A 56,841-nucleotide genomic window follows, 5' to 3' on the forward strand; every position below is an offset into this window, starting at 1 on the left:
TCGCGACTAGATGTACTGACCTCGACCGTTGTTGATTCGGTCGATGGGGGTTGTGCCGTCGATGCCGAGGTGGGCTCTGTCTAGGTTGTAGTAGTTGAGCCAGGTGGGCAAGGCTATCGCGCGGTCAGTGTTCGAGGCATAGACACGGGCGTAGGCCCATTCGGCGGCTAGGGTGCGGTTCAGGCGCTCGACTTTCCCGTTCGTCCAGGGGCAGTGCGGCTTGATGAACTTCTGCGTGATGCCGTGGGCGTCGAGGACCGCGCGGAACGCTGCCGAGTTCCGGTAAGCGAAGGCATTGTCGCTGAACGCAAAAACGACTGAACCCCCGGAAACCGGGGGTTCGACCGTTCACGATGTCCTGAGACATCACAATCGTGGCGAGTGAGGGATTCGAACCCCCGAATGCGATGCAGTCTGATTTACAGTCAGATCCCTTTGGCCGCTTGGGTAACTCGCCAGAGCGCACCCGTCCAACTTCGACAGCCAACCGGGGGCACGATAGATAATCATACCTGCGAACGGCAGGCGCGAGAAATCGAGACCTCAGCTGCCGAAGACGCCGCGGTCGGCGTCCGCCAGAGACTCGGGAGTGCGGAGCAGACCACCCTCGGCGCGACACGTCGCCGCCGCCACATCCATCGCCCGATCGAGCAGTTCCTGCCATCCCTCAGCATCGGCGGGTGTCCCGTCGGCGAGTCCTGCAGCCACCGCCGCGAGCGTCGCATCGCCGGCACCGACCGTGTCGATCACGCGGCCCGGCAACGCCGAGATGGGAGCGGTGACCACTCCGGCATCCGACTCGAGTGCGGCTCCGGCAGCACCTGCTGTCGCGAGCACCGCACGCACCCCGAGCCCGCGCAGACGCGCGCGAAGGGCGTCGAGGTCGCCGTCGTAGAGAAGTGCGGCGTCATCCGCGCCGACCTTGACGATCGCAGCTCCTGCGACCGCACGCTCGAAGCCCCGCACGAACTCCTCGCGGTCGCTCAGCATGCCGGACCGCGGGTTGGGGTCGATGGCGAGACGCGCCTCGCCCACCGCGGCGAGGAGAGCATCGACTTCGGCGGGCACATCGAAGGGGAAGCAGCTGACGGCCACGAGACCGGCATCGGCCATGGCCTGCACGGCCTCATCGGAATAGCGGATGCTGCGCCGCTGCGCCGCTTCATTGAAGACGTACACCGGCTCGCCGTCGGGCCCGCGTTCGACGATCGCGCGCGACGAGCCGAGCGGAGCCTCGCTCGCGATCAGTCTGACGTCGTGATCCGAGAGGTATTCGCGGATGTGCGCACCCGCCTCATCATCGCCGACCATCGCGATCAGCGTCGTCGGCACTCCGAGTCGGCGCAGGCCGACGGCCACGTTCAGCGCGGCGCCGCCGACGAGCTCGCGCACGCCGGCGCCGTCACGGATCTCGTCGATCAGCGCGTCTCCGACGACGACGGCACCGGACGCACGGGAGGATTCAACGCTCATTCCGCCGACACTACCGCGCGAACGGCATCTGCGGCGGCGCGGTCTGCCTCCCGCTCCCCCGATCCCTCCGGCGCTACGGTGAGCGCATGAACGCGCGACTCGCCGCCGGCGCTGCGGCTCTTCTGCTCATCGCCGTGCTCACAGGCTGCGATCCTGCCGGTTCCGGCAGCGCCGAGCAGAGCGCATCGCCTGAGCCGTCATCGAGCTCGACCCCGGACGACACCGCGAGCCCCTCGCCCACAGCATCTCCCACTCCCACGACCGCACCGATCGCTCTGCCGACCGACTGCCGGGCGATCCTCTCGGAGGAGGTGCTCGCGCAGCTCGACGGGGTTCCGCTGAACGACGCGGCGTTCGGCCCCTCGGGCGTCGCGGACGACGGCACTCTCACCTGCATCTGGGCCGACCCGCGCGCCGACACCACATCGCTCGTCACCACGATCTCGCTCATGAACCGCGGGCCCGCTCTCGACATGCTCAATGCCCTCGTCACGAACGAGGGGTTCACCTGCTTCGCCCCCGATGGCGGCACGCGCTGCGAGAAAACCTGGCAGAACACGCAGTACCCCGTGACGGACGGGCGCACCCTGTTCTGGCGAGACGACGTGCTGATCGACTCGCGCTACTCGAACCTCGCTCCATCGGGCTACACGTCGAGCATCATCGCGCACCTGTTCGACTGACCCGAATCAGACGCCGCCCACCCGGTCGCCACTCGGTATAGCCAACCCGGACATCTCCAACCGGTCACCTCTCCCCTCCTCGGGCACAACTTCGGATGCCGGAGTCGACACCCCGGGCCGTCGATTCCCTGCCCCGGGGCGTCGGCTCTTAGATCCGAAGCTGTGCCCGGCACAGGATCGGAGGGGTCGGGGCTCCGGCAACGTCGCGCCCCGGCATCCACCCGCCCTCCGGGCACGAAGAAGGCCCCGGGCGAATCGCCCGGGGCCTTCTCACTCACTCACTCAGTGCGTCAGTTGTACGTACCCGGCGTGATGTCGTCCGTCGAGAACGCGTCGAAGTCGACGTAACCGAAGTCGCCGTCAGCGTACGCACCGTCGGATGCGAAGATCCGGTTCGGGTAGCGCTCGCTCTTGGCTTCTTCCGTCGCCTCGACCGTGACGTCGCGGTACTTCGAGAGACCGGTTCCGGCGGGGATGAGCTTTCCGATGATGACGTTCTCCTTGAGACCGACCAGCGGGTCGCGCTTGCCCTGCATCGCAGCCTCGGTGAGCACGCGGGTCGTCTCCTGGAAGGAGGCGGCCGACAGCCACGACTCCGTCGCGAGCGACGCCTTCGTGATACCCATCAGCTCCGAACGGCCGGACGCGGGGCGCTTGCCCTCTGCCACAGCCTCGCGGTTGATCGCCTGGTAGCGCTTGAGGTCGACCATCTCACCCGGGAGCAGAGTCGTGTCGGCGTGATCGACGACGGTGACCTTGCGGAGCATCTGACGGACGATGACCTCGATGTGCTTGTCGTGGATCGGCACACCCTGCGAGCGGTACACGCCCTGGACGCCACCGACGAGGTAACGCTGCACCTCGCGGGCACCCATGACACGCATGACCTCCTTGGGGTCGAGCGTGCCGACCAGGAGCGGCTGACCGACGCTGACGTGCTGACCGTCCTCGACCAGAAGCGTCGCACGCTTCAGGACCGGGTAGATCACTTCCTCGTCACCGTTGTCGGGCGTCAGGATGAGCCTCTTGGCCTTGTCCGTCTCGTCGATCGTGATGCGGCCATCGGCCTCGGCGATCGGCGATGCCGCCTTCGGGGTACGAGCCTCGAAGAGCTCCTGCACACGGGGAAGACCCTGCGTGATGTCATCTGCAGACGCGGAACCACCGGTGTGGAAGGTACGCATCGTCAGCTGGGTACCGGGCTCACCGATCGACTGGGCCGCGATGATGCCGACGGCCTCTCCGATGTCGACGGTCTTGCCCGTCGCGAGCGAACGGCCGTAGCACTGCGCGCAGACACCGACGGCGGAGTCACACGTGAGAACCGAGCGCACCTTGATGCTCTCGACGCCCAGCGCGACCAGCTTGTCGATGAGCACGTCGCCCACGTCGTCGCCGGCAGAGGCGAGGACCTCGCCCTTGCTGTCGACCACGTCGGAGGCCAGGGTACGAGCGAACACCGAGTTCTCGACGTTCGCGTCGCGCACCAGCTCACCCTGCGAGTTCGGAGCGGCGATCGGGAGCTCGAGGCCCTTCGACGTGCCGCAGTCCTCTTCGCGGATGATGACGTCCTGCGAGACATCCACCAGACGACGGGTCAGATAACCCGAGTCGGCGGTACGCAGAGCGGTGTCGGCCAGACCCTTACGGGTACCGTGCGTCGCGATGAAGTACTCCGCAACCGACAGACCCTCGCGGTACGAGGAGATGATCGGACGCGGGATGATCTCACCCTTGGGGTTGTTCACCAGACCACGCATACCGGCGATGTTCCGGATCTGCAGCCAGTTACCACGGGCGCCCGAGGACACCATGCGGTTGATGGTGTTGTCCTCCGGGAAGTTCGCCTTCATCGCGGCCTGGACCTCGTCGGTCGCCTCGGTCCAGATCTTGATGAGCTCCTGACGACGCTCGACGTCGGTCGTGAGGCCCTTCTCGTACTGGGACTGGACCTTCGCGGCCTGCTTCTCGTAGCCCGCGACGATCTCAGCCTTGTTCGGCGGCGTGAGGATGTCGCTCAGGGCGACGGTCACACCCGAGCGCGTGGCCCAGTAGAACCCGGCGTCCTTGATGCGGTCGAGCGACGCAGCCGTCTCGACCTTGGGGTACTCCTCGGCCAGCTTGTTGACGATCTGCGACAGCTTGTTCTTGTCAGCCTGCTCGCGGACGAACGGGTATCCCTTCGGAAGCGTGTCGTTGAAGATCGCCTGTCCGAGCGATGCGTCGACGAGACCGTGACGCTCGTAGCCCTCGGGCGCTTCGCCCTCGAGGAACGTCAGACCCGGGATGCGGATGCGGACCTTGGCCTGCAGGTCGAGGGTGCCCTCGTCCTTGGCCAGGATGGCCTCGCCCACCGAACCGAATGCACGGCCCTCACCGGCTGCGCCCGCCTTGACCGTGGTCAGGTGGTGCAGACCGATGATCATGTCCTGCGAAGGCAGGGTGACCGGGCGTCCGTCGGACGGCTTCAGGATGTTGTTCGACGCGAGCATCAGCACGCGGGCCTCAGCCTGAGCCTCGACCGAGAGCGGCAGGTGGACAGCCATCTGGTCACCGTCGAAGTCGGCGTTGAACGCCGCGCAGACGAGCGGGTGCAGCTGGATGGCCTTGCCCTCGACGAGCTGAGGCTCGAACGCCTGGATGCCCAGACGGTGCAGGGTGGGTGCACGGTTGAGCAGCACCGGACGCTCGCGGATGATCTCCTCGAGCACGTCCCAGACCTCGGGACGGGTGCGCTCGACGGCACGCTTGGCGGCCTTGATGTTCTGCGAGTGACCGAGGTCGATCAGGCGCTTGATGACGAACGGCTTGAAGAGCTCCAGAGCCATCTGCTTGGGCAGACCGCACTGGTGCAGCTTCAGCTGCGGTCCGACGATGATGACCGAACGGCCCGAGTAGTCGACGCGCTTTCCGAGCAGGTTCTGGCGGAAACGACCCTGCTTACCCTTCAGCATGTCGCTGAGGGACTTCAGGGCGCGGTTGCCGGTACCGGTGACGGGGCGACCACGGCGACCGTTGTCGAACAGTGCGTCGACGGCCTCCTGCAGCATCCGCTTCTCGTTGTTGACGATGATCTCGGGGGCGCCGAGGTCGATCAGACGACGAAGACGGTTGTTGCGGTTGATCACACGACGGTAGAGGTCGTTGAGGTCGGAGGTCGCGAAGCGGCCACCGTCGAGCTGCACCATCGGGCGCAGCTCCGGCGGGATCACCGGAACGACGTCGAGAACCATGGCGGCCGGGCTCATGCCGGTCTCCAGGAACGAGTTGACGACCTTCAGGCGCTTGATCGCACGGATCTTGCGCTGGCCCTTGCCCTCGGAGATCTGCAGGTGCAGGCTCTCCGCCTCGGCGGCCAGGTCGAACGCCGCGAGGCGACGCTGGATCGACTCGGCGCCCATGTAGGCCTCGAAGTACTGACCGAAGCGGTCCTGCAGCTCGTGGAAGACGTCGTCCTCGGGGCGGAGGGCCCCGACCTCGAGGGTGCGGAAGTCTTCCCACACGCGCTCGAGCTTGGCGATCGCCTCGTCGGCACCCTTGCGGATGAGCGACATCTCCTTCTCGCCGGCGTCCTTGACCTTCTTCTTCGCGTCGGCCTTGGCGCCCTCTGCCTCGAGGGAAGCGAGCTCCTCCTCCAGGCGAGCCAGGCGCTCGGCGATCTTCGCGTCGCGGCGGTCTCCGAGCGTCTTCAGCTCGAGGCGGATGTTGTTCTCCTGCGTGCCGAGGTCGCGGTGACGAGCATCCTCATCGACCGAGATGACCATGTAGGCAGCGAAGTAGATGACCTTCTCGAGGTCCTTCGGCGCCATGTCGAGCAGGTAGCCGAGACGCGAGGGAACACCCTTGAAGTACCAGATGTGGGTGACGGGAGCGGCGAGCTCGATGTGACCCATGCGCTCACGACGGACCGAGGACTTGGTGACCTCGACGCCGCAGCGCTCGCAGACGATGCCCTTGAAACGGACACGCTTGTACTTGCCGCAGGCGCACTCCCAGTCGCGGGACGGGCCGAAGATCTGCTCTCCGAAGAGACCGTCCTTCTCCGGCTTCAGGGTGCGGTAGTTGATGGTTTCAGGCTTCTTGACCTCGCCGTAGGACCAGGCGCGGATGTGATCCGCAGTGGCCAGGCCGATGCGAAGCTCATCGAAAGTGTTTGACTCGAGCACAAATTCTCCTGTGTAGGAATTCTTCTGAAGAAATCGGGGAGGTGGGCCGCCGACCGGGCGTGACGCTCAGTCGGCGGCCTGGACCTTAGATCTCGTCGATCGAGGCGGCCTCGAAGCGGCTGGAGATGTTGATGCCGAGCTCCTCCGCTGCGCGGAAGGCCTCGTCGTCCGTGTCACGCAGGTTGACCAGCGTGCCGTCGGCCGAGAGGACCTCGACGTTCAGGCAGAGCGACTGCATCTCCTTCATGAGCACCTTGAAGGACTCGGGGATGCCGGGCTCCTGGATGTTCTCGCCCTTGACGATGGCCTCGTACACCTTGACGCGGCCGAGGATGTCATCGGACTTGATCGTGAGGAGCTCCTGGAGCGCGTAAGCGGCACCGTAGGCCTCGAGGGCCCACACCTCCATCTCACCGAATCGCTGTCCACCGAACTGCGCCTTACCACCGAGCGGCTGCTGGGTGATCATCGAGTACGGACCCGTCGAACGCGCGTGGATCTTGTCGTCGACCAGGTGGTGCAGCTTCAGGATGTACATGTAGCCCACCGAGATCGGCGCCGGGAACGGCTCGCCGGAGCGGCCGTCGAACATCTGGGCCTTTCCTGTGGAGTCGATCAGGCGGATGCCGTCGCGGGTCGGGATGGTCGCGTCGAGGAGACCTGCGATCTCCTCCTCGCTCGCACCGTCGAACACCGGGGTGGCGACCTTGGTGCCGGGGGCGGCCTCGAAGGCGTCCTTCGGGAGCTTGGTAGCCCACTCGGGGTTTCCCTCGACCTTCCAGCCCTGCTTCGCGATCCACCCGAGGTGGGTCTCGAGCACCTGGCCGAAGTTCATTCGACCGGGGATACCCAGCGGGTTCAGCACGATGTCGACCGGCGTTCCGTCCGCGAGGAACGGCATGTCCTCGATCGGGAGGATCTTCGCGATGACACCCTTGTTGCCGTGACGACCGGCGAGCTTGTCACCCTCGGTGATCTTGCGCTTCTGGGCGATGTAGACCACGACGCGGCGGTTGACACCGGAGCCGAGCTCGTCGTCACCGTCTTCGGCGTTGAACTCCTTGACGGCGATGATCGTGCCCTGCTCACCGTGGGGCACCTTCAGGGAGGTGTCACGGACCTCGCGGCTCTTCTCGTTGAAGATCGCGCGGAGCAGACGCTCCTCGGCCGACAGCTCGGTCTCGCCCTTCGGCGTGACCTTGCCGACGAGGATGTCGCCGGGGCGGACCTCGGCACCGATGCGGATGATGCCGCGCTCGTCGAGATCCTTCAGCAGCTCGGGGCTGACGTTGGGGAGATCACGGGTGATCTCCTCCTTGCCCAGCTTCGTGTCGCGGGCGTCGACCTCGTACTCCTCGATGTGGATCGAGGAGAGGGTGTCGTCCTTCACCAGGTCCTGGCTCAGGATGATCGCGTCCTCGAAGTTGTAGCCTTCCCACGTCATGAACGCGACGAGGAGGTTCTTTCCGAGTGCCAGCTCGCCGTTCTCGGTGGCGGGGCCATCGGCGATGACCTCTCCGACCTCGACGCGGTCGCCCTCGTTGACGACGACCTTCTGGTTGTACGACGTGCCCTGGTTCGAGCGGTCGAACTTGCGCAGGTGGTAGTCCTGCGTTCCACCCTCGTCGAGCATGACGGTGACGCGGTCTGCGGAGACCTCGGAGACGACACCCGGCTTCTCGGCCGTGAGCACGTCGCCGGCGTCGATGGCCGTGTAGCCCTCCATACCGGTTCCGACGAGCGGCGAGTCGCTGCGGAGCAGCGGCACAGCCTGACGCTGCATGTTGGCACCCATGAGGGCGCGCTGTGCGTCGTCGTGCTCGAGGAACGGCACGAGCGAGGTCGCGACCGACACCATCTGGCGCGGCGAGACGTCGATGTAGCCGATGTCCTCCGGGAGGAACATGTCGACCTCGCCGCTGCCGCCCTTGGGGCGGGCCAGGACGTGGCTCTCGATGAAGCGACCGTTCTTGTCGAGCGGGGCGTTGGCCTGCGCGATGTTGAAGTCGACCTCTTCGGAAGCCGTCAGGTAGTCGATGTCCTCGGTGACGACGCCGCCCGTGACCTTGCGGTACGGGGTCTCGATGAAACCGAACGAGTTGATGCGCGCGAAGGTCGCGAGAGCACCGATCAGACCGATGTTCGGGCCTTCAGGGGTCTCGATGGGGCACATGCGGCCGTAGTGCGACGGGTGGACGTCACGGACCTCGACACCGGCGCGGTCACGGCTCAGACCACCGGGGCCGAGAGCCGAGAGGCGACGCTTGTTGGTCAGACCCGCGAGCGGGTTGTTCTGGTCCATGAACTGCGACAGCTGCGACGTTCCGAAGAACTCCTTGATCGCGGCGACGACGGGGCGCACGTTGATCAGGGTCTGCGGCGTGATCGCCTCGATGTCCTGCGTGGTCATGCGCTCGCGGACGACGCGCTCCATGCGGGAGAGACCGGTGCGGACCTGGTTCTGGATCAGCTCGCCGACCGCGCGGATGCGACGGTTGCCGAAGTTGTCGATGTCATCGGTCGCGATGCGGATCTCGGCCTTCTTGCCCGAGCGGATGCCGGGGAAGGTCTCTTCGGTGCCTGCGTGCAGACGCACGAGGTACTTGATCGTCGCGACGATGTCCTGAACCGTGAGGACCGAGTCGGTGAGCGGAGCGTCGAGGCCCAGCTTGTGGTTGATCTTGTAACGACCCACCTTCGCCAGGTCGTAGCGCTTCGGGTTGAAGTAGAAGTTGTCCAGCAGCGCACGGGCGGCCTCGGCGGCGACCTGCTCGCCCGGACGCAGCTTGCGGTAGATGTCGCGGAGCGCATCTTCCTTCGTGACGATGGTGTCCTTCGCGAGCGTCTCCTCGATCGAGGTGTAGCCGGCGAACTCCGTGAGGATCTCCTCGCTGGTCATGCCCAGCGCCTTGAGGAACACGGTGACCGACTGCTTGCGCTTGCGGTCGACGCGCACGCCGACCTGGTCGCGCTTGTCGATCTCGAACTCGAGCCATGCACCACGGCTCGGGATGACGCGGGCCGACACGATGTCCTTGTCGGACGTCTTGTCGGGGGTCTTGTCGAAGTAGACACCAGGGGAACGCACGAGCTGCGAGACGACGACGCGCTCGGAGCCGTTGATGATGAACGTTCCCTTGTCGGTCTGCAGCGGGAAGTCGCCCATGAAGACCGTCTGGGTCTTGATCTCACCCGTGAGGTGGTTCATGAACTCGGCCTCGACGTACAGCGGAGCGGCGTAGGTCTTGCCACGCTCCTTGCACTCCTCGATGGAGTACTTCTCCGGCTCGAGGTACGGGTTCGTGAACGACAGCTGCATCGTCTCGCCGAGGTCCTCGATCGGAGAGATCTCCTCGAAGATCTCGCCGAGACCGCTGTTCTCGTTCACGTCGGTGCGGCCGGCCTTCTTGGCCTCTGCGACACGAGCCTTCCAGGCGTCGTTGCCGACGAGCCATCCGAAGGATTCGGTCTGCAGAGCGAGAAGGTCAGGGACCGTCAGCGTGTCGGAGATCTTGGCGAACGAAAGACGGGAAGCTCCGCGTCCGTTCTTGGTGGTGGTGGATGTGGATGCGTTGCGAGCAGCAGCCAAGGGAATAACCTCCGTGAGCCCCGCAGGGCTTCTCGATTCCTTTGTCGTCAGGTGGAGTGTGCGCCCGAATGCTCAACGAGCTGCCGACCACCATATGAGGGCAGGGAGAAGCGAGCGCAACTACCAACTATACGCTCGATCTCGCGACATGGCAAGCTCGATCCTTGACCTTCTTCGGATGCTGCGGTATTGGCATCCGAAGAAGGCCGAGAGGAACGGGGCCGAATGGCCTCAGGAGGCGATGTTGAGTTCGTTCCCCGGGATCGATGCCAGCAGCCGTCGCGTGTACGGGTCCCGCGGATTCGTGAAGATCTCCTCCGACGAGGCCGCCTCCACGAGCGATCCGTCCTTCATCACGCACACGTAGTCGCTGATGAGTCGCACCACCGCGAGGTCGTGCGAGATGAACAGGTAGCTGAGCCCGTACTCGGTCTGCAGGTCGCCGAGCAGCTTCAGGATCTGATCCTGCACGAGCACGTCGAGTGCCGAGACCGGTTCGTCGCACACGATCAACTCGGGCGAGAGGGCGAGCGCTCGCGCGATGGCCACACGTTGACGCTGACCTCCGGACAGCTCAGACGGGTAGCGCCGCAGCATCGACTGCGGCAGGGCCACGTCGTCGAGCAGCTGACGGACGCGCTTGCGCCGATCTGCGCTGCTCCCCCGCTTGTAGAAGTCCAGCGGTTCGGCGATCAGCCGCTCGATCGTGAACATCGGGTTCAGGCTCGAGTACGGATCCTGGAAGATCGGCTGCACCTTCTGACGGAAGTCACGCGTCTCCGCTCGACTGAGCGAGGCGATGTCCTTGCCCTCGTAGCGGATCAGCCCGCTGGTCGGCTCGATGATCTTCAGCAGCATCCGCGCCGTCGTCGTCTTGCCCGAGCCGGACTCGCCCACGATCGCGACCGTCTCGCCTCGCGGGATCGCGAGGGACACGTCGTTCACCGCGACGAAGTCCTCCTTCTGACCGCGCACCGGATAGACCTTCGTGAGGTTCTCGATCTCGACGATGTTGTCGGCCGTCGACGGAGCATCGATCGTCGCCGCGCCCGCCGAGCTGTCCGCATCCGCAGGCTCCGCCGGACGATCCTCCACCTGGAAGGCCTCGGGGCGCAGACGCGCTGCGGCCACCGACGGCGCCGCCTTCACGAGCGACTGCGTGTACGGATGCTGCGGATCCTCGAGGATCTGCTTCGCCGGCCCCTGCTCGACGACCTTGCCGCGGTGCATCACGATGACGCGCTCCGCCCGCTCGGCCGCGAGTCCCAGGTCGTGGGTGATGAGCAGCACGGCGGTGCCGAGCTCGCGTGTCATCTCACCGATCTGGTCGAGGATCGTCTGCTGCACCGTGACGTCGAGCGCGCTGGTCGGCTCGTCCGCGATCAGCAGACGCGGCTTGCACGCCAGACCGATCGCGATCAGCGCGCGCTGACGCATGCCGCCGGAGAACTCGTGCGGATACTGCTTCGCACGCTTCTCAGGGTCGGGCAGACCGGCGGCGGTGAGCGCCTCGACGACCTTCTCCTGCACGTTCTGCCTGGTGGCGAGTCCGTGTGCGAGGAGGGTCTCGGCGACCTGGGTGCCGATCTTGGCGACCGGGTTCAGGTTCGACATCGGGTCCTGCGGGACGAGCCCGATGTCGCGACCCCGGATCATCCGCAGGTCGTGCTCGGGCGCGTGTGCGATCTCGCGGCCGTCGAGGCGGATGCTGCCTGCGGCCACGCGGCCGCCTCCGGCGAGCAGGCCGATGATCGCCATCGCCGTCGTCGACTTGCCCGATCCCGACTCCCCCACGATCGCGACGGTCTGCCCCGGCGCGATCTCGAGATCGACGCCCTCGACGGCGTGTACGACGCCGTCCATGGTGGCGAAGTCGACAGCGAGTCCCTCGACCGACAGAAGAGGTGCGTCCGGATTCTGATTCACTTTCGCAGCGTTCATCGTGCTCTCGTCCTCGGGTCCATGGCCTCGCGCAGCGCTTCACCGAACAGGGTGAAGCCGAGCGCGGTGACCGCGATGCAGATGCCGGGCAGGAACGCCAGCCACGGCGCGATGGCGAGTTCCGCCTGCGCGTAGGTGAGCATGCGCCCCCACTCGGCCGTCTCGGGTCGACCGCCGCCGAGACCGAGGAACGACAGCGCCGCCGCGTCGATGACGGCGGTGGCGAGCGTCAGGGTTCCCTGGACGATGACCGGGCCGATGGCGTTCGGGAGCACGTGCGACATCGTGATCTGCCCACGGCCGAGCCCCAGGGTCTGAGCCGAGAGCACGTAGTCGCTGGATCGCTGCTGCAGCATCGACGCGCGCAGCAGCCGGGCGAAGATGGGCACCTGCGATGCGCCGATCGCGATCATCACCGCGAACGGCGTCTGACCGAGGATCGCCGCGATCGAGACGGCCAGCAGCAGGTTCGGGACCGACAGGATGATGTCGACGACACGCATGATCACCGTGTCGACCCAGCCGCCGAAGGTGCCGGCGAGCAGTCCGAGGATCATTCCGCCGACAAGGCCCAGCGCGGTCGAGATCACGCCGATGAGGAGTGACGCCTGCGCACCCCAGATGAGCTTGGAGAGCACGTCTCCGCCGAAGCGGTCGAGTCCGAGCGGGAACTCGGGGATCTCCCCCGGGCCCGGGATGTTGGTGGGCGTGATGTACTTCGCCCCGGGAAGCGCGGTCTCGGGGTACGGCGCGAGAATCGGTGCGAGCACCGACACGAGGATGAACACCAGGACGATTCCGGCGCCGATCCAGGCGGTGGGGTTTCGACGCAGGCGTCGGAACACGTCGCGCCAGAATCCGCCGGGCCCCTCCTTGAGGCCGGCCTGGTTGACGGCGACGGTGTCGACGACCGAGCCGCTCGCAGCCGACGGGCCTTGTGCGGGTGGGAGCGAGATGGTCATGACGCCACCCCCTTTCGGAGAACGAGGCGGGACATCACTGCACCCGCACTCTCGGATCGATGAAGCTGTACGACACGTCGACCGCCAGGTTGATCAATGCATAGGCGATCGCGATGAAGATGATGAACCCCTGGAGCACAGGGAAGTCCCTCGTGAAGATCGCCCTCGCGAGGAAGGAGCCGATGCCGGGGAACGCGAACACGGTCTCCGTGAGCACGGCACCCGATATCAGCAGACCGGTCTGCAGGCCGATCGTGGTGATGACCGGCAGCATGGCGTTGCGCAGGATGAACCGGCTGCGCAGCGTCGAGGCTCCGACGCCCTTCGCCCGGCCTGTGCGCACGTAGTCCGCGTTCTGCACCTCGAGGACACTCGCCCTCGTGATGCGGACGATGATCGCGAGCGGGATCGTGCCGAGCGCGAGCGCCGGGAGCACGAGGTGCATCAGCGCATCCCATGACGCATCGAACTCGCCGGTGATGATGCCGTCCCACACGTAGAAGCCGGTCGGGTGGGTGGCGTCTATTCGAGGGTTCTGTCTGCCGTCGGAGGGCAGCCAGCCCAGCTGCACCGCGAAGACGTACTTCAGGATGAACGCGAGGAAGAACACCGGGATGGTGATGCCGACGAGGCTCAGGACCACTGAGGCGTGGTCGGTGAACTTGCCGTGCCGGCGGGCGGCCCAGTATCCGAGAGGGATGCCGACGCCGATCGCGAAAATGAGCGCGACGACGCTCAGCTCGATCGTCGCGGGGAAGCGACGGAAGAACTCCTCCGTGACCGGTCGGTTTGTCTGAATCGAGGTGCCGAAGTCGCCCTGCAGAAGGCGTCCGACCCAGATGAAGTACTGCTCGATGATCGGCTTGTTGAAGCCGTAGAGCTCGTTGACCCTGGCGATGGCATCCGGGGTCGCCTTCTCGCCGAGAAGAGCGACGGCCGGGCCGCCGGGGAGGGCCCTGACCCAGGCGAACAGCAGGATGCTGAGGCCGATGAGGGTGGGAATGAGGAAAAGCAGTCGCCTGCCGATGGTGCGCAGCAAGAGGTCTCCGTTGATCAGAAGATACGCCGGGCCCGGGCCTCCGCAGCGAGCGCGGAGGCCCGGGTGGGCTTCTCAGTCGGTCAGACCTACTTGGTGAGGACGATGTCCGTGAAGACCTCGTCGTTCACCGGGCTGGCGGGGTAGCTCTCGACGCGCGGGTCGAACGCCAGCGTGGGCGCCGGGTGCGCGAGAGGAACTCCCGGGATGAACTGAGCGACCATCTCGTTGATCTCCTCGTAGAGGGCCGTCTGGTCCTCGAGGTTGGAGACGCCGCGAGCCTCGTTCAGCTTCTGGAAGAGCTCCGGGTTGTCGAAGCCCCACTCGGAGCTCTGCTGGCCGAAGAAGACGCCGACGAAGTTGTCGGTGTCGTTGTAGTCGCCGGTCCAGCCCAGCAGGTGGATGCCGTGGTCGGACGTACCGGTGGTGCGGTCGAGGTATTCGACCCACTCCTCCGAGACCGGGGTGGTCTCGACGCCGACCTCGGAGAGCTGCGACGACAGGACCGTGAAGATCTGCTCGGGGTCCGGCATGTACGGGCGCGAGACGTTGACCGGGTAGTTGAAGGTGAGCTTCAGCGGGTTGGCCTCGTCGTAGCCGGCCTCCGCCAGGAGTTCCTTGGCCTTCTCGGGGTCGTAGTCGTACGTCGTGACATCGGGGTTGTAGCCGTTGACGGTGTCCGGGACGAACTCGATCGCCTTCTCGGTGCCCTCCGGGAGCACCTGGCTGATCAGCGCGTCCTTGTCGACCGCGTACGAGAGCGCTTCGCGCACCTTCGGGTCCTGCAGCTCGGGGATGGCCTGGTTGAACGCGAGGTACAGGATCGTGAACGGAGGGCGCGACACCATGGTGAAGCCGTCGTCCTCGAGCGCCTGGGTGTCGGCGGGGCCGACCAGGTCGTAGCCGTCGATCGAGCCGGACTCGAGTGCCTGACGACGCGCGGTCGGGTCGTCGATCGTGCGGAAGATGATCTCGTCGATCTGACCCGCGTCACCCCAGTAGTCGCCGTAGGCCTTGAGCGAGACCTGCTCGCCCGGTGCCCACTCGTCGAACTGGTAGGGGCCGGTGCCGACGGGGTGTCCCATCGCGTACTCGGACAGCACCGGTGCTTCGGCGGAACCGCTGACGTCGTCGGCGCCGAACTCCTGCAGCGCCGACGGGCTCTGCATCGCGAACGAGGGCAGCGACAGCGACGCGACGAAGCCGGCGAACGGCTTGTTCAGGTCGATCGTGACGGAGTAGTCGCCGTCGGGCGTGCAGGACTTGTACACGGCGTCGGCGGGGTTCTCGGCATAGCCCTTGAAGAGCTTGTTGTAGTAGTAGCCGAAGGCCTCGGACGCGGCGAGACCGGTCCAGTTGAACCAACGGTCGAAGTTCGCGCACACCGCTTCGGCGTTGAACGGCGTGCCGTCGTGGAAGGTGACGTCCTCCTTCAGGGTGAAGGTGTGGCTCATGCCGTCTTCGGACGACTCCCACGACTCGGCGAGGAGCGGGGCGGGGTCGGCGGTGCCTGGTTCGGTGCCGACGAGACCCTCGAAGATCTGACGGGAGACGCGGAAGCTCTCACCGTCCTGGGCGAATGCCGGGTCGAGGCTGGCCGGGTCCGACGATGCGGCGAACACGAACGTGCCGTCCACATCTCCTGAGCCCTCGGAGCCGTCGTCGCCGCGCTCGCTGGCGACGCATCCCGAGAGGACCAGCGCGGCGAGCGCTGCTCCGGTGACGGCGATGAGTCCTCGCCGACGCATGACTTTATGGTGCATTGTGTGACCTTCCTGTCGAGCGCTGCAGTGCGCGTTCCGGAGGCGTCTTCGACTCCGGAAACGGTGATGCCCTCGACGCTACCCAGTGGGTACACCGTTGCAAAACACCTCCAGGTTGCATTCCTGTTACGGATGTTCGGCACCACGGCCGATCCGGTAATCTCCAGAAGGTGCCAGACACGTCTCCCCTCGCCGTCTGCGTCGGCGAGGGCCTGGTGGCCCTCGTCCCCGCCACCGCCGCCCCTCTCGAGGACGTCCGGACCTTCCACCGCTCCCTCGCCGGAGCGGAGTGGAATGCCGCGATCGCCCTCGCGTCGGCGGGCATCCGCACCGCGGTCGTCTCCCGGGTGGGCGACGACGGATTCGGTCGCTTCCTCACCGCGGAGCTGCGCAGGCACGAGGTCGACGACACCGCCGTCGAGGTGGATCCGGATGCTCCCACCGGCCTCTACCTGAAGGAGCTGTCTCCCCGTCCTGACGGGTCGGTCGACGGGACCATGCACTACTACCGATCCGGCTCTGCAGCGGCGGCGATGTCGCCCGCGACTCTCTCCGCCTCCCCCGCATCCGAGCTGCTCGCGGAAGCGGCACTGGTGCACACCTCGGGAATCACCCCGGCCCTCTCCGACACGGCACGGGCGGCTCAGGACGCCCTGTTCGACGCCGAGCGGGAACGCCGCCTGCTCAGCTTCGACGTGAACTGGCGCCCTGCACTGTGGCGAGGGCGCGAAGCCGAGGGGCGGGCGGCGATCTCGGGTTACGTCCGCCGCGCCGACGTCGTCTTCTGCACGAAACCCGACGCCGAGGCGGTGTTCGGCACCTCAGACCCCGACAGGCTGCGTGAACTGTTCCCCGAGCCCCGGTACCTCCTTGCGACGAGCCCGCGCGGTGCAGTGGCGTTCGACGGAGCGGAGCGCACCGACAGCGCGGCACTGGATGTGCCGGTCGTCGAATCGATCGGCGCCGGAGACGCATTCGCCGCCGGATTCCTCGCGGGGGTGCTCACCGGGCTCTCGCTCACGGGCAGCCTCGCCCGCGCGCACCGCATCGCGACCCGCGCTCTCGCCAGCACGCGCGACCACGTCGACTGACACTCGTTCTCAGCCGGAAGATCCGCCGACTGCGCCGAAGTCAGCGTCGGCGCCGCGACGCCGCCGCGTCGTGCGTCAGCTGGAGCGGGATCACGACGGGCTCCCCCCGGTGCTGCACGACCCGTACGAAGAGGATGTCGACCAGGGCGAGCTGCGCGATGCGACTCGACATCGCCGCCATGCGGAACGGCGACTCCTGGGCATAGGTGAGCAGCACGATGTCTGCGGCGAGCGCGAGAGTCGAGTCGGGGGCGCTCGTGACGGCTACGGAGAGGGCTCCTGCGTCTCTCGCGACCTCCACCGCACGCACGACCTCCTGGGTCTCACCCCCGTGCGAGAAGGCGATCACGACGTCGTCCGGCGAGCGCAGGGACGCCGTCGTGAGGGCGAGGTGCGGGTCTGCCGAGTGGGCGACCGAGCATCCGATGCGGGCGAGCTTCTGCTGCAGGTCCTGCGCGGTGAGCGATGACGCGGCCTGCCCGAACAGGTCGACATGTCGGGCGGCGACCACGGCCAGCGCGACGCGGTCGAGAGCTGCCGCATCGAGCCCCAGCGCCGTCTTCTCGATCGCGTCGATCTCTTGGGACGCGAGCTTGGCGGCGATCGCCGACGGCTCGTCATCCGGATCGATCGCCGTGGTGTCGAGACCGAACCGGGCCTGCTGCGCCTGGGCGAGCGTCACCGTCCGAGCCACCGCGACTCTCAGCTCGCGGTACCCGCTGAACCCGAGCGACTGCGCGAACCGCGCCACTGTCGACAGCGACGTGTTGCACAGTCGCGCCAGGTCGTTGATGGCGAGATCCACGACCAGCGTGGGGTCTCCGAGAATGGTCTCCGCGACCCGAGCCTCGGCAGCACTCAGACGGGCGATCGATCGGCGCACCAGCGCGAGAACGTCTGAGTCCACGGTGTCATCCTGCCTCAGTCGGCCAGCCCCGCGTCGCCGCGTGACGAGCCGTCGCCGGACGAGCCTTCGCCGGTCAGCCGCTGCCTGGCCGCCTGCGCACCGACCAGACTCGCCGCTCCGACCTCGACGATCGGCAGAGGGAGCGGACGCTGCGGCGCGAGCCCGACGTTGACCACGACGGCGCCGGGGTCGCGTGTGGCAGCGCGATCGACCAGAGATCGCTGCGCATCGTCCGCGTCCGGCCGGTCCAGCAGGATGACCGTGAGGCCGTCTGCCGCGACGGCAGCGTCCAGCGCGGCGTCCTGCTCATCGAGCGTGGTCCGAGCGACGTCGACCCTGGCACGGTGGCCGCCGGCGGCCAGCGCTTCGGCGACATAGGCCGAGGCGCTGTCGACGGCGAGGGTCGAGCGGCGGCGTGCGTCCACGACGGCGAGCGTCGTGGCATCCGCCGTCGCACCCGTGATCGCCCGCCCGACGATCTCGCGCGGATCGAAGTCGACGGGAGCGGATGCCGAAACTGCGCGCTCACGGAGGGACACGGCGAGCGCGGCGACCCGAGCCGCCGCCTCCTCGATTCGCGGCCGCGTCAGCGAGCCGTCCTTGAGCGCGGCGACGATGCCGTCACGCGCAGCGAGGAAGTCGCGTCGGTCCTGGTCGGGAAGGGCGGCCTCTCCCCTGTTGGTGGGATTGCCGATGCACAGCAGGTCGACGCCCGCCGCGAGCGCACGTGCGGCGCCCGCACCGATACCCACCGTCTCGCGGATCGCCGCCATGTCGAGAGCGTCGGAGATGATCACACCGTCGAAGCCCCAGTCGCGGAGCATGCCGAGGACGCGCGGGTTCAGCGTCGCGGGCTCTGCCCCCCACGCCGGGACGACGATGTGCGCCGTCATGATCGTGTCGACTCCCGCAGCCACCGCGGCCCGGAACGGCTCGAGGTGCACCCGCTCGAACTCGTCGATGTCGAGCGAGATGACCGGCGATGCATGATGCGAATCCAGGTGCGTGTCGCCATGCCCCGGGAAGTGCTTGACGCACGCCGCCGCCCCGCCGTTCTGGATCCCGTCGACGGCGGCCAGCACGTGTCGCGAGACGAGAGTCTCGTCACTGCCGAACGCACGGACGCCGATCACGGGGTTGCGCGGATCGGTGTTCACGTCGGCGACCGGGCCGAGGACCACGTTTCCGCCGATCGCAGTGACCCGTCTCGCGAGCTCCGCACCTGACGCTCTCGTCGCCTCGATGTCGTCGAGCGTCCCGAGCTGCCCGGCCCCGGGAAGGGTCGACCCGGTCGCGGACTCGAGACGGGTGACGCTGCCGCCCTCCTCGTCGATGCCGATCAGAGCATCCGGATTCGCGCGGAGGATCTGCGCGCTCAGAGCAGGCAGCCCCTCGCCGATGTTCTGCCCGAAGTAGACCACGCCGGCGAGGCCGTCCTCGAGCTCGGCGACCAGCCACTGCGGAGCCTCGGTCCCGAGGAAACCGGGCCAGAGCACCGCATTCGCGAGTCGTTCGAGCTCGTCCGTCATCCCTTCACCGCTCCTGCCACCATGCCGGCGGAGAGCCGGCGCTGCACGATCACGAAGAAGATCATGACAGGGATCGTGATGATCGTCGATGCCGCCATGATGCTGCCCCAGTCATTGGAGTGCAGACCGAAGAACGACTTCAGACCGATCGACACCGTGTACTGGTCGGTGGCGCTGCCGAGGATCGTCATCGCGAAGATGAACTCGTTCCACGCCGTGATGAAGCTGAAGATGCTGGTCGCGACGAGGCCGGGCATCACGAGCGGCAGCAGGATCGAGCGGAACATCCGCCACCAGCTGGCACCGTCGATGTACGCGGCCTCCTCGAGCTCCACCGGCACGGCTGCGACGAATCCGCGCAGCATCCAGATGCCGAACGCCAGCGAGAGCGCCACGTAGACGACCATCAGTCCCAGGATGCTGTTCAGCAGTCCCAGGCTCTTCACCTGCAGGAACAGAGGGATCACGAGGGCCTCGAGCGGCACCATCTGCACGACGAGGATCATCATGAGGATCGTGGTGCGGAACTTGAAGCGGAAGCGCGCGACGGCGACCGCCGCGAGCAGGCACACCAGGGCGCTGACGAGGACGGTGACGAGCGCCACGATCGCGGAGTTGCGGAGGTAGGTGGCGAAGCCGCCGTCGGTGAGCACGAACGCGAAGTTGTCGAACGTGAACTCCTGCGGCAGGAGGGACTGTCCGCCGCTGGACGCCTTGGCGTCGAGGGCGCTGGAGACCATCCAGTACACGGGGAACAGCGTGAAGATCAGGACGGCGGCGATCGCGATGCCGGTGCCGACGCGCGACATGACGGAGGGGCGGGGGTTCACAGCTCGTCCTCCTTCATGAGCGAACGGATGTACACGATCGTGATGCCGATCAGCACGAGGGTGAGGAGAACGGCGAGAGCGGCGCCGAACCCGTAGCGGTTCTGGCCGAAGGACTCGACGTACGACCAGACACCGAGGTTGAGCACCGATCGGTTTCCGCCGCCTCCCCCGGGCATCAGATAGACCTGCGCGAAGACCTTGAAGTCCCAGATCGTCGACAGGATGATCACGACCGAGAAGACGGGCTTGAGCGTCGGGAAGATGATCTTCCAGAAGCGCATCCAGGCGTTCGCGCCGTCGAGGGCCGCAGCCTCCAGCATCTCCTTCGAGACGCCCAGGAGACCGGCGAGAACCGTGATCGCGACGAACGGGAATCCGTGGTGCACCACGTTCAACAGGACGATCGCGTAGAACGACCACTGGTTGGTGAACCAGTTCACCGGGTCGTCCATGAGACCGAGGTCCTGCAGAACCGTGTTGAAGATGCCGCGGTCGGCATCGAAGATGAACGTCCAGACGTAGGTGCCGGTGACGGCGGGCATCGCCCAGGCCACCATGATGCAGCTGGAGACGATCGTGCGCCAGACGGTGCCGAGCTTCGCGAGCAGCAGGGCGACGAGCGTGCCCACTGCGACGGTGACGAACACGGCGACGGCGGCGAAGCCCACCGTGTTCGGGAGCACGACCGTCCAGAGTGTCGGATTGGTGAGCGCCTCGACGTAGTTGTCGACGCCGATCCAGTTGTTCTCTCCGGTGTTGATCTCACGCAGGCCGTAATCCTGCAGCGAGAAGATGAAGACCTGGATGAGCGGCCAGAGCATGAGCACCGCGAGGATGACCAGGCCCGGGGCGAGGAGGAGCCAGGGGCGGGCCGTCAGCAGCGAGAGTCCTCGCTTGCGCGGCCGGCCGCCGGCCACGGGGGCGGAGGGGGTCTCCGCCTTCGTGGCCGGCAGTGGCGCTTGCACCATCGACATGAAGGGATACAGCCTTACTGGTTGAGCAGATCGGTCATCTCAGCAGCGGCGTCCTTCGTCGCCGTGGCGACGTCCTTCTGCCCGCTGAGGATGGCCTGGATCATCGAGTTGGTGGTCTTCTTGGCCTGGACGGCGCCGAAGTTCGGGGTCACCGGCACGGATGCACCACCCTCGACCATCTGCTGCGCGAACGGAGCGACGAGCGGGTCGGTCGAGGCCAGGGCCTCTTCCATCGCCGACTGAACTCCGGGGAAGTATCCGGTCTCGTCAGCCCACTTCTCGGCGAACTCGCCCGTGGTCATGAGCTTGACGAACTGCCACGCGAGGTCGGCGTTCTCGGTCGTGTTGAAGACCGACAGGTGCGAACCGCCGAGCACGGACGGAGCGATCCCGCCGTCCTCACCAGGGATCACGGCGGCGCCGATCTTGCCATCGAGCTCGGGGTTCGCCTCGATCAGAGCCTTCGGAGTCCACGAGCCCGAGAGCATCATGGCGACGTTGCCCTGCGTGAACGAGTCACGGAGGTCCGTCTCCTTCCACGTGGTGGCGCCGGCCGACGAGAAGCCGTGCTCGGTCGCGAGTGCGGTGTAGAACTCGATGCCGGCCTGCGACTCCTTGCTGTCGAGCTCGCTCGTCCAGGTCTTGCCGTCGAGGGTCGCGACCTCGCCACCCGCGCCCCAGACCCAGGGGTAGACCTGGAATTCGGCGTCTCCGGCGACGGGGAAGGGCAGCATGTCGGGCTTGGCGGCCTTGATGGCCTCGCCGGCGGTGACGATGTCGTCCCAGGTCTTCGGGGCCTCGAGCCCGAGCTCCTCGAACACGTCGGTGCGGTAGACGATCGAACGGACACCGGCGTACCACGGCATGCCGTAGAGCTCGTCCTCGTAGGTCCCGGCGACCGCGAGGCCCTCGACGAGGTCGTCGCGCAGGCCCTTCTCGGCATCGACGTACTCGTCGAGAGGCTCGAGCGCGCCTGCGTCGGCGAACTCGGCGGTCCAGGTCGTGCCGGTCTCGGCGATGTCCGGCGTGGTACCGCCGGCGATCGACGTGACGAAGCGGTCGTGGGCGTCGGCCCACTGGATCTCCTCGATCTTGACCGTGGCTCCGGTCTCGTCTTCGAAGGCGTCCGAGACCTCGTCGTAGAACGCGCTCGCGTCGGGGTTGGTGCCCTTCATGATCCAGACGGTGAGCTCCTGGCCCTCTCCGTCGACGGCTCCACCGTTGTCGGCGCCACCGCCGGCACAGGCCGCCAGGCCCAGGGTGGCCACGGCGCCGAGCGCCACGGCCGGAAGAATGCGCTTGTACATCAGGGTTCTCCTCTTTGAAACGTCCTGGCGGCATCGGGTGCCTACCACGTAGGAAAAAGTATTCATCACTAACTAATTCCCTGCAAGTTATTCTCAGAAACGTCATGCGGCCGTAACATCGCCCTCCGCGGGTAGGCTCTGCGGCATGTCAGGGGCTCTCGACGACGCGAAGCGCAGCACGGTGGCGCGCCATGCCGACCTTCCGACCCCCAGTGCCCTGTCGACCTTCCTCAAGCTCCTCGGCGTCGCGCTGAGTGTGCTCCTCGTCTCGTCCATCGCCGTAGCCGGCTTCGTCTTCGTCGACGTGCTGAACAGGGTCGGCGAGGGCGCGGTCGCGCTCGAGGACGATGCGGAGGTGGCTCCTCCGTCGCTCGGCGCCTATCCGAGCGACAAGGCCTTCAGCATCCTGATCGTCGGTACGGACGAATGCGGAGAGGTATCGACGCAGCTGCTCGGCGAGCGCTGCGAGAAGAGCGACGAGGGGTCGCGCAACGATGTGAACCTGCTCGTGCACGTGTCCGCGGCGCCTCGCAACGTGACCGTCGTGTCGTTCCCCCGTGACCTGATGGTCGAGGTTCCCGAGTGCACGCGCGACGACGGTTCGACCGCGTCGTCGATGGCGAAGGCCCCGCTCAACTCGCTCTTCGACCACGCGGGCATCTCGTGCATCGCGAAGACGGTCAGCGACCTCAGCGGCATCCCGATCGAGTTCGCGGCCAAGATCAGCTTCGACGGCGTGATCGCGATCACCGATGCGATCGGCGGGGTCGAGGTGTGCGTCGCCGGCGAGGGGATCCGCGATTCGCAGGCGGGCATCGACCTGCCCGTGGGGACCCACACCGTCTCGGGAGCGAACGCCCTCGCCTTCATCCGCACCAGACACGGCGTGGGCGACGAGAGCGACCTCGCTCGCATCTCGAATCAGCAGCAGTACATGTCGCGTCTCGCGAAGAAGATCCTCAGTGCGGAGACGCTGACCGATCCGTCGAAGGTGCTGCGACTGATGAACACGGTCGCCGACAACATCGTGCCCAGCGAGTCGCTCAGCAACGCGCTCACCCTCACCCAGCTCGCACTGGCGTTGAAGGACGTGCGGTTCTCGGACTTCGTCTTCGTGCAGTACCCGAATCTGGACGACCCCGACAACCCGGGGATCAAGGTTGTTCCCGACTACGACGCCGCCGAGCCGCTCTGGGCGGCGCTGATCGCCGGCGAGCCGATCACGCTCTCGGGCGACGTCGCGACGAACCGCAGCGTCGAACTCGCGACCCCGCCCGCCACCGGAGAGACCCCCGAGACCCCCGAGACCGCAGCGCCGACCGAGGCGCCGGAGACCCGCGCGACGCTGCCTCCGGAGATCTCGGGTCAGAGCGTCGATCAGGACACCTGCTCGGTCGGCAACCAGGCGAAGTGAGCGCGTAGTCTCGGAGCATGGGCAGGACGCGAGCACGAGACACCGAGCATCCTCAGGCCCGACTCGACCACGGCGGCATCGCGCGCATCGTGCCGTCGGAGTTCACGAGCGGGTTCGAGCTCATCGTCGACGACACCCCGCAGTCCCATGTCGATCTGGACGACCCCACGCATCTGCACTTCGAGTACATCGTGCGCATGGGCGCGGTGATCGACCAACTGCCGTCCGGTCCCCTCACCGCCGTGCATCTCGGCGCCGGCGCGCTGACCATCCCCCGCTACATCGATGCCACGAGGCCAGGCTCCCGCCAGCAGGTCATCGAGCTCGAGGCACCGCTGGCGACCCTCGTGCGCGAGCACCTGCCGCTGCCCAAGGGTGCCGCGATCCGACTGCGGATCGGTGACGCACGCGAGGGGGTCAAGCGCCTGCCTGCTGCCATCGTCGGCAGCTGCGACCTGGTCGTCTCGGACGTCTACTCGGGCGCGCAGACACCCGCCCACCTGACCAGCCTGGAGTTCTACCGCGAGCTCGCAGACCTGCTCTCACCCGGCGGCGTCCTGCTCGTGAACGTCGCAGACGGCCCCGGCCTCGCCTTCGCCCGCCGACAGGTCGCGACGATCGCAGAGGTGCTTCCCGAGATCGGCGTCCTCGCCGACACGCAGGTGCTGAAGGGACGCCGCTTCGGCAACCTCGTGATCGCCGCCTCGGCAGCGCCGCTGCCCACCGAGTGGCTGCCGCGGATGCTCGCCGCCGGCCCCCATCCGGCCAAGATCGCCCAGGGCGCCGAAGTGACCGCATTCGTGCAGGGCGCGCGGATCGTGACGGACGCGGATGCCGTCGCCTCCCCTCGTCCGGACGCATCGCTCTTTCTGCGCTGAGAGCATCGATCTCGATCCGGATGCGGGCCCATGGGGCGTGCCGCCCCGACGAGCGCACGGTCGCGAGGCACACTGGTCGGGGGACACTGCGGAAGGAGAGCAATGAGTTTCATCCAGGGTTACGACCAGGAGAGCCTTCGCGAGCTGGTCGACCTCGGTGAATGTTCGGCACGGCTCGAGGAGATCGAAGGCCAGCGCAGTCTTCCCGCACTGCTGGAGCGCGTCTGGCTGCTGAAGGTCCTCGACCGACTCGACGAAGCCCTCCCGCTCGCCGATGAGGCCGTCCGCCAATCCCGCATGGCCGGCACCCGGAAAGACGTTCTCCGCGCACGCGTGCTGCACGCCACGATCCTGCAGCACCGCGGAGCGTACGCCGCGGCCGAGCAGGAGCTCGCGACCTGCGCGGCAGAAGCCGAAGGCCAGCGTTGGGTGTCGATCGCCGCTTTCGCGCACCACCATCACGGCAAGAACGCCTATGAGGCCGGGGACTACGAGACGGCCCGCGAGAGCTTCAAGCAGTCACTCTTCCTCCGCCGCGAAGCGGGCGCACAGGATCGTGAGCTCGAGACCGTGCTGCTCGCGATCGAGGCCGCCGAGCGACGCCGTACGTCACAGCTCGTCTCGGGCTGAGGCGTTCCTGCGTCGCGATGTCGGCGGCATGGCTTACCCTGATCGCATGGCGGAACTTGACCGGGTGCGCGTCTGGGGCGAGGCACTGATCACGCTGCATCTCGACGACAGCTGGTCGTTCGGCTTCGACAATGCGAAGCGTCGCGCGGGGCAGTGCGATTACACGAAGAAGCGCATCACCGTGTCGCGCTATCTGGCGGCGCGATTCGAGGACGACGAGATCCATCAGGTACTGCTCCATGAGGTCGCACACGCGCTGGCCGGGCATGAGGCGGCTCATGGCTCCGCCTGGAAGCGGGTGGCCCGCGACCTCGGCTACGTCGGCGGGACGACCCACCACGGCGAGACGGCGGTCGAACTCGCTCCGTGGGTGGGGTCATGCCCCTCGGGCCATGTCACCTACCGCCACCGGCGTCCCTCGCGGGCGACGTCGTGCGCGCGATGCTCGCGGTCGTACGACGCGCGCTATCTCTTCGAGTGGACGCGCCGCGAGATCACGGCCGACACCCGGCTCGCCGCTCAGATGTCGCGCTGAACCGCCCTCACACCGGCACGCTCACCGGCGCTGACGTGGCCGGTGGCTTGCAGTGGGACATCACCGCGGTGCGGGGTCGAGAGCGCGCCCCAACCGCCGGTCGCGATGCGGAAGCGACCCCGCATCAGCCGCAGCTGTCAGCGCGGGTCCGCGCCCGTGTCAGGATCAGCCTCGGGTGCAGGCTCCGGGTGCGGCGAGATGGCGTCGGCATCGGCATCGGCACCGGCGTCGGCACCGGCATCCGCGGCAGCTCGATCGACTGGGAGCGTGGCATCCACCGCTTCGGGAGTGCGGTCGTCCGTGTCGCCGGCGTTGCGCGCATGCGCGGCACGCCGCCGGAGCAGTGCTGCCACAGTGCGCCACCCGACCAGGAAGACGCCGAGCACGAGCGTCGCGACGATGATGAAGGCAACCTGAGCGGTGTCACCCGACACGACGCGAAGGAGCATCCCTCCGACGACCGTGACGGCCCAGACGACCACACCCCAGGTGAGCGACCAGGGCCGGCGCGGCCTGCCCGGAAGCAGCGCGGCGACGAGGTGGCCGACGAGGAGCGCGACGATGAAAGGCCAGGCGGTCAGCAGGAATCCGCCGGGGTCCTCGTCGTGCGACGCACGACCGATCACGGCGAAGACGAGCACCAGGACGGCGTCGAGGACGAGAGCGGGGACGAACCTCATGCCACGACCCTACGTCGAGGGTGCCGAAACAGCTGCCGAGCGCGCGGCCTGTTGCCGAGTGGGTCGACGTATCAGTCGAAGGCGACGAACAGCCCGTCGCGGAGCACGGGAACGACATCGTGCGCGTCGAGTTCGGCGGCGGCGACGGTCGACGTGGGGTCGAGGCCAGCAGACGTGATCCGCTCTGTCGCGCTCACACCTTCGGCGATCTCTCGCGCGGAGCCGCTGGCGCTGATCATATGCCGCAGAGCCCTCTTGAGAGCCCGGAATCCCTCGGCGGCGACCGCCGCGTCCGGAGCGGTGTGGTCGATGCCGAGGTCCGTCAATGCCGCGATGACGGCACCGGCGCCCAGGTGGTCCTCGACCGCGAAGCGCACGACTCCTGCGGCATCCGCCTCGCCTGCGGCGATGACGGCGACCGATGTGCGGGCCTGCCTGCGCTCCTGCACCGTCGCGACGGCGCGCGCCACGGCCGAGGCGTTGCGGAGGCTGCCGACGAGCACCACAGACGACTCCCCCGCACGCGCGGCGACTGCGGCGCCGTTACGGGACCAGCCGACGGCGTCGTCGAGAGAGACCGACGATCCGGATGCGACCGCATCGGCGACCGTCGACGAGAAACGCAGGACGTCGACGACCACGACCACATCGGCGGATGCGAGGCGGTCGAGCCCTTCGACGCCCCACTCGAGGCGCACCTGATACGTGGACTGATCGAACGGAGACGGCATCCGTCCAGCCTAGAACGAGCCTGCGCGAGCCCGGGCCCCGATGACGGATCGAGTCATCAGGGCCTGGGCGGCTGCGGCTCCCCCGCCGGCTCGGGTCAGTCTGCGGCGAGCGCCTCGACGGGAGCCACCCGGGTGGCGAGCCTGGTCGGTGCAGCGGCGGCGACCAGGGTGAGCACAGCGGTCGCCGCGACGATGATGACGACCGGCAGCCAGGGCACGTGCGGTGCGACGAGCCCCGCCGGTTCGAAGTCCGGAAGAGTGGGCGTCGAGCCGAGCAGCGACTGCGCCGCGATCCATCCGTAGACGATGCCGAGGACGAGACCGGTCAGAGTGGCCGCGACCGTGATGTGCGTGGCCTCGAGCAGCACCATGCGGCGCACCTGACCGTTGGACAGGCCGATCGATCGCAGCAGACCGAGCTCACGGCGGCGCTGCACGACCCCGATCGTGAGCAGGTTGACGAGGCCGACGGCGGCGATCACCGCAGACACGGCCACGAGGACCATCATCACGGCGGCGAACGCGTCGAACGGCGTGAAGAACTCCGCGGGGATCTCGCCCTCGACCTGGCCGATGAGCATCTGCTTGACCGACTCGAGCGCGACGGCGAACATCGTGACGAGCGTGACGCCCATGACCACGCCGATCGCCATGCGGGACGACCGCTCGGGGTAGCGCAGAGCGTTCTCGGCGGCGAGCCGCGCGGTGGCGCTCGATCCGAACATGCGCCCCACCAGACGCAGCACGGGCGGCATGAACAGCACCGAGCCGAGCGCGAGCCCGGTGAACGAGAGCAGTCCACCGAAGAAGGCGACGACGACTCCGAGCGGATGCACCAGCCCCACCGCCACGCCAGCTGCGAGGAGGATCGCGCCCGCCACCAGCAGCACCCAGGCACCGATGTGGCGACCGGCGCGCGAGACCTCGTCGTGAGTGCGCTCGACCGAGCCGCCGATCGCCTGCAGCGGCGTGACGGCGAGGACCCTGCGGGAACCGGCCCAGGCGGCAGCCCACGTGGTCAGGGCGACGCCCACGGCAGGAAGCGCGATGAACGGCTGTGCGAGCGAGAAGCCCTCAGGCACGTTCGCGATCAGCCCGCTGCCGATCTGGACGCCGATCGCGGCGATCCCCAGACCCGCGAGCAGGCCGAGGGCTGCGCCGATGACGCCGACGACGAATCCCTGCTTGCCCACCTCGGCGCGTTGCGACCGGGCGGTCGCGCCGATCAGGCGCATGAGCGCGATCTGACGCGTGCGGCCGGCGATGATCGTCGAGAACGTGTTGGCGGTGACGATCGCGGCGACGTACATCGCGACGCCCGTGAGCAGGATCGAGAGCAGACCGACGATGAATGCGAGAGTCTCACTGTCGCCGATGAACGGGTCGGCCTGCAGCACTGCGCCGAGGTAGGCGGTGGTCTCGACCAGCACCACTCCGAACGCGGCGGAGAGAGCGGCGACGAGGATGCTGGCACCCATGCCGCGGTCGCGCAACCAGCGGAGGCGCGGACCGGTCGCTGCGGTCTGCGGCACGACCGTCCGGGTCGGGGAGTCGATGACGGCGCTCACGCCGCCACCTCGGCGGCGAGCATGTACGCCGAGATCTCCTCGGCGCTCTGCCGCGGGTGGTCGGCGACGATGCGCCCGTCGCCGAGGAAGAGCACGCGGTCCGCGTGGCTGGCCGCGATCGCGTCGTGGGTCACCATCGCGATGGACTGCCCGTGCTCGCGGCTCGCCGTGGCCAGCAGCTGCAGCACCTCGCGCCCGGTCTTGGAGTCGAGGTTCCCGGTCGGCTCGTCCGCGAAGACGAGATCGGGGGCGGTGGCGAGGGCTCTGGCGATCGCGACTCGCTGCTGTTGTCCTCCCGAGAGCTGATGCGGACGGTGCTGCAGCCGGGAGCCGAGCCCGAGCGTCTCGATCAGTCCGTCGATGCGGGCCTTCTCGATCGCACTGGGGCGCCTGCCGTCGAGTTCGAACGGCAGCATGATGTTTCCGAGCGCCGTGAGGGTCGGCACCAGGTTGAAGGCCTGGAAGATGAAGCCGATACGGCGGCGGCGCAGGATCGTCAGATCGAGGTCGCCGAGGCCGGTGATCTCGGTGTCTCCGATCCAGGCGCGTCCCTGCGTGGGGGTGTCGAGGCCCGCCATGATGTGCATGAGCGTGGACTTGCCCGAGCCGGATGGGCCCATGATCGCGGTGAACTGACCGCGGCGGATGCCGACGCTGACGTCGTCGAGCGCGCGGACGGTTCCCTCGCCGGCGCCATAGGTCTTGTCGAGGTGCTGGACGCGGGCCGCGAGCCCGAGGTCGGTGGTCGTGATCTCCATGCTTCGACGCTACGGAGCACTCCCCTGCCGCCGCGTCGCCCTGGCGACGCATCCGCGTACATCGCAAGGATGATCCCTGGCGCTCACCCGATCGGGACGGTGGGCTCGGTGGGTTCCATGCGCCCAGCATCCTCGCGCCCGCCGACTTCCGTGTCGGGGTTGACGAATGCGAGTCAGGCGAGTCCGTGCTCGAACGCGAACACGACGAGCTGCACGCGGTCGCGCAGGGTCAGCTTCGTCAGGATGCGGCTGATGTGCGTCTTCACGGTGGCCTCGCTGAGGTACTCGCGGGCAGCGATCTCGGAGTTCGACAGCCCCCTCGCGGCGAGCGCGAAGATCTCGCGCTCGCGATCGGTCAGCGACGCGAACTGGGCGGGAACCGGCTTCGGAGCCTCGGCGAAGTGCTCGAACAGCTCGCGCGTGGCGGATGCCGCGATCACGCTCGAACCGGAATGGACTGTGCGGATCGCGGCGAGCAGGAACTCGGGATCCGCATCCTTCAGCAGGAAGCCGCTGGCTCCCTGGCGGATCGCGCGGGCCGCCGCCTCATCGAGGTCGAACGTGGTCAGCATCACGATCTTCGGCGGGTCGGGTTGCCCGAGGATCTCGGCCGTGGCGGTGAGACCGTCCATCACCGGCATCCTGATGTCCATCAGCACGACGTCCGGTCGGGTCACGCGGACGAAGTCGATCGCCTCCCGCCCGTCTCCGGCTTCACCGACCACGTCGATGTCCGGCTGCGAGGCCAGCAGCATGCGGATGCCGGCGCGGAAGAGCGACTGATCGTCGACGAGGACGACTCTGATCATGCGACTTCTCCGATCGGGAGCGAGGCGTGGACGACGAACTGCACGCCCTGACGCTCCGCCTGAAGGCTACCGCCGACCAGCTGGGCGCGTTCGCGCATGCCGATCACGCCATGCCCGCCGCTCCCCTGAGTCTGCTCGCGGCCGACGGTGTTGCGCACCTGGATGTCGACCCGCTCGGGTAGCCACGCGAGGTGCACGTCGACCGCGCCGTCGCCATGCCGGATGGCGTTGGTGAGCGCCTCCTGCAGGATCCGGTACACGGCGAGCTGGATGGCTCCGGGCGGTTCGCCGGGAGGTGTGGGATCGACCGTGATTCGCGGTTCGATCCCCGCCTGCCGCACCTGCGCGAACAGCGCTTCGAGGTCGGCGAGGGTCGGTTGCGGCCCGTCTCCCTGCCGGTGGCGCAGTTGCGTGAGCAGCAGCCGCACGTCGCTCAGCGCCCCGCGCGCGGTCTGGGCGATGGTCCCCAGCGCCTCGGTCGCCATCTCGGGCTTCGCTGCGGCCGCGTACCGGGCGCCGTCCGCCTGCGCGATGACGACGGCGAGGGAGTGCGCGACGATGTCGTGCATGTCACGGGCGATGCGCACGCGCTCCTGCTCCTCGGCCGCGAGGGACTCCGCCTGCAACTGCGCGGACCTGTTGCTCCGTGCACGCAGCACCACGCGCCAGAGGAGGCCGCAGACCCAGGCGAACCCGAGCGCGAGCACCGAGAGCACAAGAAGGAGCGTGCCGGTGGTCAGCTGATCCCACCCCGTGGAACCCGAGGAGACACCGTTGACGGCCACCATGTAGACGGCGGCGACGAGGCCGCCGAAGAGCGCCGACCCGAAACCCCACCAGAGCACGGCCCGCGAACCCCAGGCAGCGGTCGCATAGAGCACCATCAGGATCGCCAGGTCGATGGGGAGCGGACCGAAGCTCGCCGACATCTGGATGATCGCACCGGCCCAAGCGGCGACGAGTGCGAGGCCCGGGGCGAGTCTGCCGATCGCGACGCCGCCGCACATCAGCAGACCAGCGACGATGACTGCGGCGACGCCTGCACCGTCGACTCCCACGCCACTCGCACCCGGCCCGTAGAAGGCGACGGAGAACGGGGTGAGGATGACGAAGAGCAGCGCCGCCCCGACGATGTCGAGGATCAGCGCTGTGCGGGAGAGCGGGCGGATCACTCCCCCACGCTACGCGGCGCGGCATGCGCCCCGCATCCGCCTGCAGATGTATCCGCCGGGCCGATCAGGGCCGCGCGATGATCTCTCCGTGCGGCACGAGGTACCAGCCGTCGCCGTCGTCGGCCCAGCGCTTCCAGGCGTCGCTGATCGCCTGCAGGTCTGCGGAGGTCGCCATGTCGCTGTCGACCAGCTGCCGGGCGAGCGCGGACTCGAGGATGCGGTCGGCCCACATGCCGCCCCACCAGGCGCGGTCCTGCGGCGTCGCATAGGTCCAGTTGGAGCTGGTCGCCGTGACGTCGTCGAACCCGGCCGCCCGCGCCCAGGCGAGCAGACGGCGGCCCGCGTCGGGCTCGCCGCCGTTCGCCCGCGCCGCTCGTCGATAGAGGTCGAGCCAGCGGTCGAGCTCGGGGAGCACCGGGAACCAGAGGAAACCCGCGTAGTCGGCGTCGCGCACGGCGACGACGCCGCCCGGCACCGTGACCCGGCGCATCTCACGGAGCGCCTGTACCGGGTCGCCGACGTGCTGCAGCACCTGGTGCGCGTGGACGACGTCGAAGCTGTCGTCGGCGAAGCTCAGGGAGTGGACGTCCTCGACGGAGAAGCCGAGGTTCGTGAGCCCTCTGCTCGCCGCGAGGCCGCGCGACAGTGCGAGCGCGTTCTCATCGATCTCGGTGGCCGTGACGTGGCCGACCACGCCGGCGAAGTCGACCGTGATGCTGCCGGGCCCCGCTCCGACGTCGAGAAGCCTCGTTCCGGCAGTGAGGTGCGGCCGCAGGTACTCCGCCGAGTTCGCGATGGTGCGACTGCTGTGAGAGCGGAGAACGGTCTCGTGATGTCCGTGCGTGTAGGTGGCCATGCCCCACTCTCGCAGGAGAGCTCCCGCCCCGGCGAATCGACGGTCAGTGCAGCTCGGCGACGGCACGCCTGATGGCCTCGCGGTCGGGCTTGCCCGAAGCGAGCACGTCGAGCTCGTCGACCAGGATCAGCCGCGCGGGCCTGGCGTGCTTGCCGAGCTCCTCGGCGACCACATCCCGGGCATGCGCGAGCTGCTCCGGCTCGCTGCGCCGCAGCGCCTCACCACGAGGGGCCACGATCACCGAGGCCTCACCCCAGCGCTCGTCCTCGACGCCCACCACGACCGCTCCGGTGAGCCCGGGGACGCGACGCACCAGCCTCTCGACGCGGTCGAGTGAGATGTTGAGGCCACCGGAGACGATCACGTTGTCGGCTCGGCCGTGCACCCGCACCACGCCGTCGTCCAGGAGCCCGAGATCGCCGGTGTGATACCAGCGGATGCCGTGCTCGTCGTGCGAGAAGTTCTTCGCCGTCAGCTCGCCGTCCCCGAGATACCCGTCGGCGAGCATCGGACCGGCGATGCGCAGTTCGCCGTCGACCGTCCGCACGCCGACGGTGTCGAGCGGGACGCCGTCGTACACGCATCCTCCGCTGGTCTCCGTGGAGCCGTAGGTGCGCACCAGCCGGACTCCGAGATCGGCCGCGCGGTCGCGCAGCGGCTCGGGCAGCGCCTGACCGCCGACGAGAATCGCGCGATACGCCCGCAGCGCTGCCCGGACGGGCGCATCGTCCGCCGCGTCGAGCAGGGTCGAGAGCTGTGCGGGAACGAGGGACGTGTAGAGGTCGGGGAGGGAGCCAGCCGCTCCCGACGACGGTCGGAGCATCGACAGCGTCGACGCGGCGAAGGATGCGGGTGAGAATCGTCCGCTCAGAGCGACCGGATACGTGCCCGCGACCAGCGACCGCACGACGACCTGGAGCCCCGCGACGTAGCCCGCGGGGAGGGCGAGCAGCCAGCGACCCTCGCCGATCCGCGCTGCCGTGGCATCCGCGCTCGCACGCAGCGCCTCAGCGCTCAGGGCGACCCGCTTGGGGATGCCGCTCGAGCCCGATGTCGCTATCACGACTGCCGTGCCCTCGGACACCCAGCTCGGGGCGTCTCCGAGCATTCCGAAGCCGAGTGCCGGACCTCCGTCGAGAGCACGGGCGAGAGCATCGCGGAGCTCGGCCGGATCCTCGGCATCCGTCGATCTCAACGCGACCATGTGCTCCTCGCTCCGCTCCGTCGTCCCAGGATCAGTAGTGCCAGGGGAACGAGGTCCAGTCCGGATCCCGCTTCTCGAGGAACGAGTCCCGCCCCTCGACGGCCTCGTCGGTGCCGTAGGCGAGGCGCGTGGCCTCGCCCGCGAACACCTGCTGGCCCACGAGCCCGTCATCGACGGCGTTGAACGCGAACTTCAGCATCCGGATCGCGGTCGGCGACTTGGTGAGCACGGTGCGCGCCATCTTCAGCGCCTCGCGCTCGAGCTCCGCATGCGGCACGACACGGTTCACGGCACCGGCCTCATAGGCGCGCTGCGCCGAGTACTCCTCGGCGAGGAAGAACACCTCTCGAGCGAACTTCTGTCCGGTCTGCCTGGCCATGTACGCCGAGCCGTAGCCCGCGTCGAAGCTTCCGACGTCCGCGTCGGTCTGCTTGAACCGCGCCTCCTCCGCCGAGGCGATCGTGAGGTCGCACACGACGTGCAGCGAATGCCCTCCTCCTGCAGCCCAGCCAGGGACGACCGCGATGACGACCTTGGGCATGAAGCGGATGAGCCGCTGCACCTCGAGGATGTGCAGGCGGCCCGCGCGTGCCGGATCGTGCACGGTGGTCTCGTCGTCGGAGTACTTGTAGCCGTCGCGTCCGCGGATGCGCTGATCGCCACCGGAGCAGAACGCCCAGCCGCCGTCCTTCGGACTCGGACCGTTGCCCGTCAGCAGCACGGCGCCGATGCGCGGATTCTGCCGTGCATCGTCGAGTGCGCGGTACAGCTCGTCGACGGTGTGCGGGCGGAAGGCGTTGCGCACCTCGGGCCGGTTGAACGCGATGCGCGCGACGCCGCCATCGGCGCTCAGATGGGCCGTGATGTCGGTGTAGTCCTCGGCACCGGGCGCGAGCACCCATTCGTCGGGGTCGAACAGGTCTGAGACGAATGAGCTGGTCACAGCATCCAGCCTATTCCTGTGGAGGTTGCAGACGCAGACGGCGCCGCCTGCAAGCAGGCGACGCCGTCTGCGCTCCGTGTTCAGATGCGGCGAGCGCGAGCCGTTTTGATCCAGCCGTCGACGATGTCCCAGATCGGGAAGGCGACGAGGCAGAACCCTGCGATGACCGTGAGGATGCGCATCGTCTCGTCGGTCACGCCGTTGTCGGTGAAGACGAAGCTCAGGAACTCGGGGTTGATCAATGCTCCCTGCAGCAGCAGTGCGAGCGACCATGCGGCGAACACCACGGCGAGCAGTGTGTTGGCGACGGCGATTCCGATCGTCCACCGTCGTTTCGCGTAGACCACGACCGCCAGCACCGCCTCGGCGGCGAACAGCACGAAGAGGAACGTGATGCCCCACGGCCAGAGCGTGGGGTTGAGGATGGCGATCGGCTCCCCACCTGTCGGGAAGAACCCGATGAACGCGTCCCAGAGCACGGCGCCCACGCCGAGCACGAGGAAGATCAGCGATGCGATCGCATCCGCCCGCCCCGCACCGTTCTGCGTCGGCTCCGGCAGCTGGTCGACGTTCCACTTCACCCCGGTGTCGGCCCCCGTGCGCTCGAGGATGAAGAACACGAGCGTGACCCAGAACCCGACGTGCACGATGGAGCCGAGGGCTGCGACCACCGAAGTGCCGATGATCTCGCCGGTCGGTGCGCCGTCGATGAGCTGTCCGAGCATCACTCCGCCGAACGCGCACACCGGCACGATGATGAGCAGCAGCTTCAGCAGCCGCCACCACACGAGGTAGTACTTCGGACCGATCAGGTGGAGCGGGCGGTCGGCGTAGCCGGCGGCGAGGATGCCCGGGTCGCCGAGCTCCGTGAGGACCGCGCGCTCGGCGTCCTCTGGGGCCTCCCCCTGCTCGAGCCGGGCGTCGATCGCGTCGGCGATGGAGGCTTCGAGCTCGGCACGCACGTCGCCCTGCACCTCGGGGGTGAGGCTTCGGATGGTGGCGCTGATGTAACGCTCGGTGAGCGTGGCCGTCGTGTTCATGTCAGTTCTCCTCAGCTGTGAGGGTCGCGATCGCCGTCGTCAGTGATCGCCATTCTTCGGTCAGGGTGTCGGCGAGCCGGATGCCCGCTTCCGAGGTGCGGTAGAACTTGCGCGGCCGTGCTTCGTCGGTGTTCCACTCGCTCGTGAGGTACTCCTGCTTCTCGAGCCTGCGAAGCAGCGGGTACAGCGTGTTCGCGTCGGTGGCGAAGCCTCGGCGCTCGAGTTCCTCGAGCAGCGCGTAGCCGTACCCCGCCGTGCGCAGCAGCTGCAGGCAGGCCAGCACCACGGTGCCACGGCGCAGTTCCTGCAGATGCGTGTCGAGGGTTTCGTTCATGTCTGTCACAGTACTGTGCGTCACACACCATTGTCAATCACACATTCATGTAGCGATCGTTGCTCCTGCCCACGAAGTAGCGTGGGCGGATGGCCATCGAGATCTCGCGCATCGATCCGTTCGATCCTGTCGAGCTGGACGCCTGGTGGGAGACGTATGCGGCCGCCGAGCGCGCGGACCGCGGTGCGGACGCCATCGTGTGGTCGCTCGCGGAGAGCCGCAGCGAGCTGCAACAGGAGTCCGCCGTCGTCGATCGGCGGGCCTATCTGCTGCGCGACGGAGACGAGGTGGTCGGCTCCGCGAGCCTCGCTCTGCCACTCAAAGACAACACGCACACAGCCCACCTCGCGATCAGCGTGCCCCCGCGCCACCGACGGGGTGGGATCGGATCGACAGCGCTGGAGTTCCTCGAGGGCGAAGCCGTGGCATCCGGCCGGACCATCGCGCACGGCTCGACGTCCTGGCCCTACGAACGCGGATCGGAGGGAGCCGGTTGCCCCGGGCGCGAGTTCGCCCGCGCGCACGGATACGCGCTCGCTCTCGGCGACGTGCAGAGCAGACTCGCTCTGCCCGTCACCCCCTCGCTGCTCGACGGCATCGAGACCGACACCGCCGGCTCGACCGAAGGCTATGAGCTCCGCAGCTGGGTCGGCCGGATCCCGGACGACGTCGTGGAACGCTGGACGATCCTCGACGCCACGCTCGAGACCGAGGCACCCACCGGCGAACTCGACATCGAGCCGCAGAAGCCCGACATCGACAGCATCCGTGAGAGCGAAGAGCTGATCGACCGACAGCGGCGCATCTCGTTCGGCACCATCGCCCTCGCCTCGGACGGCGAGGCGGCCGCGTACTCCCAGCTGGTCGTCTCCACCGACGACGGGAACGCGTACCAGTGGGGAACCCTCGTGCGCGCGGCCGACCGCGGGCACCGCCTCGGCATCGCCGTGAAGGTCGCCAATCTGCGGATGCTGCACCACGAGGCACCCCGAACGCAGGCGGTCTACACCTACAACGCCGAGTCGAACGCGCACATGCTCGCGGTCAACACGCTGCTCGGCTTCCGACCGAGCGAACGACTCGGCGAACTGCAGAAGCGACTGACCTGACTCACCCCTCTCGGCACGGCGGATGCCGTCGGCGCACGGGCACAGAGCAGAATGAGCACATGCTCCCACCGCTTGCAGACCTGCTCAGCTCGGCCCGCATCGTCGCGCTGCCGATGCACACCCGATTCCGCGGAGTCGACACCAGGGAGGCGATGCTCTTCGAAGGACCGGAGGGCTGGGCGGAGTTCTCCCCGTTCCTCGAGTACGAGGACGCGGAGGCGGTGACGTGGCTCGCAGCCGCGATCGACTTCGCCTGGCGGCCGCAGCCCGCGCCGCTGCGCGAACGGATCGGGGTCAACGCGACAATCCCGGCGATCGAGGCATCACAGGTCGCGGGGGTGCTGGCGCGATTCGCCGGCTGCCGCACCGCCAAGGTCAAGGTGGCTGAGCCCGGCCAGACGCTAGCCGACGACATCGCGCGCGTGCGGGCGGTGCGCGAGGCCATGGGCCCCGAGGGACGCATCCGCGTCGACGCCAACGGGCTGTGGAACGTCGACGAGGCCGAGCACGCGGTGCACGCCCTCAACGAGTTCGATCTGGAGTACGTCGAGCAGCCGTGCGCCACTGTGCCCGAACTCGCCGAGCTGCGCACCCGCGTGAAGTACATGGGCATCCCGGTCGCCGCCGACGAGAGCATCCGCAAGTCATCCGACCCGCTCGCGGTCGCTCGCGAGAAGGCCGCCGATCTGCTCGTGATCAAGGCGCAGCCGCTCGGCGGCATCACGCACGCGCTGCAGATCATCACGGCCGCAGGCCTGCCGGTCGTCGTCTCCAGCGCGCTCGACACCGCGGTCGGTCTCTCTCAGGGCGCGGCTCTCGCTGCCGCTCTCCCGACCCTCGACTACGACTGCGGTCTCGGCACCGCGTCGCTCTTCCTCGACGACGTCGCAGACCTCCGCCCGGTAGACGGCTCGATCCCCGCAGCGCGCGTCACCCCGGATGCGGCGGCGCTCACGCGTCTCGCCGCGTCGGACGACCGTCGCGACTGGTGGCTCGATCGCCTCGCTCGGTGCTACGCGGTGCTCGACGCGCGCTGACCTCAGGATTCACCTGCATGCCGCAGACGGCTCACTCGGCGAGGAGCAGCTGCACGAGCCTTCCGAGTTGCTCTCCGCCCGAGTGGCGCAGCTGGTCGGAGTCCTGGCCGGCCATCGCCCCGCGCACGGTCATGCCCTCCCAGATGATCATGAGCATGCGCGCCGCTTCGTCGGCCGGGATCTTCAGCTCGAGTGAGCTCACCGAGACGATGTCGGTGATGATGACGGCGATACTCGAGACCATCTCGCGCTCCTGCACGAGGTAGGCCGCACCGAACTGCGCGTCCCGCAGCGCGCGGATGCGGATCTCGCTCATGAGCATCACACCGAGGCGGTCGTCGCCTCCTGCATCCATGATGCGCTGGACGAGCTCGACCGGATCGCATCCTGCTGAGAGTCCGCCCTCCGCGGCGATCTCCTCGACGCGGGCACGCACAGCGTTGACGCGCTGCTCGGCGACGCTTCCGGCGAGCATCAGAAACAGTTCGTCCTTCGACTCGAAGTTCGAATAGAAAGCGCCGCGCGTGAATCCGGCACGCTCGCAGACCGCCTCGACGGATGCACCGTCGAGGCCGACCTCGGCGAAGACCTGTGCTGCGGCATCCAGAAGCCTGGCTCGCGTGTTCTCGCGACTACGGGTGGCGGGTGTCGTCATCGAATCCTCCTGCCTCTCATTCTCACACCCCGCACACAGACTCCGGGGCTCGGATCACCTTACGATACATCTACGTATCGGATACACCTGTGTATCCAACCCGGATCCCCTGAGGTGCTTCGTGTCCACACTCCTGTCCTCGCTCGGCCGCTGGTCCTACCGGCACCCGTGGCGTGTCCTCGTCTCCTGGCTGCTCGCTCTCGGCATCGCCGGTGCGGGTGCACTCGTTCTCGGAGCGGGCACCGACAACTCCTTCTCGATCCCCGGCACCGAGTCGCAGGCGGGTCTCGAGCAGCTCAACCGCTCGTTCCCGGCTGTCAGCGGGACCAGCGCGCAGATCATCGTGGTCGCGGCCGACGGCGACTCGATCACCGACGACACCTATCGGGATGACATCGAGGATGCCGTCGCCGAACTCGCCGACCTCGACGACTCCGTGCTCTCGGCAACCTCGCCGTTCGACGAGATGGTCAGCGGCATGATCAACGACGACGAGACCGCCGGGATCATCCGCCTGCAGTTCGACGGCCAGGCGAGCGATGTCTCAGACGCGACGCAGGACGACCTCCGAGCCGTCGTCGCCGACCTCGCCGACGAGCTCCCGGCCGGATCCCAGACCGCGCTCGGCGGCGACCTCTTCGCGACGTCCATTCCCGGTGTCACCCTCACCGAGGCGGTCGGGCTCCTGATCGCCCTGCTGGTGCTGATCGTCACGTTCCGCTCGTTCGTCGTCGCGGGGCTGCCGCTCCTCACCGCCATCCTCGGCGTGGGGATCTCGATGGCCGGCATCTTCGCGGCCACCGCCTTCGCCACCGTCTCATCGACCACTCCCCTGCTCGCCCTCATGCTCGGACTCGCGGTCGGCATCGACTATGCGCTGTTCATCATGGCCAGGCACCAGGACCAGGTCCGCGAGGGCGTCGACCCCGAAGAGTCGACGGCCCGCGCGGTGGGCACCGCAGGCTCAGCCGTCGTGTTCGCCGGTGTCACGGTGCTGATCGCGCTGATCGGACTCGGCTTCGCCGGCATCCCGTTCCTCACGACGATGGGCATCGCCGCATCCGCCGCGGTCGCCGTCGCCGTGGCGATCGCCGTGACCCTCACCCCCGCGCTGCTCGGCTTCATGAAGGGCCGCGTCGCCGGACGCCCGCGCAAGGCACCCAAGGCGAAGGAGGGCAAGCCCGCTCCTGCCCCACGTCGACGGTTCAGCGAGCGCTGGGTGACCGGGGTGACCACACGTCCGATCCTCGTGTCGCTCGCCGTCGTGATCGGCCTCGGCATCGTCGCGGTGCCGGCTCTGAGCCTGAACCTCGCCCTGCCCAATGCCGGAGTGCTCCCGAAGGACTCCGAGGCACGACAGAGCTACGACCTCGTCGGCGAGGAGTTCGGCCCCGGCTTCAACGGCCCTCTGATCCTCACCGGCACCATCGTCACCTCCACCGACCCGCTGACCCTGATGGACGACCTCGGTGATGCGGTCGCGAAGATCGACGGGGTCAAGGAGGTCGCCCTCTCGACGCCGAACGAGACAGCCGACACCGGCATCGTGCAGATCATCCCCGAGACGGCCGCCGACGACCCTGCGACCGCGGATCTGGTGCGCGAGCTCCGTTCCCATCACGACGAATGGCTCGACGAATTCGGCATCGATCTGAAGGTCACCGGGTTCACGGCCGTGGGCATCGACATCTCCGACCAGCTCGGCAATGCCCTGCTGCCGTTCGGCATCTTCGTGATCGGCCTCTCGCTGATCCTGCTGACGATCGTGTTCCGCTCGCTCTGGGTGCCGATCACGGCCGCCGCCGGTTACCTGCTCTCGATCGTCGCCGGGTTCGGCGTCGTGGGTGCGGTGTTCGAGTGGGGCTGGTTCGCCGACGCCCTGCACGTCGCGAAGGTCGGCCCCATCATCAGCTTCATGCCGATCATCCTCATGGGCGTGCTGTTCGGACTCGCGATGGACTACCAGGTCTTCCTCGTCTCGCGGATGCGCGAGGACTTCGTGCACGACCCCGAGGGCAGGAGCCCGGATCGGGCGACGCGTCGCGCCGCTGCGCTGCGGGCTGTGCGCACCGGCTTCACGGGCTCGGCCAAGGTCGTCACCGCGGCGGGGCTGATCATGTTCGCCGTCTTCGTGGCCTTCGTCCCTGAGGGCGACTCGTCGCTCAAGCCCATCGCGCTGGGTCTCGCCGCGGGCATCGCGATCGATGCGTTCCTCGTGCGGATGACGCTGATACCCGCGCTCATGGCAATCCTCGGCGAGCGCGCCTGGGAGATCCCCGCCTGGCTGGAGAAGATCCTGCCCAGCGTCGACATCGAGGGCGAAGCGGTCGAGCGCGAACGGCACCTGGCCTCGTGGCCGGGGGACGGCTCGGTCGTGGCCGCCGATGACCTCGTGCTCGCGGATGCCGGCATCGACCGGCTCCACATCCGGCTCGCTCCCGGCGCTTCCGCGGTGCTGACCGGTTCTTCGGCCGGCACGCTTCGCGCGCTGTCGCTGGCGATCGCCGGCCGGGTGACCCCCGACGACGGCCGCCTCCGAGTGGCCGGGCATCTGCTCCCCGGGCGGGCAGCCTGGGTGCGCTCGCACGTCGGCGCGGTGATGGCGCCGGACAGCGGAAGCCTGTCGGCCGACCTGTCCGAGGCGCTGCGCGGACGCCCTGCTCTCGTGGTGATCGACGGCGTCGACCGCCTCTCCCGCCCCGAGCGCGATCAGCTCGCGGCCCGCCTGCGAGACGCCCGCAGCTCGACCGCGGTGCTGCTCACCGCGCTCTCTGCCGAGATCGGCCTCGACGTGCTCGCGGATGCCGGGCGCACCCCCGTCGACGTGATCGACATCGACGCTCCCGCCGCACTCTCCCCCGCGCCTCACGGCGCAGACGAATCCTCCGAATCGACCGAGGTGAACGCATGACCCTCCCAATCGAGCGCGCCCGTTCGCGCAAGCCCATCACCTGGCTGACCATCCTCGGCATCCTGCTGCTGCCGGCCGCGGTCGGCGGCATCCTCGTCGCCGCACTGCAGAACCCGACGGAGCGCCTGGACTCGATGACGGCGGCGATCGTCAACCTCGACGAACCGGTCGAGATCGACGGACAGCTCACCCCCCTCGGTCGACAGCTCGCGTCGGGGCTCGTCGAGGGTTCCGACGAGCTGGACTCGAACCTCACCTGGGTCATCTCGAACGAGGACGACGCGGCCGAAGGGCTCGCAGACGGCTCGTACCAGGCGGTCATCACGATCCCCGAGGAGTTCTCGGCGGCCGCGACCTCTGCCGGTCAGTCGATCTCAGACGGCGGAGGCGAGGCCGAGCAGGCGACGATCCAGGTCACGACCCCCGATGACGGCCTGGTCGCCGACGACCTCATCACCAGCCAGATCGCCAACGTCGCGGCCTCGAGCATGGGCACGCTGCTGTCGGAGGCGACGACCGAGAACATCCTCGTCGGCTTCACGACGATAGGCGACCAGATCGGCGACGCCGCAGACGGTGCCGTGCAGCTCGCCACCGGAGCACGGGATGCCGCGACCGGTGCCGCGGCGATCCCCGACGGTGCCACGCAATTGGCGTCGGGGGCCGCCGAACTCGGGACTGGCGCCTCGTCGCTCGCATCCGGGCTCGACACGCTCGCCTCGAAGACGCGGGAGGCCGCCGGCGGAGCCACGACTCTCGGGCAGGGCCTCACCGCAGGCGCGGCTACGTTGCAGGGCCAGGCGGCGGGCGCACAGCAGGTCGCAACCGGTTCCGCAGGCGTCGCCGCGGGCCTGACCAAACTCTCGAGCGAGTGCGTGGCCAGCGGAGCAGCCCAGACGTACTGCGATGAGATCGCCACGTTGTCGGCCGGCGCTGCGAAGACGGATGCCGGAGTGCAGCAGCTCGCAGCCCTGCCCTCGACGATCGCCACCCAGATGGGCCAGGCCGGCGCCGGCGCGACCACCCTCGCCGACGGCCTCAATCAGCTCGCGTCGCAGGGCCTCGACGAGTCGGCCGCCGGTGCACGCGCGCTGTCGAGCGGTGCGGGGCAGCTCTCCAGCGGAGCGACCGAACTCGCGACGGGCGCCACGGAGCTCTCGACCGGGCTCGACACGCTCGCGACCGGCACCGGTGACCTCGCGGGCGGCCTGCGTACGGCCGCCGATTCGCTCCCCTCGTTCAGCGACTCGGAGTCGACCTCGCTCGCCTCGGTGATCGCCGACCCTGTCGCGTCGAAGGGCGCCGACGGAGCAACCATCTTCGGGCCCACCGCCATCCCGCTGCTCGCCGCGGTCGTGCTGTGGTTCGGCGCTCTCGCCTCGTTCCTCGTCATGCGCGCCCATACGGCCCGCACCCTGACGTCGCGTCGATCCTCCGCCGGGCTCGCTCTCCGTGCCTTCGCGCCCGCTGCCGCAATCGGTGCGGCCCAGGGCCTGCTGGTGTCGCTGATCGTGCAGATCGTGGCGAGCTACGACGCCGGCAGCTGGTGGGCGTTCGCCGGAATCGCCGTGCTCGCAGGCATCGTGTTCGCAGCCGTCAACCAGGCGCTGGTGGCGGTCTTCGGCGGCATCGGCCGCTGGATCAGCGCTCTGGTGGGAGTCCTCGCCATCGCGACCGGTCTGATCTCGACGGTGCCGGGATGGCTCGCCGACCTCGGTGCGGCCCTCCCGACCGCACCCGCCTTCACCGGCCTCATCGCCGCGGACGGAGGCGCCGCCGCAGGACTCGTCGTCTGGGGTGTGCTGTCGCTCGTCGCGACCACCGTGGCGGTGGCGCTGCGGCGCACCACCTCGACCAAGGCGGCGCTCGCGACCGCCTGAGCATCCGATCCGATCGTCCCTCCCGGCGCAGTTTCTGCCTCGTGCCCGAGCACAGGTTCGGACCCCACTCGCCGACGCGTCGCGCATCGTCCTCGATGCGCAGCGCGTCGCGTATCCGCTCCGAGTCCGTGCCCGCCGGGCACGAGACGGTATTCAGCCTCCCCTCGACGCACGTACGATCAGGAGATGCGCCCCTTCATGTCCTCGCCCGCCCAGCTCGCTTCGCTGGAAGGGCAGCAGTACCTCGTGCTGCGCCCGACGAGGGCCGTCTCGGACGTCTACCGCGCCGAGCAGAAGTCCGCACTCGGCCGGATGGACGCGCCGCATCCGCACACCGAGCACGTCACGCTCCGCGCCTTCCACGAACCCGAGCGACGCGATGAGCTGCTCTCGCTGATCCGCGAGTGGGCGGTCGCGCAGCGTCCGATCGAGGTCGTCGCCGAGGCCGTCGACGTGTTCCCGACGCCGTGGCAGATCGTGATCCTGCGACTGACACGCACGTCATCCCTCGTCTCCGCCTACGCGAACCTCAGCGCCGCACTCGAGTCCACCGACTTCCGTCGCCTCGATGAGCGCAGCACGGAGGAGTGGACGTTCCACCTCTCGGTGATCTACGCGAAGACCCTGTCGGTCGCAGCCTGGACCGAGCTGTCGCACAAGTCTCGCCGTTCGCTCAGCAAGCGCCCCGCAGAGACCATCTCCGAAGCGGAGTTCGTCTGGTACGAGAACGGCGTCGAGCACTCCGAGGTCATCCCGTTCGGACTGCGCTCGTTCCGCTGACCCGGGATCAGCCGGTGGTCGGTCGGGCGGTCTAGCTCAGGCCCGAGTAAGCGTGCAGGCCCTTGAAGAAAACGTTGACGATCGTGAAGTTGAAGAGCACGGCCGAGAAGCCGACGATCGCCAGCCAGGCCGAGGGGTTGCCGCGCCAGCCGCGCGTCGCACGGGCGTGGATGTATCCGGCGTAGAGCACCCAGATGACGAAGGTCCAGGTCTCCTTGACGTCGAAGCCCCAGAAGCGGCTCCAGGCGTAGTAGGCCCAGATGGATCCGGCGATGAGGGTGAACGTCCAGAGGATGAACCCGATGATCGTGAACCGGTAGGCCATGCTCTCGAGGCGGTCGGATCCGGGGAACGTGCGCAGGAACCCGGGGCCGGTCTTCTCAGCGCCCTCGGAGATCAGGCGCTCCCGACGGGACTGCATCAGCTGGATCACCGAGAGCGAGAACGCGAGAGCGAAGAACGCGGTGCCCAGCGAGGCCACGAAGACGTGGATCACGAGCCACACGCTCTTGAGCGGGTCCATCAGCGGCGACACGTCGACGTAGAAGTTCGTGGCGGCGAGGCCGAGGAGGATCACGACGAGGCCCGTGATGAACGTGCCGAGGAAGCGAAGGTCGATGCGCGTCAGCACCACGAGGAACACCGCGACGATCAGGAGCGTGCCCATCATCGCGAACTCGTACAGGTTCGCCCACGGCACGCGGCCGGCGGCGAAGCCGCGTGTGAGGGTCGCCGCGAGGTGGAAGACGAATGCCAGGACGGTCAGCGAGGTGCCGATCCGGGCCATCACGAATCGCTGCGGAGCGGCGTCCGAGTCGGATGCCGCAGTGGCGCCCTTCGCTGCCTTGCCTCCGCGTGCTCCGGCGCCGGCACCGACGAGCTCGAACTCGCGAACGCTCGCCGAGTCGGCCGACAGCTGCGACCGGCGGGCGAGATCGAAGGCGAAGGCCACGAAGGCCGCCGCGTAGATCGCGATCGCCGTCCACAGCAGGATCGGCGAGATCACTTCGAGGTCGAACATGATGTCAGTCTACTTTCGGGATGTCGGATGCGGGGCGGTCGGGGTCGCCCTCGGATTCGGTCGCAGGGGTCGTGCCCGGCTCGATCTCGGACTCGTCAGAAGGAGCCGCGGGCGCGCCTGAACCCTCGTGTTCCTCGGCATCCTCAGGCTCGGGCACAGCCGCGGTGACTCCCGCCGCATCGAGCAGTCGGGCGTGACCTGCCACGAGGTCGTCGACGGCCGTGGCGAGCGTCGGGTCCTCACCACGGGCGAGACCGGCGTATTCGATCGAGACGGCGCCGTCGGCGGCCGTGGCTTTGACCCACACGCGGCGGCGCGGGATGAACAGCGCGAGCATCAGGCCGCCGAGGGCGAGCAGCGCGAAGCCCAGCACCCAGGGGCCGGAGGCATCGCGGTGGATCTGCAGAGACGCGAAGCGCTTGACCGACTGAGAGGCGTCGGTGGCGCCCGCCGGGGACTCGTCCTCGAATGTGACGGTCCCGAGGCCGTTCGGCAGGTCGGCCGTCTGTCCGGGGGTGAGCTCGATCGACTCGAGGTCGGTCGTGCGCCCCGTGACCTTCGTCATGCCGGTCGTGTCGAGCACGTACACCGACCGCGGGATGCCCTCGTTGATGCCGAGGTCGCCCGTGTACACGTCGAGCGTGAGAGTCGGGTTCGTCAGCTCCGGGAAGCCCGAGACGAAGGCGCCCGTGTCGAGCGCCGCCGTGGTCGGGTAGAAGAAGCCGACCAGGCCGACCTGCTCGCTCAGACCGTCGGGGATCTTGATGACACCCAACGAGGTCATGTTGTTGTCCTGCGGCAGGAACGGCGTGCTGTTCGTGAACACGACGTCACCGTCGGCATTGCGCACGGTGACGGTCGGCGCATAGCCGTTGCCGAGCAGGAAGACGTTGTCGTCTGCGACCCCGAGCGGCTCGTTCACCTTGACCGACCCGGTGCGCTCCTCACCGTTCTCCTGCACCGTGACGTTGGCCGAGAAGTCGCCCGCCTGTCCCGATCCGGGCTCGCCGAACGGCTGGTAGGTCACGTCGAAGCTGTCGAGGCGCATCGAGTAGGGCGCGAGTGCGCCGTCGCTCACGAAGCGTCCGCGGTTCATGGAGTCGTAGTCGAGCAGGGTGTTCGCGAAGGTCTCGCCCTCGACCAGCACGCGCTGACCCGTGTAGGCGAATCCGCCGCCGACGCCCACCGTGATGAGCACGCCGACGAGCGCGAGGTGGAAGAGCAGGTTGCCGGTCTCGCGCCAGTAGCCGCGCTCGGCCGAGACCGACGAGGATCTCTTGTCGTCGTAACGCTCGACGCGATACCCGAGGGCCTTGAGCTGCTTCTGCGCGATGTCGATCGACGCGGCAGCCTCGGCAGGAGCATCCGTCGACGTGCGCTCGACCGCGCGGAAATCGGCGAGTCGCTTCAAACGTGCGGGCGTGCGCGGCGGTCGAGCCTGCAGAGCCTTGGCGTGGTGGCGGATGCGCGGAATGACGCAGCCGACGAGCGAGGCGAACAGCAGCAGGTAGATCGCCGAGAACCACGGCGACAGGTAGACGTCGAACAGCTTCAGGCCGTCGAGGATCGGGAAGAGATCGGGGTTGTCGCGCTCCCACTGCGTGACGCCGTTGGGGTCGGCCATCCGCTGGGGGAAGATCGAGCCGGGGATCGCCGCGATAGCGAGCACGAGGAGCAGGATCAGCGCCGTGCGCATGGAGGTCAGCTGACGCCAGCCCCAGCGCAGCCAGCCCACGAAGCCGAGGCGGGGCTGGGTGATCGACTCTTCGCCGTCGACGTGGTCTGACGGTCGGAGCGGATCGCTCGACCTGTCGGTAGTGCTGCTCACGTCATCCTTCCGATGCGTCTTCTTCTGATCAGAACGGGAGGGGGACACTGCTGATCACCGCCGTCAGTCTCGACATGATGTCGGTCCAGAGCCCGGTCACCATGAGCACGCCGAGGACGATCAGCAACACGCCGCCGATGATGTTCACGACGCGGATGTGGCGACGGAGGAACCCGATCGTCTTCGTGGCCCACCCGAATCCGAGGGCGACGAGCAGGAACGGGATGCCGAGGCCGAGCGAGTAGGCGAGGCCGAGGAACCCGGCGCGCACCGGGTCGCCGGCGTTGAACGAGAGCGCGATGATCGCTCCGAGCGTCGGTCCCATGCACGGCGCCCAGCCGATTCCGAGGGCGACTCCCAGCAGCGGTGCGCCGATGATGCCCACCTTGGAGTCGACGTGGAAGCGGATCTCTCGCTGCGCGAACCCGAAGGCCCCCAGGAAGATCAGGCCCATGACGATGATGAAGGCGCCGAGGATGCGGGTGATCAGATCGCCCCAGCGGATGAAGAAGACTCCGAACGTGCCGCTGAGCACCGTGTAGAGGATGAAGACGACGGTGAAGCCCAGGATGAAGAGCAGCACGCCGAGCACGAGCCGGCTGCGGGCGGGAGCCTCGATCGTCGAGACGCCGGTGCCGTCTGTCGTGTTCGCCGCGCGACGCGGCGCGACCGCTCCCCCGAGGAACCCGAGGTAGCCCGGCACGAGCGGCAGGACGCACGGCGACAGGAAGGAGACGAGGCCGGCGAGCATCGCGACCGGGATCGCGAGCCAGAGGGCTCCCGATCCGATGATGGCTTCGGGGTTCACGCCGCTCCCGAGAGACTCACGAGTCCTCCGCGAGCGCGTCCTTGACGAGCGTCGAGAGGATCGAGGTGCCGTCGATGGGGCCGATGATGCGCGCGGCGACCCTGCCCTGCTTGTCGAGCACGAGGGTGGTCGGCGTCGCCTGGATCGGCACGGATGACGAGAAGGCGAGCTTCGCCTCGGCCGTGTCGACGTCGATCAGGCTCGGGTACGTCACGCCGAACTCGGCGGAGAAGGCCTTGGCGGTGTCGGCCTGGTCGCGGGTGTTGATTCCCAGGAACGCGACGTCGTCGCCGCCGTGCTCCTGCCACACGCTCTCGAGGTCTTCGGCCTCGACGCGGCACGGCGCGCAGCCCGCGTACCAGAAGTTGACGACCGTGACCTTGCCCGCGAGCTCCGAGCTCGAGAAGTCTTCACCGTTCTCCGTGACGCCGCCGAACTCGGCGACCGGCTCACCGCGGTCGGCGACGGGGATCTCGACGATCGCTCCGTCTGCGGCCACGTATCCCGGGTTGTCACCGCTGAGGAACGAGTCGTTCACGGGATCAGGAGCGCAGGCGCTCAGACCGATGGCGAGTACCGCGGCGAGCGCGACACCGACCGCGCGGCGAGAAGGCCGGATGCGGGAGGAGCGGCCGCTGCGGATCGGACGGACCGTCGAGGCGAGTGGCACGATTCCCAGTTTACGCAGGGGTTCCTATGCATGGGCCGGACGCCCGAGGGCCGCAGAACACCGGTCAGAGGCGCGCCAGCACGTCGTCCACACTCGCCCGGAAGCGAGGGCAGGTGGCGATGTCGTGCGAGCGGCATCCCATCGCATGCTCGGTCATCTCGCGCGAACGACGCATGTCCTCCATCCGCCTGTCGAGATCATCCAGATGCTGCTGAAGCACCTCGTGACGCCCCGCTGCCCCGTCATCGAGAAGCACGGCGATCTGGTCGAGCGTCATGCCGGCCGCTTTGCTCCGCTGGATCACCGCGATACGCACGACGTCGTCCTGTCCGTATCGGCGGCGACCGGCGGCATCGCGAGCAGGCGTCAGCAGCCCCACTGCCTCCCAGTGCCGCAGCACGTTCGTCGGCAGCTCGAAGCGGGCGGCCACCTCGCCGACGGACCAGGGGCTCTCGACACTTGACTTCATGTTGACATGAAGTCACAGACTGGGGGCGAACGCAAGCGCGACCCCTCGGAAGGACCCCACATGTACGACGCGATCGTCATCGGCGCAGGCCCCGCCGGCCTGCAGGCGGCACTGACACTCGGACGGATGCACAGGAGCACCCTGCTTCTCGATTCCGGTGAGTACCGCAACGGCACCGTGCGGCACATGCACAACGTGGTCGCGAACGACGGCACTCCCCCTGCGGAGTTCCGCGCCACCGCGCGAGAGCAGCTCGCCGAGTACTCCGACGTCGAGATCCGCGACGTCGGCGCGCAGACCGTGACCGCGGTCGAGGGCGGATACGCCGTCCAGCTCGCCGACGGGGATGCGGTCGATGCGCGCCACGTGATCCTCGCCACCGGAGTCGCCGACGACCTCCCCTCAGTACCGGGGCTGCAGGAGCTGTGGGGCACGAAGGCTTTCAGCTGCCCGTTCTGCGACGGTCATGAGCATGCGGGCCGATCCATCGGCATCCTCGGGCCCGCTCCCCGCGCCGAGCACCTGATCGGTCTTCTCGGACGCATAGTCGGCGACATCACCGTCTTCCCCGTGGAGGCCACATTCACCGCCGACGAAGCCCGGACGCTCGAAGAGTTGGGCGCGCGGGTCAGCCCGGAGCCCGTGACCGCAGTGGCCCCGGACGCCGACGGCGTGCGCATCACCACGGAGTCCGGCGAGCACTCCGCCGCCGGCGTCTTCGTGGCAGCAGGCGCCATGCGGCACCGCGCGCCCTTCGCCGACCAGCTCGGACTGCAGATGCTGCCGTCGGGATCGATCGAGGTCGACGACTTCGGTCGCACCTCGCTGCCCGGTGTCTTCGCCGCAGGAGACCTCGCGCACCGCGCATCCCTGCCCGGTCCGATGGCGTCCGTACTGCTGGCCGCCGCGGCAGGTCAGATGGCGGCGGTCGGGGTCATTCAGTCGCTGATGGCCCCCTGACCCGCAGTCGCCCTTGACCCCCTGACCGGTAGTCGCTGATGACCCCCTGACCCATACGAATCGCGCACTTTGCGGATAGGGAGCCCCGTGAGCCGCCAAGTGCGCGACTCGAACGCGGAGGCGGTCAGACCGCTCCGACGTCGACCGCGCCCCCGGTCGCCGCAGGCTCGGCATAGGCGACCTCACGCCATACGTCGCCGACGAGCTCGAACGACGTGACGCTCGACAGCGCGCAGCGGCGGGTGCGCGGATCGTGCCGGAGGGGCAGACCAGCGACCCTGAGGTGCGTGATCCAGATCGGCGCCTGGTGCGACACCATCACGACGTCGCCGCCGTTCGCGGCCTTCCAGGCCTCACCCATCGCGCTCAGCATCCGCTCGGCGATCGACGAGTACGGCTCGCCCCAGCTGGGAAGCGCCGGCTGCCGCAGATGCCACCAGTTGAGCGGGTTCATCAGCGAGCGCCGCATCTGCGTTCCTTCGAACACGTTGGTCGGCTCGATGATGCGGATGTCGATCTCGGGCAGCAGATCGAATCCGGAGGCGAACGGCTCCGCCGACTCCTGAGCACGCTCCAACGGAGAGGAGTACAGCGCGGCGACCGGCCTGTCGAGCGAGGCGACGTGGTCGGCGGCCGCCTGGGCCATCTTCCGGCCTTCCTTGCTCAGGTGATAGTCGGGCAGCCGGCCGTAGAGCACGCGCTTCGGGTTGTGCACCTCACCGTGGCGGACGAGGTGCAGTCGCGACGCCACCATGTCAGACCTGGCGGTAGCGGGATTCGCCGAAGCCGATGATCAGATACCCGATGTAGGGGAAGACGAACAGCAGGAAGAACGAGAAGAACCCGCCCTTTCCGAACCGTTCGCCGAGCTTGATCGCGACGATGATCCCGAAGATGAAGCCCACGATCGGGATGATGTAGAGCAGCGCGAGCCAGCCCGACATCCCGGCGATCTTGACGAGGAACACGATGTTGACGAAGGGGATGATCGCGAGGATGCCGGGGTATCCCGCCTTCGTGAACACCTTCCACAGGCCGATCACGACGAGGACGTAGAAGGCGAGCGTGATGAGGCCCGTCGTGCCGGAGAAGATCTGGGCGTACAGATCCGAGATGCCGTTGGAGTCCATGGTGACCCTTTCGCTGGTCGAGCGGCTGTCGTGGCGATCCTACTGAGCGATATGCCGGGGGCGGAGGAGGCGCCACCTGCGCACGTAGAATGGGCGGGTTCATCATTTCCCAGATCAGGAGGAATCCTCCGTGCTTCGCACCCACTCGGCAGGCTCACTGCGAGCCGAGCATATCGGTCAGACCGTCACCCTCTCGGGTTGGGTCGATCGCCGTCGTGATCACGGAGGAGTCGCATTCATCGATCTTCGGGATGCGTCCGGCATCGCCCAGGTCGTCATCCGCGATGAAGAGGTCGCGCATCCGCTGCGCAACGAGTTCGTCCTCAAGGTCACCGGCGAGGTCTCGCGTCGCCCCGAGGGCAACGCGAACCCGAACCTGCCGACCGGCGACATCGAGCTCATCGCGACCGACGTCGAGGTGCTGAACGAGTCCGCTCCCCTGCCGTTCCAGGTGTCGACCGCTGTCGCCGACACCGAGACGGTCGGTGAAGAGGCGCGTCTCAAGTACCGCTATCTCGACCTGCGTCGCCCCGCCGCTGCATCCGCTCTGCGTCTGCGCTCGAACGTCTACAAGGCCGTCCGCGACGTGCTGCACGGCGAGGACTTCACCGAGGTCGAGACGCCGACGCTCACGCGTTCGACCCCTGAGGGCGCTCGCGACTTCGTCGTGCCCGCTCGCCTGCACCCCGGCAGCTGGTACGCGCTGCCGCAGTCGCCGCAGCTCTTCAAGCAGCTGCTCATGGTCGGCGGCGTCGAGAAGTACTACCAGATCGCCCGCTGCTATCGCGATGAGGACTTCCGCGCCGACCGTCAGCCGGAGTTCACGCAGCTCGACATCGAGATGAGCTTCGTCGACCAGGAAGACGTCATCGCGCTGATGGAGTCGCTCATCCAGGCGATGTGGAAGACCATCGGCGTCGAGGTGCAGACCCCGCTGCCGCGCATGACCTACGCCGAGGCGATGGCCAAGTACGGCTCGGACAAGCCCGACCTGCGGTTCGGGCTCGAGCTCGTCGAGGCGACCGAGTACTTCAAGGACACCCCGTTCCGCGTGTTCCAGGCCGAGTACGTCGGCGCCGTCGTCATGCCGGGGGGCGCGAGCCAGCCCCGCAAGCAGCTCGACGCCTGGCAGGACTGGGCCAAGCAGCGCGGCGCCCGCGGCCTCGCCTATGTGCTCTTCAACGAGGACGGCTCGCTCGGCGGCCCCGCCGCCAAGAACCTGTCCGAGGCCGAGCAGGCAGGGCTCGCGGACTTCGTCGGCGCATCCGCCGGCGACTGCGTGTTCTTCGCCGCAGGGTCGACCAAGGAGAGCCGCGCTCTTCTCGGCGCCGCCCGCGTCGAGATCGGCCGCCGGCTGGGCTACCTGAACCCCGACGAGTTCGCGTTCACGTGGGTCGTCGACGCTCCGATGTTCGAGCCGGCAGCGGATGCCGTCGCATCCGGTGACGTCGCCGTCGGCGCCGGAGCCTGGACCGCCGTGCACCACGCGTTCACCGGCCCGAAGCCGGAGTTCCAGGACACGTTCGACACCGACCCCGGTTCGGCCCTCGCCTACGCGTACGACATCGTGTGCAACGGCTCGGAACTCGGCGGCGGATCGATCCGCATCCACCGCGAAGACGTGCAGAAGCGCGTGTTCGAGGTCATGGGCATCAGCGACGAGGTCGCACAGGAGCAGTTCGGATTCCTCCTCGACGCGTTCAAGTTCGGCGCCCCGCCCCACGGCGGAATCGCGCTCGGCATGGACCGCGTGCTCCAGCACCTCTCGAAGACCGAGTCGATCCGCGACGTCATCGCGTTCCCGAAGTCCGGCAACGGGTTCGATCCGCTGACGGCGGCCCCCGCTCCGATCACGGCCGAGCAGCGCGCAGAAGCTGGCGTCGACTTCGAGCCCGAGGACGACGAGGCCTGACCCTCGCACTCAGAGGCCCTCTCTCGCTCAGGCGGGAGGGGGCTTCTTCGTCTGCCCTGCCCGCGTCGTGCTGCACATGCAGTCCGCACAGGTCACAAGTCCGAATGCGCTCCGGAAGTCCTTATCGCACCGATTCGCACCTGTGAAGCGCAATCGGACTTGCGGGGCGCACGCACACGGGCGAATGCTCAGCGCAGCGTGGCGAGCGCCGGCGCGATGTTCTCGTTCCACACGTCGACTCCGAGCTTCGCGATGAGGGCGACCACCACGACGAGGAACACCACTCGGATGAAGGTCGTGCCGCGTGAGATCGCCATGCGCGAGCCGAGATAGCTGCCGGCGACGTTGGCGACCGCGAGGATGCCACCCAGCAGCCACAGCACGGCGCCGTGCGGGATGAACAGCAGCAGCGCGCCGGTGTTCGTGGCGAGGTTCACGATCTTCGCCTTCGCGCTCGCCTGCAGGAAGTCGTAGCCGAGCAGCGCCACGAGCGAGATCACCAGGAACGTGCCGGTGCCTGGGCCGATCAGACCGTCGTAGAAGCCGATCACGAGACCTGACAGCCCCGCCATGATGTGGTGCTTGTGCCCACTGAAGCGCAGCCGCGTCGCGGCGCCCATCTGCGGGCGGAAGGCTGTGAAGAGCGCGACGGCGAGCAGCGCGACCACGATGATCGGCTTGAACGCGGCGGCAGGGAGGACGGTGGCGACGGCGGCTCCGCCGAAGGATCCGACGAGTGCGATCGCGGCCATCGGCAGAGCGGTGCGGATATCGGGTTTCGCGCGCCGGTAATAGGTGACGCTGCTCGTGGCCGTGCCGAAGACCGAGGCGAGCTTGTTCGTCGCGAGCGCCTGGATCGGCGAGATGCCGGGGATCAGCAGCAGAGCGGGGAGCTGCAGCAGCCCTCCCCCGCCCACGACGGCGTCGATCCACCCGGCCGCGAATGCCGCGACGACCACGAGGATCAGCGTGCCCCAGGTGAGCTGCTCGAGCCCGAGCACACTGCCGATGTCCATCCGTCCAGGATGTCAGACTGGGCGCATGCTCGACGCTCTCCCGCTGCCCTTCTCCATCGATTCCCGAGCGGGAGTCGCGACCCTGCGCAGAGCCGTCGTCGGCGACACGGATGCGATCATCACGCTGCTCTCGGACGACCCGATCAGCGCCTCGCGAGGCGACGTCGCCTCGGTCGCGGATCGCCCCGCCTACGCATCCGCGCTCGACGAGATCCTCACCGACCCGTCGAACGACCTGCTCGTGGTCGAGCTCGACGGAGCGGTCGTCGGCACGCTGCAGGTGACGTCGATCCCCGGGATGGCCCGCCGAGGCGCGAAGCGCCTGCTCGTCGAGGCCGTGCGGGTGCGCAGCGACCTGCGCTCCGCGGGCATCGGGTCGGCTGTGATGCGGTGGGTGTCGGATGACGCCGCACCCGCTCTCGGCACGGCGATGGTGCAGCTCACCTCGGATGCCGCACGCACCGATGCGCACCGGTTCTACGAACGACTCGGCTATGTCGGTTCGCACGTCGGCTTCAAGTACTCGGTGCCGCAGGGCTGAGCGCCGCTCCGACCCGCCACGACCCGGACATCTCTCGTTCACCCGGGCCGCTGCGATCGGCAACCCTCGGCTCATAGTGTCCTCTCGCAACCCGAATCCGGCTGACAGCGCCGGGCACCGAGAGGACCCTGATGACGAACTTCCACCGCCGCGCGCGCATCGGCGCGGGCATCGCCCTGTTCACGACCGCTGCGCTCGGCCTCACCGCCTGCGCCACGGGTGCGGAGACGCCCGCCTCCGGCAGCGACGCGGTCGACGCCGCGTCCGCGACCTCGGTCGAGGACTTCGGCTCGTTCGCCGACCTCGAGGAGGCCGCCAAGGCCGAAGGCCAGCTCAACGTCATCGCACTTCCGCGTGACTGGGCGAACTACGGCGAGATCCTCGATCTCTTCGCCGAGAAGTACCCCGAGATCACGATCAACGAGGCATCGCCCGACGTCTCGAGCGCCGAGGAGATCCAGGCGGCCGAGACGAACGAGGGTCTCGACACCGCACCCGACGTGTTCGACCTCGGCCTCACGGTCGCGCTGCAGAACACCGACGTGTTCGCGCCGTACCAGGTGCAGACCTGGGACGAGATCCCCGACGCTCTCAAGGAGCCGACCGGTCTCTTCGTCGGCGACTACGGCGGATACATGTCGATCGGCTACGACTCCTCGAAGTTCGACGCTCCCGAGTCGCTCGACGATCTGAAGGACGCCGCCTACAAGGGCGCCGTCGCCATCAACGGCGACCCGACCCAGGCCGGTGCGGCCTTCGCTGCCGTGGGCCTCGCCACGGTGCAGTCCGACGGCACGCTCGACGACTTCCAGCCGGGCATCGACTTCTTCTCCGACCTGCAGAAGGCCGGCAACCTGCTCAAGGTCGACGTCACCACGGCGACCGTCGCGAGCGGCGAGACCCCCGTCGTCTTCGACTGGGACTACCTGAACGCGGCGCACGCCACCGACAACAAGGACTGGAAGGTCGTCGTCCTCGACGGCACCGGCTACGCGGGCTACTACAACCAGGCGATCAACAAGGATGCCCCGAACCCCGCCGCCGCACGCCTGTGGCAGGAGTTCCTCTACAGCGACGAGGTGCAGAACCTGTGGCTCAAGGGCGGTGCTCGACCGGCTCGTATGGAGGCCATGACCGAGGCCGGCACGATCGACGCCGACCTGGCAGCAGCCCTTCCCGAGGTCCCGAGCGAGACCGTCGTTCCGACCGAGGAGCAGTCGACGAACGCCGGCACCCTCCTCGGCGAGAAGTGGGCAGCGGCGGTCCAGTGACCTCTGCCGCCACCACGACGGGGGCGGATGCCACGGCATCCGCCCCCGTCTCCCCCGCAGCGCACGGCGCTGGGCCTGCGACATCGTCGCGGGCCCAGCGCTCCGCGCCGTCCATCGCCTGGCTCGGTCTCGTACCGTTCGCGGCATATGTGCTGCTCTTCCTCGCCGTGCCGACCGTTCTCGCGATCGGGTCCGGCTTCTTCACCGAGGACGGGAGCTTCACGTGGTCGAACGTCTCCGCCCTCGGTGATCCCGTCGTCCTCAACACCTTCGCGAACTCCGCCGGACTGTCGCTGCTGACCGCCGTCGTCGGGGCGATCGTCGGAGCACTCGTCTGCTATGCCCTGCTCGGCATGAATCCCGACGGTGCCGTGCGCTCGACCGTGGATGCCGCTGCCGGCGTGCTCGCCCAGTTCGGCGGTGTCATGCTCGCGTTCGCGTTCATCGCCACGATCGGCATCCAGGGCGTGCTCAAGCTCTTCCTCCAGGACTCCTTCGGCATCGACATCTACGCGAACGGGACCTGGCTGTACGAGCTTCCCGGGCTCATCCTGCCGTACATCTACTTCCAGATCCCGCTGATGGTGATCACCTTCATGCCCGCCCTCGCGGCGCTCAAGCCGCAGTGGGCCGAGGCGAACCTCACTCTCGGCGGCACGCGCTCGAGCTTCTGGGTGCGCATCGGCATCCCGGTGCTCGCCCCCTCGTTCCTCGCGAGCCTGCTGCTGCTCTTCGCGAACGCCTTCTCGTCGTACGCGACCGCCGCGGCTCTCGCCAGCCAGGGGTCGCAGATCGTGCCTCTGCAGATCCGCGCGTCACTCACGAGCGAGACGGTGCTCGGCCGTGAGAACCTGGCCGGCGCCCTTGCGCTGGGCATGATCGTGATCGTGGGAGTCGTGATGGCCCTGTACTCGCTCATCCAGCGCCGGGCAGCGAGGTGGCAGTCGTGAACCGTCTCGGCCCCTCCCTCGTGACCCGCTGGATCGTCGGCGTCCTCGTCGGAGCGTTCTTCGCGATCCCCCTGGTGTCGACCTTCCTGT

51 protein-coding genes and 1 tRNA gene (2 of these 52 running past the window's edge) are annotated in these 56,841 nt (G+C 68.1%); 18 read left to right on the plus strand and 34 right to left on the minus strand.

The genetic code is table 11. The annotated features are described in order from the left end of the window. A protein-coding gene (locus ACQ4LY_RS01025) for a DUF4365 domain-containing protein (RefSeq protein WP_431074150.1) crosses the window boundary here: on the plus strand, positions 1-10 show its end. Its footprint begins 3,698 nt before the window's first position; the window shows 10 of its 3,708 coding nt (coding positions 3,699-3,708); its start codon lies off the left edge, out of view; its stop codon occupies positions 8-10. Here the strand turns inward: ACQ4LY_RS01025 and ACQ4LY_RS01030 are convergent. The 3 genes from ACQ4LY_RS01030 to ACQ4LY_RS01040 all read right to left on the minus strand — a co-directional run bounded on the left by ACQ4LY_RS01030 (position 7) and on the right by ACQ4LY_RS01040 (position 1,473). Beyond that, positions 7-240, minus strand: a complete 234-nt coding sequence (locus tag ACQ4LY_RS01030; RefSeq protein ID WP_431075732.1) for an integrase core domain-containing protein — start codon at positions 238-240, stop codon at positions 7-9. The two genes, ACQ4LY_RS01025 and ACQ4LY_RS01030, sit on opposite strands and share 4 nt — an antisense overlap. Positions 241-375: 135 nt before the next feature. Continuing rightward, a tRNA-Tyr gene (locus ACQ4LY_RS01035) sits at positions 376-457 on the minus strand. 86 nt (positions 458-543) lie between these two features. Beyond that, positions 544-1,473, minus strand: coding sequence for a PfkB family carbohydrate kinase (locus tag ACQ4LY_RS01040; RefSeq protein WP_431074151.1), 930 nt, complete (start codon positions 1,471-1,473; stop codon positions 544-546). Between the two features lie 86 nt (positions 1,474-1,559). On the opposite strand from ACQ4LY_RS01040, the gene ACQ4LY_RS01045 reads away from it, so the two are divergent. Then, a complete protein-coding gene (locus ACQ4LY_RS01045) occupies positions 1,560-2,156 on the plus strand; it encodes a hypothetical protein (RefSeq protein ID WP_431074152.1) in 597 nt (198 codons plus the stop codon). A 290-nt stretch (positions 2,157-2,446) separates the two neighbouring features. Here the strand turns inward: ACQ4LY_RS01045 and rpoC are convergent, their stop codons facing one another. The 6 genes from rpoC to ACQ4LY_RS01075 form a co-directional block, all read right to left on the minus strand. Continuing rightward, entirely contained in the window at positions 2,447-6,322 is a 3,876-nt protein-coding gene (gene rpoC, locus ACQ4LY_RS01050; protein ID WP_056309349.1) for a DNA-directed RNA polymerase subunit beta', read from the minus strand. Positions 6,323-6,407: 85 nt separating this feature from the next. Further along, positions 6,408-9,911 (minus strand): DNA-directed RNA polymerase subunit beta, encoded by a 3,504-nt coding sequence (locus ACQ4LY_RS01055; RefSeq protein ID WP_431074153.1) that lies wholly within the window; start codon positions 9,909-9,911, stop codon positions 6,408-6,410. A gap of 231 nt (positions 9,912-10,142) precedes the next feature. Then, positions 10,143-11,852: an ABC transporter ATP-binding protein gene (locus ACQ4LY_RS01060; RefSeq protein WP_431074154.1), complete on the minus strand. Its 1,710-nt coding sequence runs from the start codon at positions 11,850-11,852 to the stop codon at positions 10,143-10,145. Next, on the minus strand, positions 11,849-12,814 hold the full coding sequence (locus ACQ4LY_RS01065) for an ABC transporter permease (protein WP_056309356.1): 966 nt from the start codon (positions 12,812-12,814) through the stop codon (positions 11,849-11,851). Before ACQ4LY_RS01065 ends, ACQ4LY_RS01060 begins: the two co-directional genes overlap by 4 nt. Positions 12,815-12,848: 34 nt before the next feature. Next, positions 12,849-13,853 (minus strand): ABC transporter permease, encoded by a 1,005-nt coding sequence (locus ACQ4LY_RS01070; protein ID WP_056309358.1) that lies wholly within the window; start codon positions 13,851-13,853, stop codon positions 12,849-12,851. Positions 13,854-13,939: 86 nt separating this feature from the next. Continuing rightward, entirely contained in the window at positions 13,940-15,613 is a 1,674-nt protein-coding gene (locus ACQ4LY_RS01075; protein WP_431074155.1) for an ABC transporter substrate-binding protein, read from the minus strand. Positions 15,614-15,783: 170 nt separating this feature from the next. Here ACQ4LY_RS01075 and ACQ4LY_RS01080 point away from each other — a divergent pair, with 170 nt between their 5' ends. Further along, positions 15,784-16,704, plus strand: a complete 921-nt coding sequence (locus tag ACQ4LY_RS01080; protein ID WP_431074156.1) for a sugar kinase — start codon at positions 15,784-15,786, stop codon at positions 16,702-16,704. A 40-nt stretch (positions 16,705-16,744) separates the two neighbouring features. Here the strand turns inward: ACQ4LY_RS01080 and ACQ4LY_RS01085 are convergent, their stop codons facing one another. From ACQ4LY_RS01085 to ACQ4LY_RS01105, 5 genes are read right to left on the minus strand one after another with little or no spacing between them, the layout of a single operon-like run. Further along, complete coding sequence (locus ACQ4LY_RS01085) at positions 16,745-17,611, minus strand: MurR/RpiR family transcriptional regulator (protein WP_056515928.1); 867 nt, start codon at positions 17,609-17,611, stop codon at positions 16,745-16,747. A 14-nt stretch (positions 17,612-17,625) separates the two neighbouring features. Then, the gene (locus tag ACQ4LY_RS01090) at positions 17,626-19,140 is read right to left on the minus strand and encodes a glycoside hydrolase family 3 N-terminal domain-containing protein (protein ID WP_431074157.1); all 1,515 of its coding nucleotides are present in this window, start codon (positions 19,138-19,140) and stop codon (positions 17,626-17,628) included. After that, positions 19,137-19,970 (minus strand): carbohydrate ABC transporter permease, encoded by an 834-nt coding sequence (locus tag ACQ4LY_RS01095; RefSeq protein WP_056309366.1) that lies wholly within the window; start codon positions 19,968-19,970, stop codon positions 19,137-19,139. The genes ACQ4LY_RS01090 and ACQ4LY_RS01095 overlap by 4 nt, the downstream gene beginning before the upstream one ends. Further along, positions 19,967-20,944 carry a carbohydrate ABC transporter permease gene (locus tag ACQ4LY_RS01100; RefSeq protein ID WP_431074158.1) on the minus strand — a complete coding sequence of 326 codons (978 nt, stop codon included), beginning with the start codon at positions 20,942-20,944 and terminating at the stop codon, positions 19,967-19,969. Before ACQ4LY_RS01100 ends, ACQ4LY_RS01095 begins: the two co-directional genes overlap by 4 nt. 14 nt (positions 20,945-20,958) lie before the next feature. Beyond that, positions 20,959-22,251: a sugar ABC transporter substrate-binding protein gene (locus ACQ4LY_RS01105; RefSeq protein ID WP_431074159.1), complete on the minus strand. Its 1,293-nt coding sequence runs from the start codon at positions 22,249-22,251 to the stop codon at positions 20,959-20,961. A gap of 145 nt (positions 22,252-22,396) precedes the next feature. Here ACQ4LY_RS01105 and ACQ4LY_RS01110 point away from each other — a divergent pair, with 145 nt between their 5' ends. The 4 genes from ACQ4LY_RS01110 to ACQ4LY_RS01125 all read left to right on the plus strand — a co-directional run bounded on the left by ACQ4LY_RS01110 (position 22,397) and on the right by ACQ4LY_RS01125 (position 25,708). Further along, positions 22,397-23,665 (plus strand): LCP family protein, encoded by a 1,269-nt coding sequence (locus ACQ4LY_RS01110; RefSeq protein WP_431074160.1) that lies wholly within the window; start codon positions 22,397-22,399, stop codon positions 23,663-23,665. 17 nt (positions 23,666-23,682) lie between these two features. Further along, entirely contained in the window at positions 23,683-24,543 is an 861-nt protein-coding gene (locus ACQ4LY_RS01115) for a spermidine synthase (protein WP_431074161.1), read from the plus strand. Between the two features lie 102 nt (positions 24,544-24,645). Continuing rightward, positions 24,646-25,173: a hypothetical protein gene (locus tag ACQ4LY_RS01120; protein WP_431074162.1), complete on the plus strand. Its 528-nt coding sequence runs from the start codon at positions 24,646-24,648 to the stop codon at positions 25,171-25,173. Between the two features lie 46 nt (positions 25,174-25,219). Beyond that, the gene (locus tag ACQ4LY_RS01125) at positions 25,220-25,708 is read left to right on the plus strand and encodes a SprT-like domain-containing protein (protein ID WP_431074163.1); all 489 of its coding nucleotides are present in this window, start codon (positions 25,220-25,222) and stop codon (positions 25,706-25,708) included. A 137-nt stretch (positions 25,709-25,845) separates the two neighbouring features. Here the strand turns inward: ACQ4LY_RS01125 and ACQ4LY_RS01130 are convergent, their stop codons facing one another. The 11 genes from ACQ4LY_RS01130 to ACQ4LY_RS01180 all read right to left on the minus strand — a co-directional run bounded on the left by ACQ4LY_RS01130 (position 25,846) and on the right by ACQ4LY_RS01180 (position 35,803). Further along, positions 25,846-26,388, minus strand: a complete 543-nt coding sequence (locus tag ACQ4LY_RS01130) for a DUF3054 domain-containing protein (protein WP_431074164.1) — start codon at positions 26,386-26,388, stop codon at positions 25,846-25,848. A 71-nt stretch (positions 26,389-26,459) separates the two neighbouring features. Next, positions 26,460-27,119, minus strand: a complete 660-nt coding sequence (locus tag ACQ4LY_RS01135; protein ID WP_431074165.1) for a 2-phosphosulfolactate phosphatase — start codon at positions 27,117-27,119, stop codon at positions 26,460-26,462. A gap of 95 nt (positions 27,120-27,214) precedes the next feature. Beyond that, a complete protein-coding gene (locus ACQ4LY_RS01140; RefSeq protein WP_431074166.1) occupies positions 27,215-28,687 on the minus strand; it encodes an FtsX-like permease family protein in 1,473 nt (490 codons plus the stop codon). Further along, positions 28,684-29,445 (minus strand): ABC transporter ATP-binding protein, encoded by a 762-nt coding sequence (locus ACQ4LY_RS01145; protein WP_431074167.1) that lies wholly within the window; start codon positions 29,443-29,445, stop codon positions 28,684-28,686. Before ACQ4LY_RS01145 ends, ACQ4LY_RS01140 begins: the two co-directional genes overlap by 4 nt. A 173-nt stretch (positions 29,446-29,618) precedes the next feature. Next, a complete protein-coding gene (locus tag ACQ4LY_RS01150; RefSeq protein ID WP_431074168.1) occupies positions 29,619-30,254 on the minus strand; it encodes a response regulator in 636 nt (211 codons plus the stop codon). Then, positions 30,251-31,426 (minus strand): sensor histidine kinase, encoded by a 1,176-nt coding sequence (locus ACQ4LY_RS01155; protein WP_431074169.1) that lies wholly within the window; start codon positions 31,424-31,426, stop codon positions 30,251-30,253. Before ACQ4LY_RS01155 ends, ACQ4LY_RS01150 begins: the two co-directional genes overlap by 4 nt. Positions 31,427-31,490: 64 nt before the next feature. Beyond that, on the minus strand, positions 31,491-32,282 hold the full coding sequence (locus ACQ4LY_RS01160) for a class I SAM-dependent methyltransferase (protein ID WP_431074170.1): 792 nt from the start codon (positions 32,280-32,282) through the stop codon (positions 31,491-31,493). 43 nt (positions 32,283-32,325) lie between these two features. After that, complete coding sequence (locus ACQ4LY_RS01165) at positions 32,326-33,486, minus strand: AMP-binding protein (protein WP_431074171.1); 1,161 nt, start codon at positions 33,484-33,486, stop codon at positions 32,326-32,328. Positions 33,487-33,517: 31 nt separating this feature from the next. Continuing rightward, a complete protein-coding gene (locus ACQ4LY_RS01170; RefSeq protein WP_431074172.1) occupies positions 33,518-34,429 on the minus strand; it encodes a 1,4-dihydroxy-2-naphthoyl-CoA synthase in 912 nt (303 codons plus the stop codon). Between the two features lie 80 nt (positions 34,430-34,509). Next, complete coding sequence (locus tag ACQ4LY_RS01175) at positions 34,510-35,469, minus strand: permease prefix domain 1-containing protein (RefSeq protein ID WP_431074173.1); 960 nt, start codon at positions 35,467-35,469, stop codon at positions 34,510-34,512. Position 35,470: 1 nt separating this feature from the next. Further along, positions 35,471-35,803, minus strand: a complete 333-nt coding sequence (locus ACQ4LY_RS01180) for a PadR family transcriptional regulator (RefSeq protein WP_056309397.1) — start codon at positions 35,801-35,803, stop codon at positions 35,471-35,473. An 89-nt stretch (positions 35,804-35,892) separates the two neighbouring features. On the opposite strand from ACQ4LY_RS01180, the gene ACQ4LY_RS01185 reads away from it, so the two are divergent. Beyond that, the gene (locus ACQ4LY_RS01185) at positions 35,893-36,912 is read left to right on the plus strand and encodes a GNAT family N-acetyltransferase (protein ID WP_431074174.1); all 1,020 of its coding nucleotides are present in this window, start codon (positions 35,893-35,895) and stop codon (positions 36,910-36,912) included. A 59-nt stretch (positions 36,913-36,971) separates the two neighbouring features. Next, a complete protein-coding gene (locus tag ACQ4LY_RS01190) occupies positions 36,972-37,949 on the plus strand; it encodes an o-succinylbenzoate synthase (protein ID WP_431074175.1) in 978 nt (325 codons plus the stop codon). 31 nt (positions 37,950-37,980) lie between these two features. Here ACQ4LY_RS01190 and ACQ4LY_RS01195 read toward each other — a convergent pair whose 3' ends face one another. Beyond that, positions 37,981-38,604 (minus strand): TetR/AcrR family transcriptional regulator, encoded by a 624-nt coding sequence (locus ACQ4LY_RS01195; RefSeq protein ID WP_431074176.1) that lies wholly within the window; start codon positions 38,602-38,604, stop codon positions 37,981-37,983. 121 nt (positions 38,605-38,725) lie between these two features. Between ACQ4LY_RS01195 and ACQ4LY_RS01200 the strand changes: the two genes are divergently transcribed. From ACQ4LY_RS01200 to ACQ4LY_RS01210, 3 genes are all read left to right on the plus strand, one after another. Next, positions 38,726-41,515, plus strand: a complete 2,790-nt coding sequence (locus ACQ4LY_RS01200) for an MMPL family transporter (protein ID WP_431074177.1) — start codon at positions 38,726-38,728, stop codon at positions 41,513-41,515. Next, positions 41,512-43,395, plus strand: a complete 1,884-nt coding sequence (locus ACQ4LY_RS01205; RefSeq protein ID WP_431074178.1) for a YhgE/Pip family protein — start codon at positions 41,512-41,514, stop codon at positions 43,393-43,395. The genes ACQ4LY_RS01200 and ACQ4LY_RS01205 overlap by 4 nt, the downstream gene beginning before the upstream one ends. A 186-nt stretch (positions 43,396-43,581) precedes the next feature. Then, the gene (locus ACQ4LY_RS01210; protein WP_431074179.1) at positions 43,582-44,175 is read left to right on the plus strand and encodes a 2'-5' RNA ligase family protein; all 594 of its coding nucleotides are present in this window, start codon (positions 43,582-43,584) and stop codon (positions 44,173-44,175) included. Between the two features lie 31 nt (positions 44,176-44,206). Here ACQ4LY_RS01210 and ccsB read toward each other — a convergent pair whose 3' ends face one another. The 5 genes from ccsB to ACQ4LY_RS01235 form a co-directional block, all read right to left on the minus strand. After that, entirely contained in the window at positions 44,207-45,196 is a 990-nt protein-coding gene (ccsB, locus tag ACQ4LY_RS01215; RefSeq protein WP_431074180.1) for a c-type cytochrome biogenesis protein CcsB, read from the minus strand. 4 nt (positions 45,197-45,200) lie between these two features. Then, positions 45,201-47,024, minus strand: coding sequence for a cytochrome c biogenesis protein ResB (resB, locus tag ACQ4LY_RS01220; protein ID WP_431074181.1), 1,824 nt, complete (start codon positions 47,022-47,024; stop codon positions 45,201-45,203). 28 nt (positions 47,025-47,052) lie between these two features. Then, positions 47,053-47,832: a cytochrome c biogenesis CcdA family protein gene (locus ACQ4LY_RS01225; protein ID WP_431074182.1), complete on the minus strand. Its 780-nt coding sequence runs from the start codon at positions 47,830-47,832 to the stop codon at positions 47,053-47,055. A gap of 16 nt (positions 47,833-47,848) precedes the next feature. Beyond that, positions 47,849-48,502 (minus strand): TlpA family protein disulfide reductase, encoded by a 654-nt coding sequence (locus ACQ4LY_RS01230; RefSeq protein ID WP_431074183.1) that lies wholly within the window; start codon positions 48,500-48,502, stop codon positions 47,849-47,851. Between the two features lie 64 nt (positions 48,503-48,566). Further along, positions 48,567-48,971: a MerR family transcriptional regulator gene (locus tag ACQ4LY_RS01235; RefSeq protein WP_431074184.1), complete on the minus strand. Its 405-nt coding sequence runs from the start codon at positions 48,969-48,971 to the stop codon at positions 48,567-48,569. A 6-nt stretch (positions 48,972-48,977) separates the two neighbouring features. On the opposite strand from ACQ4LY_RS01235, the gene ACQ4LY_RS01240 reads away from it, so the two are divergent. Then, positions 48,978-49,931, plus strand: coding sequence for an NAD(P)/FAD-dependent oxidoreductase (locus ACQ4LY_RS01240; RefSeq protein ID WP_431074185.1), 954 nt, complete (start codon positions 48,978-48,980; stop codon positions 49,929-49,931). 124 nt (positions 49,932-50,055) lie between these two features. Here the strand turns inward: ACQ4LY_RS01240 and ACQ4LY_RS01245 are convergent, their stop codons facing one another. Next, on the minus strand, positions 50,056-50,685 hold the full coding sequence (locus ACQ4LY_RS01245; RefSeq protein WP_431074186.1) for a histidine phosphatase family protein: 630 nt from the start codon (positions 50,683-50,685) through the stop codon (positions 50,056-50,058). 1 nt (position 50,686) lies between these two features. Then, on the minus strand, positions 50,687-51,061 hold the full coding sequence (locus ACQ4LY_RS01250) for a DUF5684 domain-containing protein (RefSeq protein ID WP_431074187.1): 375 nt from the start codon (positions 51,059-51,061) through the stop codon (positions 50,687-50,689). Positions 51,062-51,191: 130 nt separating this feature from the next. Between ACQ4LY_RS01250 and aspS the strand changes: the two genes are divergently transcribed. Then, positions 51,192-52,973: an aspartate--tRNA ligase gene (gene aspS / locus ACQ4LY_RS01255; RefSeq protein ID WP_431074189.1), complete on the plus strand. Its 1,782-nt coding sequence runs from the start codon at positions 51,192-51,194 to the stop codon at positions 52,971-52,973. Positions 52,974-53,161: 188 nt separating this feature from the next. Here the strand turns inward: aspS and ACQ4LY_RS01260 are convergent, their stop codons facing one another. Then, positions 53,162-53,989, minus strand: a complete 828-nt coding sequence (locus ACQ4LY_RS01260; protein ID WP_431074190.1) for a sulfite exporter TauE/SafE family protein — start codon at positions 53,987-53,989, stop codon at positions 53,162-53,164. 25 nt (positions 53,990-54,014) lie between these two features. On the opposite strand from ACQ4LY_RS01260, the gene ACQ4LY_RS01265 reads away from it, so the two are divergent. The 4 genes from ACQ4LY_RS01265 to ACQ4LY_RS01280 all read left to right on the plus strand — a co-directional run. After that, positions 54,015-54,530 (plus strand): GNAT family N-acetyltransferase, encoded by a 516-nt coding sequence (locus tag ACQ4LY_RS01265; protein WP_431074191.1) that lies wholly within the window; start codon positions 54,015-54,017, stop codon positions 54,528-54,530. Positions 54,531-54,661: 131 nt separating this feature from the next. Continuing rightward, positions 54,662-55,801, plus strand: a complete 1,140-nt coding sequence (locus ACQ4LY_RS01270) for an ABC transporter substrate-binding protein (RefSeq protein WP_431074192.1) — start codon at positions 54,662-54,664, stop codon at positions 55,799-55,801. Next, on the plus strand, positions 55,798-56,751 hold the full coding sequence (locus ACQ4LY_RS01275) for an ABC transporter permease (RefSeq protein WP_431074193.1): 954 nt from the start codon (positions 55,798-55,800) through the stop codon (positions 56,749-56,751). Before ACQ4LY_RS01270 ends, ACQ4LY_RS01275 begins: the two co-directional genes overlap by 4 nt. After that, positions 56,748-56,841, plus strand: partial view of an ABC transporter permease gene (locus ACQ4LY_RS01280; protein WP_431074194.1) — the start only. The gene runs 701 nt beyond the window's last position; 94 of the gene's 795 nt are visible here — the first part of the coding sequence; it begins with the start codon at positions 56,748-56,750; its stop codon lies beyond the right edge, outside the window. Before ACQ4LY_RS01275 ends, ACQ4LY_RS01280 begins: the two co-directional genes overlap by 4 nt.

This window comes from Microbacterium phyllosphaerae (assembly GCF_050628115.1).
Classification (GTDB): domain Bacteria; phylum Actinomycetota; class Actinomycetes; order Actinomycetales; family Microbacteriaceae; genus Microbacterium; species Microbacterium phyllosphaerae_A.

What these genes read in the sequence shown, in the direction of transcription:
- ACQ4LY_RS01040 (WP_431074151.1), bottom strand. Translation starts at nt 1,473, where the DNA reads ATGAGCGTTGAATCCTCCCGTGCGTCCGGTGCCGTCGTCGTCGGAGAC.
- ACQ4LY_RS01045 (WP_431074152.1), top strand. Translation starts at nt 1,560, where the DNA reads ATGAACGCGCGACTCGCCGCCGGCGCTGCGGCTCTTCTGCTCATCGCC.
- ACQ4LY_RS01060 (WP_431074154.1), bottom strand. Translation starts at nt 11,852, where the DNA reads ATGAACGCTGCGAAAGTGAATCAGAATCCGGACGCACCTCTTCTGTCG.
- ACQ4LY_RS01065 (WP_056309356.1), bottom strand. Translation starts at nt 12,814, where the DNA reads ATGACCATCTCGCTCCCACCCGCACAAGGCCCGTCGGCTGCGAGCGGC.
- ACQ4LY_RS01075 (WP_431074155.1), bottom strand. Translation starts at nt 15,613, where the DNA reads ATGCACCATAAAGTCATGCGTCGGCGAGGACTCATCGCCGTCACCGGA.
- ACQ4LY_RS01090 (WP_431074157.1), bottom strand. Translation starts at nt 19,140, where the DNA reads ATGACGGACGAGCTCGAACGACTCGCGAATGCGGTGCTCTGGCCCGGT.
- ACQ4LY_RS01100 (WP_431074158.1), bottom strand. Translation starts at nt 20,944, where the DNA reads ATGTCGATGGTGCAAGCGCCACTGCCGGCCACGAAGGCGGAGACCCCC.
- ACQ4LY_RS01105 (WP_431074159.1), bottom strand. Translation starts at nt 22,251, where the DNA reads ATGTACAAGCGCATTCTTCCGGCCGTGGCGCTCGGCGCCGTGGCCACC.
- ACQ4LY_RS01110 (WP_431074160.1), top strand. Translation starts at nt 22,397, where the DNA reads ATGTCAGGGGCTCTCGACGACGCGAAGCGCAGCACGGTGGCGCGCCAT.
- ACQ4LY_RS01115 (WP_431074161.1), top strand. Translation starts at nt 23,683, where the DNA reads ATGGGCAGGACGCGAGCACGAGACACCGAGCATCCTCAGGCCCGACTC.
- ACQ4LY_RS01120 (WP_431074162.1), top strand. Translation starts at nt 24,646, where the DNA reads ATGAGTTTCATCCAGGGTTACGACCAGGAGAGCCTTCGCGAGCTGGTC.
- ACQ4LY_RS01125 (WP_431074163.1), top strand. Translation starts at nt 25,220, where the DNA reads ATGGCGGAACTTGACCGGGTGCGCGTCTGGGGCGAGGCACTGATCACG.
- ACQ4LY_RS01130 (WP_431074164.1), bottom strand. Translation starts at nt 26,388, where the DNA reads ATGAGGTTCGTCCCCGCTCTCGTCCTCGACGCCGTCCTGGTGCTCGTC.
- ACQ4LY_RS01135 (WP_431074165.1), bottom strand. Translation starts at nt 27,119, where the DNA reads ATGCCGTCTCCGTTCGATCAGTCCACGTATCAGGTGCGCCTCGAGTGG.
- ACQ4LY_RS01145 (WP_431074167.1), bottom strand. Translation starts at nt 29,445, where the DNA reads ATGGAGATCACGACCACCGACCTCGGGCTCGCGGCCCGCGTCCAGCAC.
- ACQ4LY_RS01150 (WP_431074168.1), bottom strand. Translation starts at nt 30,254, where the DNA reads ATGATCAGAGTCGTCCTCGTCGACGATCAGTCGCTCTTCCGCGCCGGC.
- ACQ4LY_RS01160 (WP_431074170.1), bottom strand. Translation starts at nt 32,282, where the DNA reads ATGGCCACCTACACGCACGGACATCACGAGACCGTTCTCCGCTCTCAC.
- ACQ4LY_RS01165 (WP_431074171.1), bottom strand. Translation starts at nt 33,486, where the DNA reads ATGGTCGCGTTGAGATCGACGGATGCCGAGGATCCGGCCGAGCTCCGC.
- ACQ4LY_RS01175 (WP_431074173.1), bottom strand. Translation starts at nt 35,469, where the DNA reads ATGAACACGACGGCCACGCTCACCGAGCGTTACATCAGCGCCACCATC.
- ACQ4LY_RS01180 (WP_056309397.1), bottom strand. Translation starts at nt 35,803, where the DNA reads ATGAACGAAACCCTCGACACGCATCTGCAGGAACTGCGCCGTGGCACC.
- ACQ4LY_RS01185 (WP_431074174.1), top strand. Translation starts at nt 35,893, where the DNA reads ATGGCCATCGAGATCTCGCGCATCGATCCGTTCGATCCTGTCGAGCTG.
- ACQ4LY_RS01190 (WP_431074175.1), top strand. Translation starts at nt 36,972, where the DNA reads ATGCTCCCACCGCTTGCAGACCTGCTCAGCTCGGCCCGCATCGTCGCG.
- ACQ4LY_RS01195 (WP_431074176.1), bottom strand. Translation starts at nt 38,604, where the DNA reads ATGACGACACCCGCCACCCGTAGTCGCGAGAACACGCGAGCCAGGCTT.
- ACQ4LY_RS01205 (WP_431074178.1), top strand. Translation starts at nt 41,512, where the DNA reads ATGACCCTCCCAATCGAGCGCGCCCGTTCGCGCAAGCCCATCACCTGG.
- ACQ4LY_RS01210 (WP_431074179.1), top strand. Translation starts at nt 43,582, where the DNA reads ATGCGCCCCTTCATGTCCTCGCCCGCCCAGCTCGCTTCGCTGGAAGGG.
- ccsB (WP_431074180.1), bottom strand. Translation starts at nt 45,196, where the DNA reads ATGTTCGACCTCGAAGTGATCTCGCCGATCCTGCTGTGGACGGCGATC.
- ACQ4LY_RS01235 (WP_431074184.1), bottom strand. Translation starts at nt 48,971, where the DNA reads ATGAAGTCAAGTGTCGAGAGCCCCTGGTCCGTCGGCGAGGTGGCCGCC.
- ACQ4LY_RS01240 (WP_431074185.1), top strand. Translation starts at nt 48,978, where the DNA reads ATGAAGTCACAGACTGGGGGCGAACGCAAGCGCGACCCCTCGGAAGGA.
- ACQ4LY_RS01245 (WP_431074186.1), bottom strand. Translation starts at nt 50,685, where the DNA reads ATGGTGGCGTCGCGACTGCACCTCGTCCGCCACGGTGAGGTGCACAAC.
- ACQ4LY_RS01250 (WP_431074187.1), bottom strand. Translation starts at nt 51,061, where the DNA reads ATGGACTCCAACGGCATCTCGGATCTGTACGCCCAGATCTTCTCCGGC.
- ACQ4LY_RS01260 (WP_431074190.1), bottom strand. Translation starts at nt 53,989, where the DNA reads ATGGACATCGGCAGTGTGCTCGGGCTCGAGCAGCTCACCTGGGGCACG.
- ACQ4LY_RS01265 (WP_431074191.1), top strand. Translation starts at nt 54,015, where the DNA reads ATGCTCGACGCTCTCCCGCTGCCCTTCTCCATCGATTCCCGAGCGGGA.
- ACQ4LY_RS01270 (WP_431074192.1), top strand. Translation starts at nt 54,662, where the DNA reads ATGACGAACTTCCACCGCCGCGCGCGCATCGGCGCGGGCATCGCCCTG.